This is a genomic window from Lactobacillus sp. ESL0228 (assembly GCF_003692825.1).
GTDB lineage: Bacteria > Bacillota > Bacilli > Lactobacillales > Lactobacillaceae > Lactobacillus.
In genome coordinates, this window is record NZ_REHJ01000008.1 from 115,344 (window position 1) to 173,014 (window position 57,671).

A 57,671-nucleotide genomic window follows, 5' to 3' on the forward strand; every position below is an offset into this window, starting at 1 on the left:
TTTTTGGTATAGGTGGTCATCCTGGTTTCAATATACCGACGAGTGATCTGGTTTCTAAAGAAGATTTTTATTTTAGCACTAGACCTTCACTTGCAAGAATTCAAATACCTATAAGTGATGGATTACTTGACTGGGATAATCGTTCACTTGCTTCGACTAATAGTTTGATAACTCTTAGTGACCATTTGTTTAAAAACGATGCATTAGTTTTTCAATTAAAGGGACACGACAATCGCATTTCTCTTAGAACCGAAACTAGTGATTATCATATAAATGTTTGGCTAAGAGATGCACCTTTTGTAGGAGTTTGGTCACAATATCCAAATTTTGGTGATTATGTATGTATTGAGCCATGGTGGGGAGTTGCCGATCGACTTGATTTTAACGGTAAACTTGAAGAAAAATATGGCATGAATCATCTTGAAGATGGAGAAACGTTTACTGCTGGATTTAGTATGGCTTTTCATGATCAAGATTAAGATCAGTAAGCGTAAAAACATCTAATATTTTAAATTTTAAGGGCTTAATATCACTTGATGTTAAGCCCTTAATTTATAAAAGAAAGTTGGCTTTTGGTCCATCTTGCGAACAAACGTTCTGAAAGTTATAATATAAAAGCCAGTGACTTATTCACTAGCTTAATTAAAGTTTATGATGCTCCTTTTTATACCAATACCATAAACCGAAAGGAATGATATTTTCTTGATGATGAACTAAGCGGCTAATATTACTACGGTGTCTGACAAATAGGACAACCATAATACAACCGACAATTATTTCAAGAAAAATATCATGAAAGAAAAACGTTGTAATAAAAATTAATACTACGGCAATTAGACTAGACAAACTGACATAGGAAGTAATAAAGACAAGCGGCAAGAAAATCAACGCGCAGATGCCAAAAAACTTCAAATTATATCCCAAAAAAAGACCTGCACTGGTAGCAACGGCTTTTCCGCCCTTAAATTTAAGATAAATTGGGAAGGTGTGTCCTAAAATAGCCAAACCACCAGAAATTAGGAGCAAGTATTTGGGCCCCGATATTTGAAAAATACGTGGTAAGCTTGTTGCTAATGTTCCTTTCAAAACATCCACGATTAAAACAAAGCTACCTGCAAACGGCCCAAAAACGCGAAAAGAGTTTGTCGTTCCAATATTTCCTGAACCATATTGTCGAATATCTTCAGAAAAAAATATTTTACCAATCACCATCCCAGTGGGGAAGGATCCTATCAAGTATGCTAGAATAAAAACCAGTGTTAATTTAAAATTTATCATTTATTTCCTACTCTCTTACTTACTAGAACTTATTTTATCAAAGATTAGTTAGTGTGAGAATTAAAATATATGATTTTAAACTGGAGGAATTTATTTGGCTGAAACAAATAAAAAAACAAATTCTTACGATGATTCATCTATCCAGATACTGCACGGACTTGAAGCTGTGCGTAAACGTCCGGGAATGTATATTGGGTCTACTGATATACATGGCTTAAATCAATTAGTTTATGAAATCGTTGATAATTCAGTTGACGAAGCGATGGCTGGTTTTGGCCAAGAAATTGATGTTACAATTCATCAAGATAATAGTGTAACAGTTCGTGATTTTGGTCGCGGAATGCCAACAGGAATGCATAAGTCTGGTAAACCGACGATTGAAGTCATTTTAACGGTTTTGCACGCTGGTGGTAAGTTTACAGAGCAAAATTACAAAACCTCTGGGGGACTACATGGTGTTGGTTCTTCGGTTGTTAATGCCCTATCTAGTTATATGGATGTGAAAGTCGTTCGGGATGGTGTTATCTATGAAGAAGAATTTGAAAATGGTGGTCATCCGATTGGTACATTAAAACGTATTGGTAAGACTAAAGAAAAAACAGGAACAACTATTACATTTAAACCAGATGAAACGATTTTCTCAACGACTAAGTATAAATATGAAACAATTCAGGAGCGAATTAGAGAATCGGCCTTCCTATTAAAAGGTGTTCGTTTTGTTTTAACCGATGAGCGTGTTCCCGAACATCATGATGATTTTAAATATGATAACGGAATTGAATCTTTTGTAGCTTATCTCAACGAAGGTAAAGATACCTTAAGTGATGTTTTTTATTTTGATGGTAAGCAAGATGAAATTGAAGTTGAGTTTAGTGGTCAGTATAGTGATAGTTATTCTGAAAGTCTTGTTTCTTTTGTTAATAATGTCCGTACAGCAGACGGAGGAACACACGAAGTTGGTGCGCGAAGTGGGTTTACTCGTGCTTTCAATGATTATGCTAAGAAACAAGGAATTTTAGGTAAAAAGGATAAAAATATTGATGGTTCTGATTATCGTGAAGGTTTAAGCGCAGTGCTTTCAGTTAAAATTCCAGAGGAACTGTTAGAATTTGAAGGTCAAACTAAAGGAAAATTAGGAACACCTCAAGCAAGATCAGTAGTAGATGCAATCGTTTATGAAAAAATGTCATATTACTTATTGGAGAATGGTGAATTAGCACAGGAACTAGTTAAGAAAGCTCAACGCGCAAGGGATGCACGTGAAGCTGCTAAAAAGGCTCGGAATGAGAGCCGCAATGGAAAAAAGCGCCGAAAAAAAGAAGTCTTATCTGGAAAATTAACGCCGGCACAGTCACGAAATCCCAAGAAAAACGAATTATTTTTAGTAGAAGGTGATTCAGCTGGTGGATCAGCCAAGCAAGGACGTGATCGTCGCTTTCAAGCTATCTTGCCGTTGCGTGGTAAAGTATTAAATACACAAAAAGCAAAGCTACAAGATATTTTCAAAAACGAAGAAATCAATACTATGATTTATACTATTGGTGCTGGTGTCGGTGCCGAGTTTAAAGTGGATGATTCTAATTATGATAAAGTCATCATTATGACCGATGCCGATGATGATGGTGCGCATATTCAAATTTTGCTATTAACTTTCTTTTATCGTTATATGCGACCAATGATTGAGCATGGCAAAGTTTATATTGCTTTACCACCATTATATCGTCTACAAAAAGGACATGGTAAAAAGTCTCAGGTTAAATACTCTTGGACTGACGAGGAGTTAACTATTGATGAAAACAAAATGGGGCGAGGTTATACACTCCAGCGTTTTAAAGGTTTAGGAGAAATGAATGCTGAACAGTTATGGCAGACCACAATGAATCCAGAATCCAGAATGCTAATTCGCGTTAAAATTGATGATGCTGCTTTAGCTGAGCATCGTGTTACAACTTTAATGGGTGACAAAGTCGATGCTAGACGTAAATGGATTGAAGAAAACGTTAAGTTTCGAATGGGTGAGAATGCTTCAATTTTAGAAGAAGAAAATGAGTAAAGAGGGTTTTAATTAATGGCTACAAAAGAACGAATTCGTGAAATGCCGCTTGAGCAAGTCATGGGTGAACGTTTTGGACGATATTCAAAATATATTATTCAAGAACGTGCTTTACCAGACATTCGTGATGGCTTAAAACCAGTTCAGAGAAGAATTCTTTATGCAATGTATCGGGATAACAATACCTATGATAAACCGTTTAAAAAGGCAGCAAAGGCTGTTGGTAACATCATGGGTAATTTCCATCCACATGGTGATAGTTCTATATATGGTGCTCTTGTTCATCTCTCCCAAAATTGGAAAATGCGTGAAACGCTAGTAGAAATGCATGGTAATAATGGTTCAATGGATGGGGATGGACCGGCTGCCATGCGTTACACAGAATCGCGGTTAAGTAAAATTTCTAATATGCTTTTGCAGGATATTGACAAGGAAACAGTTAATATGGTGCTTAATTTCGATGATACTGAATATGAGCCAACTGTTTTACCAGTCAGATTTCCTAATCTACTAGTTAATGGTTCAACTGGAATTTCTTCTGGTTATGCAACAGAAATTCCGCCACATAATTTAGGCGAAGTCATTGATGCTACGATTTATTTACTAAAACATCCCGATGCCGACTTAGATGATCTAATGCAGTTTGTAAAAGGTCCTGATTTCCCTACTGGGGCAATAGTTATGGGGCAAAATGGTCTTCGTGAAGCTTACAGAACTGGACGAGGTCGTATTCAAGTGCGTGCCAAGTCTGTAATTCAAGAAATTCGTGGACATCGTGAAGAAATCATAATTACGGAGATTCCATTTGCTGTCAACAAAGCGCTATTAGTCAAAAAGATGGATGAAATCCGCTTAAATAAGGAAATTGATGGTATTGCTGAAGTTCGTGATGAAACGGACCGTCATGGTTTATCAATTGTGATCGAATTGAAAAAGGGTGCTGATTCGAAAAACATTCTAAACTACTTATTTAAAAATACGGAATTACAAGTTTCGTATAACTTCAACATGGTTGCAATTGATAACATGACGCCAGTACAAGTAGGTTTGAAGCATATCCTTTCATCTTACTTAGAGCATGAAAAAGATATTGTTACAAAAAGGACCAAATTTGACCTAAATAAAGCTGAAACTAGATTAGAAATTATTCAGGGTCTTATTCATGCTATGGATATTCTAGATCAAGTAATTAAAACCATTCGTGCTTCTAGAAATAAGTCCGAAGCAAAGAAAAACTTATCTAGAGAATTTGTTTTTACTCCAAGACAAGCTGAAGCAATTGTTTCATTACAATTATATCGTTTAACTAATACTGATGTAGATGCTCTGGTAGCAGAAAAAACCGATTTAAGCACAAAAATAGCGCAATATCGAGATCTATTATCTGATAATAAAATTTTGGAAAAAGAAATCGTTAAAGAACTCACTAAAGTTAAAAAAGATTTTGATAATCCGCGACGAACAGAAATTTCTACAGAAACTGCACAAATTAAAATTGATGAGAAAGCATTAGTAGCCGATGAACAGGTTAGGATCTTAATTAGTAGGGATGGCTACTTGAAGAGGTCTTCATTACGCTCATGGCAATCAAGTGATGATACGGACAATGGATTACCAGATGGTGATCAGGTAGTTTACGAAAAGACAGTATCAACACTTGATAATTTATATCTTTTTACTAATCGTGGGAACGTCATTTTTCGGCCTGTAAATGAATTAGTTGAAGTAAAATGGAAGGAAACAGGGCAACATTTATCTCAAGAAATCGGATTAAATAGTAAAGAGAGAATTATTCGCGTTTTTACACTAAATCATCTTGATGAAAACGTTAATTTCCTTTTAGCAAGTAATGATGGGTATATAAAGCAAGTAAAACTTTCAAACTTAAAGCCAACGAGGACATATCGTTCACGTGCAATGACAGCAATGAAGATGAAAAAAGCTAGCAGTTTTGTTGTTAGGGTTGACCTTATTAAGCCGAACACTAAAGATGAGATAGTTTTATTCACGCAGAGAGCTTATGCAGTCAGATATGATATTAGTGAAATTCCTGAACTGGGTGCAAAGGCCAGTGGTGTCAAATCAGTCAATCTTAAAGATGAAGATTACGTTGTTTCGTATTTTTTGTTTAATCTAAAATATATTGATTTACTGTGTGTTGGAATCATTACTCAACGTGGAGCTTTTAAACAGCTTAAAGTTAACTTAATTGGCAAAGTATCACGTGCTAAAAGAGGAGTTTTAACTTTGCGTGAGCTTAAGAAGAATTCACATAGAATTGCTGCTATAGTTGCTTATGGTCAAAACCATAACTTAAAAATCACAACAAGCAGTAAGAGAATAATTAAGTTGAGTTCGAATGACTTTCCTTTAAGTGACCGTTATTCCAATGGTTCATTTGTTGTTGATACAACAAGCGATGGTATACCTGTAAGTATTCAACTTGATAGCCCTAGAAGCTGAACTATTACTTGTAGCTAATATAACTATTCATATATAATTAAAATTATTCAAAAATCATTAAATAATAATCAAATTATATTTTGACATATAACCGCTTTTGATTGATAATATTATATAAATAAAATCATATTATTATTGAAAATGGATTGTTAAAATTAGAAGGAATAATTTATATGCCTAAAACAGATATAATACTATCACCAAAGTCTTTACACTATTTCTTACAACTGATTGATACAATGAATTATACTCAAGCAGCACAGATTTTAGGAATCACTCAGCCAGCTTTATCGCAACAGATTAAAAAGATAGAACATGCAATCGGAACTCCGCTTTTTGGTCAAAATGGGAAAAAGCTCTATTTAACTGAAGCAGGTAAACAGTTGCAAGTTGGTGCAATCAAATTACTTGGAACGGTTAATTCAGTTGTTAGAGATATTCAGGAATTTAACCAGGCAGATAAAGGGACAATAACAGTTGGTATATTAGAAGGCATTGATCAGGATATACTACAGCGTTTTTGGATTGATTTTAATAAAAAAAATCCCCAAATTATAACTACTTTTGTTAGCTTTAACAGAAAAGACTTGTGGTACAATCTCGATAATAATTTGATTGACTTGGCAATTATATATATTCCGTGTGAGCTTAAGAAGAGTCAGGCAAATTTGCATAATCAATATGAAAGTATGACTATTAGCCAAGATAGCATAACAATTTTAACGCATAATGATGGAATGAAAGCGGGGAAATCATATCCAATTTCTGAATTTGTTAAAACAAATTGGGTTGCTTATCCAGATAGTTTCTATTTAAGGCAATTGATGAGAGAAAAATTTAATAGTACAATAAGTACGAAGAATCAGATGAAAGTTCCAATGAGTTTTTCTTCGACTGGACAGTTGATAAAAATTGCTGAGGCAACTAATTATGATACATTCATCAGTTACACATATTATCAAACTCATCGTAATGAAATTAGATTGACGCCAGTACATTTATTAGATGATCAAAAATTCTTGGTTTCAATTGTTTATCGTAAAGGTAAAAAGGATATACCGCGAATTAAAAATATTTTAACTGAATTAAAAAAATCGATAGATGATTAAACACGGAAAGGCAATAGGTATAAATGAAATGGAAAAAGAATTAATTTTTGGACACCAGAATCCTGACACTGATGCAATTGGTACGGCAATTGCATATTCATATTTACAAAACAAATTGGGCTACAACACCGAGGCTGTAGCTCTTGGAAATCCTAATGATGAAACTGCATTTGCTTTAAAAAAATTTGGATTTAAAGCACCTAGAGTAATTAAGACTGCAGCAAATGAAGTAAATAAAGTAATGCTAGTTGATCATAATGAGCCACAGCAAAGTGTTTCTGATATTGAAAAGGTCTCTGTAACACATGTTATTGATCATCATCGAATCATGAATTTTGATACTAGTTCACCTTTGTTTTATATAGCTGAGCCTGTTGGATGCACTAGTACAATTTTGTGGAAATTATATAAACATTTTAATGTTCAAATTCCACAGAATATTGCTGGTATTATGCTTTCAGCAATAATTTCTGATACCTTGTTGTTAAAGTCTCCGACAACTACTTCTGATGATAGACAAGCAGTAGAAGCTTTAGCAAGCATTGCAGGGGTTGATTATGCTGAATACGGTTTAGAAGAATTAAAAGCGGGTACTAATATTAAAAGCAAGTCAGAAGAAGATCTTATTAATCTTGATGCTAAGAGTTTTGATTTAAATGGTAAAGCTATTCGAGTAGCCCAGATTAATGTAGTTGATTTGTCAGAAGCATTAACTCGTAAATCAGCCTTATTGAAAACAATGGAAACAACATCATCAACTGATCATTATGATTTATTTATGCTTTTGATAACAAATGTTCTTGATTCTGACTCAGTTGTTTTGATTTGTGGATCAAATGAGGCCAAAAATGTTTTTGAACATGCTTTTGGTGAAGTTCATGATTCACAAATTAGTCTTCCAGGGATTGTTTCGCGGAAAAAACAAGTAGTACCACAGCTTACAGAAGCCTTTAATTTAGAAGTTAATTTATAATTATGGTGTTTGCATTATGTAGATTTATGTAGATAAGGTAAATAGGTAGTAGCTTATAAACATTTTGCTTATTTAAAGTATTATATATAAAAATAAAAAAAGAAATAGGAAATTTTCCTATTTCTTTTTTTCTAAATAAAACTAATCTTTATTGATTTCTTTTACTAAGATAATGAAAGACTTGCAAACTCTTTCAGCTTTTTCAGGAGCCATTTTTCTTAATTCATTAAGAACTTTTTTAATGAACACTGGAGTATTATCTTGATGATTTTCTGCCTTAACTTCTTTAAAACGGTAAGCATTCATAATAATATCAGGTGTTGTAGTATTTAAAGCTCGGGCAATAGAATCGAGCTTCTGAATACTAATATTTTGATTCTTAGTTCTTTCAAGACGAGAAATAAAGTTTACGGACAAATCACTCAACTCTGCAAGGTCCTCTTGTGTCAACTTCTGTTCACGTCGTCGACGGCATATTTCTTTTCCTAAATTTATACTCATGGAATAAATTCAACCCTTTCAAAAATATAATTCCATATTCCATAATAACAGATTAATTATAGAAATAAACAAAAAAACAAAAAATAATAACTAAAACATTCAAATTCAATAAAATCTTAAAACATAACAGCAAATTTATCGAAGTAAAAAGTTTTAATTTATACTCTAAAAAGTATTATAAGACAAATTAGTAAAAATTTAAATAAAATTGCACTAAAAAAATAAACTTAAAATCAAAAAACTTAAAATCAAAAATATTTTTGTATAATTACCAATTGCTTGATAATCTAAGCTAAAATAAATAACCTGGCTTTCTTAACAGATTATTTATTTATAATATATAAATTCTAAAATAAAAAGCGCTTTATTACAATTTTTGCTCTAATAAGCAAAAATAAAATTGTTTTATGATCGAAAGATGGTTAAATTTTGATATGAAATAACAAAATTTAGAAAAAATACTTGTTAAAATCCATGATAGAAATATCAAAATTACCAAGCAAATTTGATACCGCTTTAATTATAAACTGCTTGCTTAAATAAACATTATAAAAAATCTTATTTAAACTCTAAATTTAAATAGATGTTGTTCATTGAGATTTAAATACAATTATTGATACCGCTTAAAAAGTTTAAATTAATGGAGAACAGGCAAGCAATAATTAACTTCGTATAATATATATTATGTAAAGTTAAAATGAGACTTTATTATAAATCGAGGAACGTTATCGCTTTATTTATAATTAAGTCAAAAATTGGTTAGATAGAATAACCTTTTGAATAATTTAAAACCACTGTAAATTAAACCTGGAGTTTAAAATGAGCATATGTAAATTTGATAATATTTATCGATAAATAATCAATCTCCTTTTTGTTGAGATCAAAAATTTAGTCAATTATATTTATTAAACGGTGATATATAAAACCAATGTAAAATTGCTCTAATAAATGAATTGGTTTTTAGTGAAGAAAGTATGATTAATAATGCCGTAATTTAGCTTATTAAATCGGTTTACCTATCATTAAAATTATAGTTTTAATGATAGGTAAAAGCTTTGATTAACAGGTATTTATAATAATATAATTTTTTAAAAAATATTTTATGCTCTATAAAACATAACAAATATTGCTCAATTAATTTTTCTTGCTATTCTACTAATCTTCTCTTTAAAAGCTATCTGGGCTTTGACTTTTTTAAAGACAAACATATATTCCTGTTTTATAATTAAATAAAGATTATTATGCTAGGAGAACTAACTTTTGGAGACAAATAAGTACTTAAATTTAATTCAAACTGAATTACAAAATATGCCCGATTATATTAAGGAATATAACTTTGGAACCAATCATTCTTTGGCAACGTCATATCAGTATTTAACTGAAATTAGACGTTTTTTTGACTGGTTGCGAACTGAAGGAATATCAAGAGTGAACAATAATAAGCAAGTTACCGTTGAAACACTAGCTAACTTACATCGAAATGATATTATGCTATACATTAATTATTTAGGACATACAAAGAATCAGCAAGGCCATTTAAATTCACCGACTACAATAAATCGTTCAATTAATGCATTGCGCTCTCTTTTTAAGTTTTTGACGATAACAGCAGATAACAATGATGGTCAACCGTATTTCGAACGAAATGTAATGCTTAAGATTGATTCACTTAATGATACAAAAACTCTTAATTATCGAGCTCATGTTCTTGAATCTCATATGTATATCGGTAACTTGAAATACCAGTTTTTAGATTTTATTGAAAACGAGTATGAACAGCGTTGTAATAAACAAGCCCTTCCCTCCTTTAAAGTTAATAAGCAACGTGATATAGCGATTATTGCTTTAATATTAGGCACCGGTATTCGTGTTTCTGAATGTGCTGGAATTAATGTTGCTGATTTAAATTTACGTAAAGCAACTTTAGATGTAACGAGAAAAGGTGGTCAACGAGATAGTGTTCCTATTGCTGAATGGACGCTTGATTATCTGATAGATTATAAAAAAGTTCGCAAGCAACGGTATAATGTTACCAAAAGAGAATCCGCCCTATTCTTAACTAATTGGCATCAACAAACAAAGAGAATTACTTCAAATGCAATTGAGAAGATGGTTAACAAATATTCGGCGGCATTTGGTCATCCTTTAACACCACATAAATTAAGGCATACTCTTGCTTCTGAATTATATGGTGTTACCAAAGATCAAGTTTTAGTTGCACAACAACTTGGTCAAAAAGGAACGACAGCAACGGATTTATATACTCATGTTGATCAAACAAAGCAACGACAAGCATTAAATGATATTTCAGCAAATGATGATCCAAAACAAGGGAATTAAAAAATCTAGTAGGTAAAAATCACCTACTAGATTTTTTAATTGAACCATGTTTGCCAATCAGCTTCATTTAAAGCGGCAAAACACATTGCTATCTCCTCTTGGTTATTGTGTTTAAACGATAGTGGTGGCAATTTATCAAGAGAAAAGTAAGAGCAAGAACTCGTTTCGGTATTTGGAATAAACTGGCCACCTATTTCGTGACATAAAAAAATAATATTGCATACATTGATGGCTCGCTCAATACGATTTTTACCATGAATATTAGTTTGACTATTCTTAATTGCTATCACCCTGTTAACCGTAATATCTCGTCCAGCTTCTTCTTTCACTTCTTTAATACAATTATCTCTAACAGAAAGATTAGGTTCACACCATCCACCTGGCATAGACCAAAGGTTGTCGGTTGTTTCCTTGACTAAAAGTATTTGGTTGTTTTTAAAAACAGCAGCACGTGTAGCTAATTTTGGGGTTTGGTAGCCATCCTCACTGCTAAACATAAATTTAATCTGCTTTTTAGGTAGTCCCGTTTTGGAAGTCATCATTTCGGTTGCAATTTCTCTCAATCTAGTATAACGCTCTAAATCAAACCGATCGCGTCCAAATTCTAAACCATTTTGGGCGATACTTTGTAACTCTATCGCCCAATCTGTAAACTGATCTCTTTTTTCCATAATCAAATCTATCCTTGAGGTGCAGAGTGTAAAAACATTTTACTTGGTTAGATCAATCTTATCAATATCAATCATCCAACCAATAGCAAATGACTTTTCTCCTAAGTGTGTTGCAATTCCAGGACTAAATTTAGTTACAGATATATTTTGATTAGGAAATGTATCACGTAAAAATACTTTAGCCTCTTCTACTTGGCTGCTATCATTTGAATCAATAATAAATAATTTTATTTTATCTTTATAGGGAAGTTTATCTATCTCACTAACTGTTAACTTTTTGATTTTTGCAAAAGCTCGTTTCATTGATCTAATTTTGTCAAAAGCAACAATTTTACCATCTCTAAAAGTTAACAGTGGTTTGATATTAAGCATTGATCCAATAAATGCTTCTGCATTGCTTAAACGACCCCCACGACGTAGGTTTTGTAAATCATTTGGAACAAAAATTTCATCAATTGTTGACCTAATTTGCTCCAGCCTTTCTAAAATTGTATCTAAATCTACGCCATTTTTGATTAGACGCGCAGCGGCTAAAACAAGATTGCCTTGCAATCTTACGGTCATTTTTGTGTCGATTGGATGCAAATTATATTCTGGATTTGTTTTTGCAATATTACATAGGGTCTGATAGAAGCCAGAGATTCCACTTGATAATGTAATTGCAATGATTGCTTCATACCCTTCACCATGCAATTTGTTAAAAAGATGAATTAAATCCCCCATACTTGGTTGTGAAGTTTTGGGAAAATCAGCTCCCTGTCTTTGCATTTCAAAAAGTTGTTCTGATGTAATATCTACATCTTCTAAATATTCTTTATTTCCAATAATAATTGGAATCGGTAGAACAATAATATTGTTTATATCCGCTTCTTGTTTAGTTATAACGCTGGTACTATCAGTAACTAATGCAATTTTCATCTAATTAACTAACCTTTCGCTTTTATATGTACGACTAAAGGAAATTATAGCATAAAAGTTCAAGCTATTCGACTACTTACTTAAAATCAGTCTTTCTTTTTTGATTAATTTATCAAAAGTTTGACTAAGACAATTAACTTCTTGCTGTGAAAGATCTTGTAATAGACTTTTTTCAATATCATTCATGGATCTTTTTAATTCTTTCAACTTATTCAACCCTTTTTCACTGAGAACAACTGTCTTGCTTGAGTCATTTTCAGAACGAGTAATTGTAATTAGTTGCATTGTTTTCACTTGTTGCAGTTGACGGCTTAAAGTGGAAAGAGAGATTTTTAAATTATTAGCTAAATCCCCCATTTTTAAAGCCTGATTATTATTTTTAGCAAAATAAAGCAGAATGCGAGTTTGTGAAAAATTTAACCCACACCTATTACGTATTTCCTTTTTAATATTCCCTGCGACTATGCTAAAGGCTAAGATATCCAATTTATTCTCCTTCCATCAATTTTGAATAATAAATTTATTTTATAAATTATGTTGTGAAACAACGCTTTATATATAATATAAAGCATTGTAAATACTAAGAAATTATTTATAACACACATTTTAAGTTTAAATAAACATTAATTTATAATAATAGTATACCAGCTTTGGTAAAATTTTGCTCAAAAAACTTAAATCTGTGCATATATAATTAAAGTACCCTATTTTCACATTAGAATTAGACTTGGGTTTACACTTTCTATCAAATAATTGCTATAATAGAAAACGTAATTTTGAGGTGATATTTATGGCATTCGATGGCCTATTCATACATAGTCTAATAAATAATATTAAACACACGCTGATTGGAAGTCGGCTTTCCAAAATTTATCAGCCATTTGATCAAGATCTAATCTTAACATTTAGAAAAAATCGAAAGAATTTGCAAGTTTTAATTTCTGTTAATGCACAATATCCTAGATTTTACATTACCGAGCAAACAATTGTTAATCCAGATAAGGCACCTACTTTTGTAATGGTGCTTAGAAAGTATCTTGAGGGCTCCGTATTGCAAGATATTCAACAAGTTGGTGTTGATCGAATCGTTAATTTTTATTTTAGTAATCGTAATGAGTTAGGAGACCAAATACAACTAGTTTTATCAATTGAATTAATGGGACGTCATAGTAATGTGATTTTATATGATAAAAAGAGTAATCGTATTATTGACTTACTTAAACGAATTAATCCAGAGGAAAATCGTGTTCGTCTACTTTTACCTAAAGCAAAGTATGAGCTTCCCCCGCTTATCCCTGGAATTAATGGGTTTAAGATAACTAAAGATGAGTTTAAAAGTATGACCCGAACAACGACTGTCCAATCTTTTGTTCAAAAAGTTAGTGGTCTTGATCGTGATGATCGTAATGAATTAACGGGCTATTTAGAAGATGATTTTTCATACACTTCCTTTAAGACATTCATATCTCAATTTGATAAAAAAGGTGCTTTTATTCTTAAATCGTCTGATAATAAGCGGAAAATTTTTCCCTATCTTCCTTACCATCTTGACTTAACAAAAGAAAGTGTTAAGTCTGACCTAAACCAGGCTTTAGATGAATTTTATCTTTATCAGTCTAATCGTGACTGGGTTAAGCAAAGATCTAGTCAAGTTGAACGAGTTATTAAAAATGAACAGAAAAAATTAACAAAGAAAATTACTAAGCTACAGACGCAGTTGGATCTTGCTGAGAATTCTGAAGGATATCGAATCCGCGGGGAAATTTTAAATGCAAATTTGAAACAAGTTCACTCAGGAATGACTAAAATTAGTTTACCTAATTACTATGAAAATAATCGACCAATTGAGATCAAGTTAGATGCAGCTCTCTCCCCTGTTCGCAATGCTCAGAAATATTTTACTCGATATAAGAAACTTCGTAATTCAATAAAGCATGTTAAGGAGCAGGTTAAAATTTCGCGACAGACACTTGAATATTTTGATTCTGTCCAAACAGCGATTAATAATGCCGATCCGCAGGATGTTGATCAAATTATAGATGAACTAACTGCTCAAGGATACATTAAACGTCAACAAAAACAAAAAAAAGTCAAAAAAATTACTGAACACAACTTAAATCGATTTCGTTTATCTTCTGGAAAAACTGTATTTGTTGGCAAGAATAATTATCAAAATGATTGGTTAACTTTTAAAAAAGCAAATAAACATGATATTTGGTTCCATGTAAAGAATATGCCAGGTTCACATGTGATTTTGCAAGACAATCAACCTAGTGATAGAGATATTGCTGAAACGGCAGAGATTGCTGCCTATTATTCTAAGGCAAAAGATTCTGCACATGTTCAGGTTGATTATGTTGAAGACAAACGAGTTAAAAAGCCTAATGGTGCTAAACCTGGTTTTGTAATTTATACAGGTCAAAATTCAATCGAAGTCACGCCAAAAAAAGATAATATCCAACATAAAAAATTATAATAATTCAACTAAAAGTGTCTGGGAAAAAACTAGCTTCGTAGACAAAAAATATAGATCAAGAAATTCTTTTTAGAAATACTTGATCTATTTTTTCCTGTTTTGCTTTAAAAGGAGTCCCTTTGTCCCCCCTTCTATTCCAATATTTGCTTAAGTTCATCATCATGAACATCAAGCAAATATCGTTTTCTACTTTTTTCTTTCCGCGTAGATGCGTTTGCCTGCTTTACTTTGGAGAGTTTGTTTGGCTTTTTCTTTTAAATATTGCCAGTTGGGATTATATTGCACCTGTCTTTGGCGCCCGCTCTTAGTTTTAGCTAGTTCGATCAATTCATCTGTTAGCTGAAACTCATCTGCTTCATAGATTTTAAGATCAGATACTAAAACCGTGCTCTTATTTTTACGTTTGCCGTATCTTTAAAGTTGAAGCGTACGCTTTGCCAGTCTATGTAATAATCATCTTTTTCGTGATAAGTCCAGTTAGCCAGCTTGGTTGATCTCGGTGGCACTTTCTAGTTTGTTAGACCTTGACTAGTTTGCGCTTCTTCTTCAGTGATTGCTTGGACTACTTCTTTTTGAATTAGCTCATAATAAAGCTTAATTGCACTAATTTTTAATTTGGCATGAAACTTTTCCACTGCTTTTTTCCAAACAAAAATCTACTTGTTGGCATCACTGCAATTTTAGTCCCATCAATAAAAATGGCATCTTCTTTGATTAGTCCTTCTGCCAGAGAAAACACGCCAAAAATAAGCAAAAAGTAAAATTTTAAGCATCAAATTTAAGCATCCTAGCTGAGCGATAGGCTGGTCTACCGGCATTAGCTTGATTTTCAAGCATAACATTATCAGGAATAGAATCAAAAAAGTTACTGATAACTTGAGCAAGATAATTTTTAGGAATCGAAAAGTCTAAATTAAGTATTAAAGTAGTTTGACCTGTGATATGATTTTGGTACATGAAAAGCCCACCTTTTTTTAATTGTAGTAATTTAATAATATCAAGGCTGGGCCAAAATGTATATAAAAAAATTCGCTAGAATTTAAAGATTCTAACGGATTTTTTGCTTTTTAATGTCTAGTTTTTTCCCAGACACTTTTTTACTCTATTGTTTTAATAAATTTTTCGCCAAAGCAAAATCACCAACTGTCGCTGAACCATTATCAGCAATTCGGGCATCACAATATATTTATCAAAACGGTAACATAATTATTTAGCATTTTACTAAAATCACGTCTAACCTTCTTTAAAAATTCTTCACTCACAACGTCACCACCAAAAACAATTTTATCGGTACTTAAAATCAAAGTAACTTGCAAAGCTGCTTGAGCAACATAGTAGCCCATAATATTCCAGACATGATCATCCAGCAGCACTTGTGCTCCAGGTTGAATATACTCGTGCTTCAAAAGTTGGACCTGAAACAAGCCCCCTCTAAGCAATCATGGTGAAACGGACAAACACCAGCAAAATCCAGGTCGTCTGGATGGCGCTTTAACAGAACATGACCCATTTCAGGATGTCCTTGACTTCCAATTAAATGGCTATTGATCAAGGCACCACCACCAACCCCAGTACCGATTATGTAATACACCGAAGAATTAATATCTTCATTTAATAATAATGACATCACGTACTCACCATAAGCCGAGCCGTTAACATCAGTAGTAAAAAATATAGGAGGTACATTAAGTTACTCTTGAAAAAAGCCAACAAAATTAGTATTTTGCCATCTTTTTTTAGGTGTATCAGTAATTAAGCCGTAATTAGCTGATTGTTTACGAATTTTAATCGAACCAAATGAAGCAATACCAATTGCTTGAACAACAAACTGCTTAAAATAAACTGCAACCTTTTTTGAAGTTTATTGCGGTTTTGTCGTTGGTATTCTAATTGAATTCTTAATTTGATAATTTTCGTTGCCAACGACAAAAACAAATTTAGTACCGTCAGCTTCGATTTAGCCTAATAACATTTTTCTTACTTCTTATTTCTTTGAAAAACTTCAATAATTTCATGATTGGGTCCATAAAATTTAAAATAACTAATTCCTAGTTTGAGCGTATGCTAGTACTTTTGACAAATAGCACTAGGAATAGTTAAGTTGAATGCAATTTGACCAGCAAATTTACCATATTGACCATTAGTTGCAATTAATGAATTAATCTGATACTTTTTCATAAAATGTTGTACTTCAAATGCTGCTCGACCTGTACAAATAACAGGAACATTACCATTTGCTTTTAATTTATGCACAGCCTGACTTACTTCAGGTAAAATAGTTGATTTGCTAGACAATAAAGTACCGTCCATATCGAAAAAAACAGAGATTTAATCTTTTCCGCCAAAGCTTACTTTCTTAACACTATATTCTTAAACTCAACTTTGCCATTAGCAGCAACAACAGCTAAATCATCGCCAAATTTTTGATAGCCACGGGCTATCAAACTAATTCCATTAACTACCAAAACGAAAATATCATAATCAACTATTAATTTAACGTGCAGTTTCTTAAAGTTACTTTCAGGAAAAGGTCTATCAAGACCTTTGTTCATCATTTGGAACCACAGCCATTCAGGACTCTTGTCAAAAATTAAAAGCTGATCTTCTTTAGTGATCCCAGCCTGACACCAACACAAGTTGGGGCACTTAAGCAGGCTAAAACTTATATATTAGGCAACTGGCAGTTGATCGTAAATACTCAATATCGGTAATTCACAACTGAAGGTCACATCAGTCATTATTCAACAGAAGGATTAAGTTCAAGACCGCTGGGTTGGAACTGAAGTATTAGCTAGAAGTATTATCTTCCAGTTAAATGGTGGTAATATTGCTCAATATCTGCTCAAAGAACAAAGAAAAGCTACTAAAGAGCAACGAATCATGCAAGTAGATTACCGCTTTAAGGTAAAGAACTTGTTATTTGTAAGCAGTTTCAAGCAAATCTTGGCAATGCAGCCAAGACACACTACTGGGATTAAGGGATCATTAATGGTGGCCAGATATTATTTGACTTGCCCGAGCGAATAATTTAAAAAAGTGAAAACTGCAAATAGAGGAAGGCTAAAAGTTTATTACTTACAAAAAATTGACATTAACATCTATTGATTTATGCTGGCTCTTCAACTATATATTTGGTAAAATTATTCGTGAAGGGGATCTTACCGATTCATACGTCAATTTTATTTACTTGTTAATCAGACAAAAATAGGCCTTTTTCAATAGTAAATATAGATATTTACGGTCATTGTAGTGTATTTTATAATTATTAAATAGAGAAAATAGAAAAATGAAATTTTATACAGGATTAGTTTTGCTCTTTTTATTCATGCTTTCGTCGTTATTTGCATCATTGATTGATCTTATTGAAAAAAGAAATTTAAGGAAAAAGCAATCAAGGATAGAAATTATAAATGTTTGCTGTAGTATATTAGTTTTTACATATTTTTTTGTTCCTCGAAATGTTTTTTTAGGTCTGTCTATATTGGTTGTATTGGTTATTTATATCAATTCGATTATTATTGGTATAATAAATGATAGTTTCCATATCAAGCATCATATTATTAGAGCTTTGATAATATTGCTGATTTTTTTATTGCTGTATTGATTTAAAGTAGTATGCAGTTTCTCCACTATAAGTTTCGGTTGTAGACTTTATCCTGTTGATGAATACTTTGTAGTATTGTATTAGCAGGATTTAATTTTATTTAAAAGAAAAAAGAGGATTTTTGACAATGCAAACTTCTTCTTCATTATTTTCAATTTCTGGTTTTTGATAAATTATTTTTATATTTATTTTATCAATGAAATCATTGTCAAAAGGAAAGTCCTTGTATAATTCATCTAAAATTGTGGTTTTCATTGTTAATATATCCATAGTCAAAAAATAAATAAAATTACAAAATTTATAAATGAGTGTAATAATATACTGTTAATAACACTGTTGGTCCATAGTTGAATTAACATTAATGCAAAACTCATTATTGTAAAATAAATCAATCCAGTTATGCTGAAATCAGCATGTAATGAAACGAACAAAAGAGTACTGAAGATAATACCTAAAACAATATGTCCTGATTCTCTTAATCCAGAAAAAACAACTTTTCTAGAAATTACTTCCTCAATAATCGGAGAAAATATTAAAGCATGAAAAATTGTTCTAGGATCAACCTCTTGCTTTGCATTGCCTGTCATCATAAGAAAAATGAACACAAGAAAAAACGCCAAAAATAATTTGCAAAATGAAATTCTGAAATCATGTTTTTCAACAGTTTTTGTATAAAAAATGAATACAATAAAAATAAACAAGGTTATTATATCTCGAGTCAGTTTAACAGAAAGAAGCTCAAATCTTCGAGATCTCAAGCATAATCTAAAAATTAATCTTATGCATATTTCATCAAAAAAATAAAATCCTACTGTCATCAAAATTTTTTTAATAGTAGTCTCAGTAGTTATAATTTTCATTTTCTTCCTTATTTTAAAATCAAGTTCGGAGCAATATATCAAAAAAGCTTGCAGCAAACACTTTTTTATTAACGTTGTAAATCACATCTAAAAGTTATTAATTTATAAACAATTTTTTGCTATTTTTATGCTCATGTATTAATGGCATATAAGTGTATTTTAACACCTTTGCTTAATAAAACAAAATTCTTCCTAAAAAATCACAGGCCAATTCCATCGACGAATCCTAAAATTTGCTCAATACGAGCATATTATTAGCCCCGATATGGTGACTGCCTAGTTTTTTCTAATACCTAACAATAATTATTAATATACACGTCCTTGATTATTACTACAGTCTTATATTCTGCAAGAATACTCAATAAAATTTTTAAATGATTCTAATATTGTTGTTGATTATACTTTTTATTTATATAACAGCGTAAAAGCAATGCCTAATACTGTTGAGTTGAATTGAATTTCTTCTCATCTCACCAATATTCTTTGCTTCGAAAGCACAAAATTTGTCAAAAAGTATTAAACTTCAAAATGAAGTGTTTTTTATAAGGAATCGATATTAATATCAAGCTAGTTAATTAAACCTTATCAAATAAAATTTTATCATCATTGTATACAAAAACCGCTGCATAATAATCAGGGTTGTTAAGCCAACCTTTTAGAGGTTTTCCAGCAAAAAACAATTTTTTACATTCCACTTCAGCTTCCACCGAATCTTTTGTAAAAGCTGTTACACTCATAAGATTTGCATTTACAAGATATCCGGTTTTATCATCAAATATATGATGATATTTCTTATCATTAGCTTCTAAATATCTTTCATAAATCCCACTTGTAACAATAGAGCATTCAGGGGTACTAATAGTTGCTATAGGGGTGCCCAAGAGGCCTAAAGATGGATCTTGGATAGTTCAAATTCAAGATCCATCTTTAGGATCTGGAGAATCACCAACGAACAATATATTCCCACCTAAATTAATTATTCCTTGATTAACACCAATGGACCTCCAAAAATCCCGAATTCTGTCAGCAATCCACCCTTTTGCAATTCCACCTAGGTCTATTTCCATGCCTTTTTAGTTAAAAACACTGAGTGATCATTATCATTCTGTTGAATGTTTTTAGGATTAACTAAACTAAGACTTGACTTTATTTCCTTTCCATCAGGAACTTTTGCATCGTTAAATCCTATATGCCATATAACTTAACTATTGGACCAATTAAAGCATTAAATCCAAAATTTTCTCTACTTTTCTTAATGGCTAATGGCTAACTTAATTAAAGAGTATGTTTCATTTGAAACCTTAACTTTTTTATCCCCTGCAAATTGATTAATTTGATAACTTCAGAATTATTCGAATTAACAGTTAATCTTTTTTCATAGCTATTTATTAAATCAACAATTTTTTTTATAATACCTTTTCTTTGGGTATCACAAATAGTTAATTCTATAGTAGCTCCCATAGTTTTATAACTATATGAAATATTTTTATTTGAATTATTATTACTCATAAATACTAATAAAATTCAATTAACAAGTCGGTCGAGTCAGTATTTGCCCAATTTTATGAAATAGATATCCTCCAGAATACTCTGCAGCCTCTTCATCACTTAAAACTTTAATTTCATGTTTTTTATCTTCCATTTTGAGCTTCCAAAAGTTAATAAGTGTCTGGGAAAAAACTAGCTTCGTAGACAAAAAATATAGATCAAAAATTTCTCTTTAGAAATACTTGATCTATTTTTTCCTATTTTTGCTTTAAAGGGAGTCCCTTTATCCCCCTCCTATTCCAATATTTGCTTAAGTTCATCATCATGAGCATCAAACCAACATCGGTTTCACCTTTTTTCTTGCCTAGTGAATGTGTCCTCCGCATACCAAATACACTCTTCATCTGTCCAAAGACTGGCTCGACATCTATTTTCCTGCAGCGTTTGTCTGTTTTACTTTGAAGAGTGACTTTGGCTTTAAACTTAAAATATTGCCAGCTGGGATTATATTGTACCTGTCTTTGGCGCACGCCTTGCCAGTCTATATAATAATCATCTTGTTCGTGATAAGTCCAGTTAGCCAGCATCGGCAACAATATTCTTGAACTTATCTAAAACAGTCATCTGCGCCAAAAAGGGTTTTAAAGTCTTAAAATTCGTTGGGTTAGGGTAAAGTGCATAATCTACCACATACTGATCGATAGTGGCAGCTTGAATATTATCCCCCGGTTTGAGATGACCATTCTTCATATGATTTTCTTTCATATGTATAAAAGTCGCATCATGGTCAGTTTTAGCATAGCTGTTACGCTCGCCAAATATTGTTTCTGCTTCTTCATACTTCTTAGCTCTAGGAATCAAGTCCTGACGCAATTTATGCCGGATCTTTTTGAGACCACGTCTTTGGCGTTTTTAGTTGAACCTCCAGGTACGACTCTTTAGGTTCAGCGATCATTGCTAGACCTTGACTAGTTTGCACTTCTTCTTCAGTGATTGCTTGAATTACTTCTTTTTGAATTAGCTCATCATAAAGTTTAATTGCACTAATTTTAATTTGGCATGGACGCTAGATCTAAAGTTATTGATCGTATGATACGAAATATGCCTACCACCAGCAATGACATCATTGGTAAATTTTCTGCTAGCATTCTTTCAATCTTCCTGCCAGAGAAAACCCGTCGAGAATAAGCAAGCAGTTTGACCTGTGATATAATTTTGATACATGAAAAGCTCACCTTTTTTGTGATAAATTAATAATATCAAGGTTGGGGCAGAATATATATGAAAAATCCGCTAGAACTTAAAGGTTCTAACGAATTTTTTTGATTTTTAGTGTCTAGTTTTTTCCCAGACACTTACTTTTGCTTTAAAAGACTGGTTAAAGCGGTTGAGTTGTTAACGACAAAGATTCAAGCACCGTTAAGATTAGTTCAGTAGTTTCGATACTTGAAAAAACTGGTATATGAATATTAAGTGCGGCATCTCTAATCATAATAGCATCTTCGCTTGCACTATCTGATAAATTAGTGATATTGATAACCATTACGATCTTATGTTGGCGAATCTTTGCTAAGAGACTATTAGAACCATTATGTATTTTGGTAAGTACGCTAGTAGTAATTCCAGCTTCTGCTAAGTTATTTGCAGTTCCTTCTGTTGCAACTATTTTAAAGCCAAGGCGGTAAAAGCGTTGTGCTAAGTCCGTCATACGTTTCTTATCTTCATCACGAACAGAGATAAAAACGGTACCAAAACTTGGAATTTTAAGTCCGCTAGCTTCATATCCTTTATATAAGGCTTTAGCTAGTTCGGTATCGCGTCCCATGACTGAACCAGAAGATTTCATCTTTGAATCAAAAGTATTGATGCTCTTATAGTTAATATACGAAAATACTGGCATTTTTACATGAATAAAGTTTGTAGAAGACCATAATCCGGATTTATAACCCAAGCTGGTAATGCTGTGACCAGCTAAAACGGAAGTTGCACATTCGGTAATATCTTTTCCCAATGCTTGGGATAGAAAAGCAATGTTATGCCCCGCATAAGGCTTAATTTGCAAAAGGTAAATATTTTTATCAACAATTAAAAAGTGTAAGGTAAAAATACCTTTCATCTTTATCTTTTGAACCAACCTAGTTGTGTATGTTGTTAGCAATTTTTCCCCATTTTTAGAAAGATTACGTGGTTTAAAAATTGCAATTGAATCCGATGCATGTGAGCCTGTTTGTTCTAAATGTTCAATGATTCCGGGAATTGTTACATCTTTTCCGTCTGAAATTGCCGTAATTTCATATTTATTTCCCTCGATAAAATGAGATAAAGAAATTTTGGCCAACTGATTTTCTTCCAAATATTCTTGTAAAGCGGGCAGATCGTAAACAACTGCAGATTTTTGTTTAATACCTTTACTATTAAAACCACCAATTAAAATTGGAAAACCATGTTCATGAATAAAATCGTTAACTTTCTTTTGATCAGTTGTAGTAATCAACGGATTCTCTTTTAAAAATTTTAATGGTGATGATAATACTTGTTCAATTCTGTCTTTGACATTAATATTTTGATTTCCAAAAATGTTAAGTCCTCTGTTAATTAGTTTTTTAGCTAATGCATTGATCTGCTTACCAGAAAATTGCAATAAAACATCCTTAATATTTTCTTTTTTAGTAATTTGAAGAATATTTTCAATTGTAATTGGTTCAAAGTAAACTTTATCTGCCTTTTGATAATTTGTGGCAACTGATTCATCATTATTAGATAACAGAACTGTGGCATAATCATTATTATGTAAAGTCATTAAAGCATGGGTAATCATGTAATCAAATTCACTCGTAACTGAGACTTGTGATGGAAGCATTCCAATGACAAGCACCTTTTTATTGGCCTTTAGTGGTTTAGATTCATTTTGAACCCCAAAGGCATTGTAATATTGATGAGCATTAGGTTGATAAATTCCAGAAGAGCCATCAATTTGAATATAAGAAGGTTCAAGGTGTAAATTTTCAAGACGTTTATTTAAATCAGAGATATTGACATTTGATAAAGCAGAAATTAACGAATTGTTAAAGCCACGTATTTTAGCCTTTAAAAGTAAATGATCATCTATTTTTTCTGTCCGTAACTGTTGACCAATTTGAACTAAATATTCAAGTTTTTGATAATAAACGGGATGAATATGAGTTAGTGGTTGCACTTCTTGATAAGTAAAGCCTTGGCAAATTGCTGCTAATAGCTTAATCAAATGGTGTTCATCTGGATGTAGCAAATCTTGGATAATTTCATTACGTGGCTTGGTTTTTTCTTTCTGATAAATTTCTAGAGCCATCTTAATATTGACAGTTGAAGCTAATCCTTTTAAAAAGGCTGTTTCAAAGTTCCGACCAATTCCGATTGCTTCACCACTAGCCTTCATTTTTCGACCTAAATTATAGTGATTACTTCCAGACTGTGTTAGCGACCAAAAAGGCATTCTAATTGCTACTTTGTCTAATGCAGGTTCAATTGCAGCATTAAGGCCAGATAATGGGTCAGTTATTTCATTTAGATGATAGCCAATTGCAATTTTGCAAACAATGTATCCCATATCATACAAAGAGGCTTTTTGCGACCAAATTGCACTGCGAGTTAATCTTGGTTTGATTGATAAAATTTTTACTGTAAACGAAGTCCCTTTGTGCTTAACTGCAAAATGCATATTTAATACGCCAACAATTTTTAAACTGTTCGCAATTTTTTTAGCAATTTGACGAATTGTTTGCACTTGATCATTATTGAGAGTTAACGCGGGCATTACTGCTGTCGAATCTCCAGAATTAATTGCTACAGGCTCAATAGTATCGGCTATTCCGGCGAAAATAATGTTACCAGCATTGTCCCGGATCACATTAAGTAAAACTTCATTCCAAGAAGATAGATCTTCTGTTAGGCGATAATGTTTAATTGAAAAATCATGTCGTTGACGTTCCTTTTTTAAATAACCACTAACTTCTTTTGCACTATAAAAAATAATCCGTTTATTTTGAATGTATTGTTGTTCTTTAATTAATAAAACTGGAAAAGTTACCTTTGAATTTAATTCTTGCTCTAAATTATTATAAGTGAAATCGGATAAATTCCAATATCGATTAACAGATATATCGTTTTGCTCAAGAAATGTGGTCATTTTTTGATGACTATTAATCATGAGAGTTGAATCATTTACACCTAATAACCGAATACCCATTTGTTTTAAAATGCCATCTTTGATTAATTCGCGAGTTACTTTTAATCCAATTGTTGACCCGTAAACTGGAATAATAGCGCTAGGTTCTTCCATACGAATAATTCTTTTAAGAAAGTCAAGAGTCATTGGTTCTAGATAAACAGTTACTCCTGCTTTCTTATCGGTTGATATCGTCGCGGGATTAGGATTAACAAGAATAACGCGAATATCTTCTTCTAGGAGTGCTGTAATTGCATCTGAAATCAAAACGTCTGTCTCTGAGACTTTACCAATCAATGTTGGTCCAGAACCAATAATTAAAACTTTGTCTAAATCATTTTCTAAAGGCATGTTTACACCATCATTTTTACAAAATTATCAAAAATTTCAATTGCATCTAAACTACCTGGGGCTCCTTCTGCATTGAAAGCTGTCGCAATTACCTTGTTCTTAGTACTGAATCCAGCCAGTAATTCGCTATGAAGGTCATAATATTCATGTACCATAGGTAATTGAATGCTATTAGATAGAACAAGTTGATTGATATTCATTGCCACTTGCAAGATATGATTAGTATTTTGATCAATTACGGGATAATTAGTTCCATTATATGGCTCAGGTAATTTAACTAATTGAAGTTTTAAATAATCGCTTAATGCTAAAAAACCTAATCCGATTGCCCAAATTGGCTTTTTAGTATAAAAAGTATCAAAAATGGGCTTAAGATCTTCTCTAACTTCCTCTACTTTACCCGGCCCACCAGAAATTATAATTCCATCAGGACGTAAATTTTTGATGTCCGGAACTAATGTATTATAAGGAAAAACTGTAGCATTGATTTTTCTTAGCGATAATTCACGCAACATTGAATGTTTAAGTCCTAAATCTATAATAGCTACTGTTTTACCAACATTTGGAACAGCATAAGCATTTTTTGTCGAAACAGTTGCCGATCTATTTTTTGGCAAAACTAATGCTTTAATCTGGTCAAAAGCGTGTTCGTCATTTGTATCCATAATCGAGGCTTTAATTGTCTTTTCTTTAGTTAATCGATGAACTAATGCTCGCGTATCAACATTATAAATTAAAGGAATATTTTTTTCTTTTAAAAAAGAATCAAGATCTTGAAAATTTTCACTATCAGAAATATTAAGTGCAATATCGTTTGCAATAATTCCCTTAACTGATGGGTTAATGCTTTCGTAATCGATTGCGTTGATTCCGTTACCACCAATCATAGGCGCAGTAAAGATTAAAATCTTTCCAGCGTTTGTAGGGTCTGTTAAAGCCTCCTGATAACCAAAATTACTGGTTTGAATTGCTAATTCACCTGTAGAAATAATTGAAGAGCCTAAACTTTCACCAGGAAAAAAGCAACCATCTTCAAGAATCAAATATCGTTTCATTTCATCACTTTGTTTCTCTTAATTGAGATATAGTTTTGTTAAAAATTAGTGGAGGTTCTACTTCGAACTCAAGCCACTGGTTAGTGTGTGGTTGATTAAAACCCAAACGGGCAGCATGCAAAAATTGACCATGACCTTTTAATGTGTGGTGAGGTCCATATAACGGATCACCAGCTACAGGATGCCCAATGTATGCCAAGTGAACTCTAATTTGATGTGTTCGTCCGGTCTCTAACTGGCAACGGATTAAACTATACCCATTAAATTGTTCTAAGATTTCAAAATGGGTACGTGCCTTTTTACCATTTTCAATTACGGCCATTTTTTTTCGATTAACACGATCTCTACCGATAGGAGCATCGATTACTCCTACTTTTTCATTAAAATTACCATGAACAATAGCAAGGTATTGTCGTTTATTAGTTTTGTGTGCCAATTGCGATTCCAAACTTATTCGAGCATCAGCATTTTTGGCTACCATCAATAATCCTGATGTATCTTTGTCAATTCGGTGAACAATTCCAGGACGGAAACCTTCAGGACTTTTGGCTAAACTTTTGGTATGAAATAACAGTGCATTAACTAAAGTATGATCGGGATGTCCTGCTGACGGATGAACTACCATACCCTGAGGCTTATTGACCACAATCACGTCATCATCTTCATAAATGATTTCTAATGGAATATTCTCTGGTGAAATATTTAATGGTTTGAGCATGGGAACAGTAATAGAAATATAATCATTGATCCGGACTTTATAAGATGCTTTTTCATTTTTTCCGTTTACGAAAATTTGTTTTCCATCAATTAATTCTTTGACGCGAGAACGTGAAAGCGTTGGTATTTGAGTTGTAATATATTTATCAAGTCTACCATTTAAGGCAGTAACTTTGATGGTATATTTATCCGACATTTTTTTGTTCACCTTCATCAATAAATAGAAGATAAAGAAATACAAGAATAATTCCAATAGTAATTGCCGCATCAGCTATATTAAAAATATTAAATTGAATAAAATCTACTTGAATCATATCAATCACATACTTTAGATGGATCCGATCAATTAAGTTGCCAATTATTCCCCCTAATACAAGAGCAATTCCCCAATTAAAAGTTTTACTTTTATATTTATTTTTAAAGAGAAAATAAATGCAAACAATAATTGCAAAAAAACTAATTATGTAAAAGAAGACCATTTGTCCAGTTAAAATATTCCAAGCTGCTCCGTTGTTTTGAACATATGTAAAAGAGAGAATTGCAGGAATTATTTGATGAATTTCTCCAATATGGTAAGTAGCAGCTATATAACTCTTAAGAATTTGGTCTGCCACCACAACAATGAATGTGATGATTAAATAGAAAAATTGCATAGCTGTTTAAAATAACCCACTAATTTTACCGTCATTATCAACATCAATATCAAGAGCTGCTGGATGTTTTGGTAGTCCCGGCATATCTAAAACATGACCAGTAGTGATTACAATAAACCCTGCCCCATTCTTTAGACTAGCACCTTTAACATGTAAGGTGAAATTAGTGGGCGCACCTAATAACTTTTGATCATCTGTAAATGAATATTGTGTTTTAGCAATAATAATTGGCAATTTATCTTTTCCAAGCTTTTCTAAAGCTAAAATATCTTTTTCTGCTTGTGCGCTATATTCAACATTCTTAGCATGATAAATTTGCTCTGCCACTTTTTGAATTTTTATTTTAACCGGATCAGTTTTTTGATAGGTTGGTTGTAGATGAGCTTGATTTGAATTTGCAAGATCAACTACTGCTTTAGCTGCTTCAATTCCACCTTTTGATCCTTGTTCGTGATAATTAACAACTAAAGCTTGTAATCCGTGTTTTTTGACTAGGTCTTGTAATAGTTTTAATTCGTTAGCACTATCACTAGCAAAGTGATTAATAAGCACAATGACTGGAATATTATAGTTACGCATGTTATTCATGTGGCGTTCAAGATTTTGGAATCCAGTACGTAAAGAAGTAAGATTTTCTTCATTAAGATGTTCAGTAGAATGTTCAGCTTGGTATTTTAGCGCCCGAATTGTTGCAACAACAACACATGCATCAGGCTTTTTGGCTAAATTTTCACTCACAAAATCCATGAATTTCTGACCACCAAGATCACTACCAAATCCGGCTTCGGTTAATACATAATCACTTAAATGAAGAGCTAAGTTCGTAGCCATAACAGAATTTGCACCATGAGCAATATTAGCAAAAGGACCACCATGAACTAATGCTGGTGTGTGTTCCATAGTTTGGACTAAATTAGGCTTTAATGCATTAGAAAGTAGAGCGGCAATTGCACCTTCAAAACCTAGATCTTTCACATATACGGGAGTATTATCTTTTGTGTATCCAATAAGCATTAAGCCGATCCGTTTTTTTAGATCGTTAATATCAGTGGCTAAACACAAAATCGCCATTAATTCATTGGCAACGGTAATTGCAAAGCTGGATTTATGTTCAACACCATTGAATTTTGACCCTTGTCCAATAGTAATTGAGCGTAAACTACGATCATTGACATCAATTCCCCGTTTTAATAATATTTTGTTAGGATCAAGACCGATTTCGTTACCTTGATAAATGTAATTGTCAACAAGTGCTGCCAAAGTATCAATAGCTGAAGTTAATGCATGCATATCTCCAGTAAAATGAAGATTAATATCCTCCATCGGAATAACTTGAGCAAGTCCACCACCTGTTGCCCCACCTTTTAAACCAAAGACCGGTCCCATTGATGGTTCACGCAAAGTAATCATTGTCTTTTGATGTAACTGATTATTAATTGCGTCACCTAACCCAATGGTCATTGTTGATTTGCCCTCACCTGCTGGTGTGGGAGAAATTGATGTTACTAAAATTAGCTTTCCTAATTGCTTTTTACTAGAAACTTGTTTAATAGTTTGCCAATTTATTTTAGCTTTATCGTTACCATAAAATTCAAGATCATTTTCATTTAAACCAACTTTAGCGGCTATTTCGTTAATAGGTAATGCGTGGGATTCTTGTGCAAGTTGAATATCTGTTTTCATTGCGCATGCCTCTTTCTATAAAAATCAAATTATCATTTTTCAAAGTCTCTTTTCATGATTAGAATTTAAAAACCCCCTTTGATTTAGACAAACTTTATTATAACAAATTTTGATTATTACCAATAAGATTTGTTAAATTGTTACTTTTTTTCAATGCGTAGTAAATAGTATTTTTCTATATCAGTTACTCTTATTCTATATATTTTGAACCAGTAATGTTGAGAGTACAACTTAGGTTTATTAGCAGTAATTATTTTTGATTTAAACGGCAATTTTAAACTCTGAGCATTCCAGTATGAATTGAAATAAGTATAAATAATTAGTAAAACAAATATTGCCATACAAATAATTGCTGGGTAGCAAATTACTTTAGTTCCTTCAAAAGCAAAAATCCAGCTTAAAAAAAATATGATTAACAGCCAACTAAAATATATAAGGCCAACTCGGCCTAGTATCACAAAGTGTTTTTTTCTCATTAGCAGCCTCTAAATTTAATATTTTATTTCAGAAACTAAATTTGTGTGTTCTGTTGTGTCATATAAAGTTTTCAAATACTCACTGAATCTTGGACGTTGTTGTAAAAGTGTTTGAAATGCAGTTGATGAATAAAGGTGATTAAGTTCACTTCTACTAATATGATTATGTCCCGTGAAATAATTATAATTCATCTCAATCAGCAACTTGTTAACTGGCTGCAACTTTCTGTCAGCTAATGGATCTTTTTGGTCTGAATTTTTAGACAAATTTCGTAATTGAATTTTTTTCAGATACTCATGAAAATGTGTTAACACATAATTTTGACGTTCCTTTTTTGTTAAAAAAGGAATCATATTAAATTTTTTTCTTTCATAGCGTACAGAGGTTGGACTAACCTTCACGACACCAAATGCCTGATCATATGAGCAAAAACTAGAAGTTACAATTTCAGTAGTAGGTGTTAATTTTTGAGGGCCGATAATATTCTGGGCATGGATATGGCCAGAAAAGACCACTTTCACATTATACTGCTGACACAATTGTCTGATTGCTGGTGCATTGTCAAGCACGAATCCTTGGTTAACAGCAGGGTTGTGAACATATAGGTTATGGTGCATGAACAACAACGGTCGTAAATGGTGACTATGAGCGTATTCTAGTTGCTTTTTAAGCCAAGAAAGTTGCTTAGTACCAATCTTGCCAGCAGTTTTAGGTGCTCCAGAGGCCGGCTTATAACCATAGATATTGGAATCTAGCAAAAGTAGTAAATATTGCGGATTCAGTTGCACACTGTAAGCTAATGAATTATTATCTTTGTCCAATGCACAGTCATAGGACAAAGTAAAAATTTGTTGCCAATTATCAGGACTAATTTGCTTAGCGTAAAGTTGTTGGTTATCTTTAAATTTTCTTGCCCAACCGTCAAAAATATCGTGGTTTCCGGGAAGCAATAATATCTTTGTATCAGTTAATTTGCTAAAAATTTCTTGAAAGCGTAGCGCTGATAACAGTTCGCCATTAAATGTTACATCACCAGTAACTATAATTGCTGAAGGCTTTTTTTCATTAGCCATTTTGCAAAAAGCTGTCAACGCAACTTCTTGGTAATTTAGGTCTTTTCCTTGGCTTGTATCCTGTATTAATTTGAAAGCTTTGCCATTATCGTGAAGACTATCAGCAATTAGATGTGTATCTGTAATTACCCAAAACTCGGTATTTAAATCATTTGAAATCATTTCTATTAGACCAATATTGATAAAAATCAACTCGTAAATTTCCATTAAATAATTTACGCTTCTTTGTTGCACTTTTACCAAAAAACTTTTCAAAATCTGGGTCGCCCACCAAATAATATTGACTAAAACTATCATACTTTAGCAAGGCTTCCCCCATTTGCGTAAACAATGCTTCCGCAGACTGTTTGTCTTTTAATCGTTTACCATATGGTGGATTAGTAATTATTATTCCATTAGTCATTTCAGTAGTAAAATCCTTAATGGCAATTTGTTTAAAGTAAATATCTTGCAAAACACCAGCATTATTTGCATTTAGTTTTGCAATTTCTAAAATTGATTGATCAATATCGCTTGCCCAAATAGGTTGTTGTAAAGGTTTGATTTGTGCTTTGGCCTCAATTAAGGCATTTTTGTGCAAAGTAGGATCGAACCAATCAAAATTATCAAAAGCAAATTGTCGCCATGAACCTGGGGCAATATTTTTTCCAATTAGTGCTGCTTCAATTGCTAAGGTACCCGAACCAGTCATAGGATCAATTAGAGGGTGGCTACCATCATAAGGTGTTAATTTAAGTAACCCGGCAGCAAAGTTTTCTTTTAATGGTGCACCACCATGCTCAATTCGGTAACCGCGCTTAAATAAACTTTCCCCACTCGTATCAAGTGAGATACGAGCTGTATCTTTATAAAGGTGTACGTCAAGTGGGTAGACATTTCCACTTTCTGGTAAAAAGCCACGACGATGATATTGATCAGACATTTTATTGACGATTGCCTTTTTGACAATTGATTGAATCCCAGGTTCGGAATGAAGCTTTGAACGGACGGATCGTCCTTGAACTGGGAATTTAGCATCAACTGGCAGTAACTCTGCCCAATCAATTTCATAAACGTTGTTATACAGTGTTTCAAAATCCATTGCTTTAAATTCTTTTAGCAATATTTTAACTCGGTCTGCTGTTCGTAACCATAGATTTGTTTTAACAATATCCCTCTGACTACCTTTAAAAAAAACACGTCCATTTTCAGTTCTTGTGTCATACCCTAAAGACTGTAATTCTTTGGCAACCACGCTTTCAAAGCCCGCGCCCATGGTTGCGTATAATTGATATTTTTCCATTAATTGTCTCTTTCATTTTAAAAAAGCGTTGAGCCTTTTTAAAAGCTCAACGCTGCCAGTGTAAATTTTTATAAGCCACGTTCTGTTCAAATGATTTTGGCAAAATCACCTTTAGCAGCCATCTATCTTTGCTATTAAAAATAACAATCTAACCTTTAGTTCATTTTCTTAGGTTTAGACGCCCCCACCAAGTTTGGGTTGCACGCTCGCAGGGTTTACCTCGTTCCACCGATAACGTTTCCATTACCGCTTCGTCACTGTGGCACTTTTCAGAATATTCATGCATATTTTAAAAAACTTAGCATTTTTTTCGCCGTGATATAAATCCTTTAGTTTGTTAGACTAAATACGATCACTACAAGCATCGCAGCTTGTGCGTGCGTGGACTTTCCTCAGCTCAATCTAACAGACTGAACCGCGACTGCTCAAAATTTACACCAACGAAAATTATACCAAAGCTACCTACTTTTGCAACCCATATACTCGTTGCTCAAGATTATATACCTTTCGTTCCAATGCAGAAATTCTTTGAATTATTGCCATATTTGTCGAGCTTTCAGTTTGAGGTGCTTCGTTTATTAGAGGACTATATAATCCTGAGTAATTTTGTTTTGGTGAACTATAAGTTGGTATAGTATCCTTAACGTCACTGTGAGTGGCATCATTAGCTGGTTTAACTTTAAGTACCTCTTCTTTTTTTTGACGTTGATCGTTCATTAACTCGCCTTGAAGTTTACCAATTTGACCATATAAATCTTCAATAATTTGTTCAAATGTATCATAATCAGCAATTACCTTATCTAGGAACGCATCAACTTCGTCAGGATCAATACCCTTAACCTTAGTTCTAAATTGCTTTTTTAAGATATCTTGTGTTGATAACTGGATATCATTTAAATCTGCCATAAGCATGACAACTCCTTTGTTAATCTTCTCTATTTTAGCAAAAAGTTTAGTTGCTTAAAACCTCTAAAGCAACTTTAGGAAAAGCTTTAAAATTACTTTTCAAAATAATTATCTTTTTGCTTAGATTGAAATTCTTCTGCTGCATCTTGTAAATCGTAAAAATCTATTAATTCTAAAGGATAATCTTTGTTTACTTGGTATTGTTTAATTAACTCATAATCAAATTTAGGTTTACCTAAATGATCAGGATCATATACCATTAATGCTTCATCTGTATGCATTAGCATGAAATTTTGATAATTTCGTAACTGTACCGGACTTTGATAAGGTTTATTTGAAGTAGAAGCAAAAAAGTCAACTTTACTTTGTAATTGCGCAAAATCTTTTTGATGCTTCTCATTCCATCGATGTGCAAATTCTTCATAGGGAACGATAATTGAAATTTGCAGTGGATATTTCTCTCGTAATTCAAGGGCTACTTCACACGCCCATTGATCAACCCCAAGATTTGCTCCTGTGATCAGCCAATCAAGCCGATCATTTTCTAGCAAGGTGATTAATCGTTCTTTAAGTGCAAACTTAATTACCTCTATTTTGGGATCTTTATCACCAAAAGTATTTAATTCAAAATTTCGATATCCCGTAACCCATAGACGTTGCATTGTGAAAGAGATGGCTCCTTGTTCAAAAATTTTCCCTTTATTGCTATAATGCTAACAGGAGTGAGAAAGATGGTCAAATATCCAAATGGTAGTTCTGCTGTTTTTTTTAAATCAGCAAACGAATCTGAACTCAGAAAAAAATATAATCATCGAAAAAATATTGATTTTTCCGATCGCGGTATGAACCTCGAACAAATGATTAACGAATCAAATAAATATTATCGGATAAAAGAAATAGCAGTTGTTCATAAAAAACCAACTCCAATTCAAATTGTAAAAGTTGACTACCCTAAGCGGTCCAGGGCTGTGATTAAAGAAGCATATTTTCGTCAGGAATCTACAACAGATTATAATGGGGTATACGATGGTTACTATTTAGACTTTGAAGCTAAAGAAACTAAAAATAAAACTAATTTCCCATTAAAAAACTTTCATGAACATCAAATCGTTCACCTAGCAGAATGCTTGAAGCAAAAAGGGATTTGCTTTACAATTATTGGCTTTACGAGTCTAAATCGTTATTTTGCTACTCCAGCAAATAGGATTGTTAAGGCTTGGTGGAAGAAAGATAGAAGTTCATTAACTTTAAAAGAAATAAAGGATTGGTCAGTCGAAATTGAAAGTAGCTTTCAACCTACCCTACCTTATTTGAAAGCTGTCGATCAATTTATTGCAGATAGGAAAGCAAATAATGGCAGATAAAAATTATGGCTCAAACAATGAACGTGAATCTCGAAAAAAATACAGACAAAATTTGCCTAAACCTTTTTGGCAAAAAGCAATTAAATGGTTCTTTCTAGTCGTATTTCTGTTGCTACTTTCAGGCGTTGGAATATTTGCTTATTACGCCAAAGATGCTCCAAATATTAGTCAATCTCAGTTAGAAAGTGGCGGGTCATCTGGGATATATTCGACTAATGGTAAATTTATCTTATCCTTAGGTTCAGAAAAAAGAATTTATGTTAAAGATAGTTCTGATTTACAACTTTTAAAAGACGCAATTGTTTCAGTTGAGGATAAACGTTTTTATCGAGATAAGCTTGGTATTGATCCAATTAGAATTATTAGTTCGATGTTACTTAATGCTAAAAGCAATAGTATTTCAGCTGGTGGATCCACTATCACGCAACAATTAGTTAAATTAACAGTTTTTTCGACTGATGCCTCACAAAGAACATTTAAACGTAAAGCTCAAGAAGCATGGCTTGCCATGAGAATACAACGTGAATATACTCATGATGAAATCTTAGAATTTTATATTAATAAGGTTTACATGAATTATGGTAATTATGGTATTGGTACCGCAGCTAATTACTATTATGGCAAAAAAATTGGCGAATTAGATTTAGCACAGACTGCTTTATTAGCGGGTATACCGAACAGACCAACTTCATATAATCCATATGTATATCCAAAGTATGCAAAGTATCGACGTGATATTGTGTTAAAAGCGATGCTTGATAATAAAAAAATTTCACAAGAGCAGTATGATAACGCACGCCATGAAAATATAAAAAGGGGATTAATATATCATAATCAAAGAAATCAATCTAATCTACGAAAAATTGATGATCCATATATTAAAGAAGCGATTGCAGAGGTTAAATCTAAAGGTTTTGACCCTTACCGCGACAATTTAAAGATTACTGTTAACATTGATCAAAAAGCGCAAAATAAACTCTATCAGTTGGCCAACAGCGGTGAAATACCATTTACTGATGATAAGATGCAGATTGGTGCTTCAGTAATTGATCCAAGTAACGGACATGTTGTTGCAATTATCGGTGGACGTAAATTGCCCTCTACAGTTCAACTAGGACTTGACCGAGCAGTACAAACAAGTCGTTCAACCGGATCTTCAATTAAACCAGTTTTAGACTATGCGCCAGCAATTGAATACTTGAATTGGTCAACAGCAAAAATGATTGATGATAGCAAATACATTTATCCAGGTACAAATGTTCAATTATACGATTGGGATAATAAATATGACGGTATGATGACAATACGACATGCATTAGAACAATCACGAAATGTACCAGCAGTTAAAACCTTAAAAGAAGTTGGTGTGCCACGAGCATCAAAGTTTGCTGATAAAATGGGGATTAACGTCCCATCAAGTTCAGGTTTATCTGTTGCAATTGGTGCACAAGCATCTAGCTTACAAATGGCAGGAGCTTTTAGCGCGTTTGCATCAATGGGTGTTTATCATAAGCCTCAATTTGTTTCTAAAATTGAAACGCCAGATGGTTTAACGAGAAATTATGACTCCGCAGGTATACGAGTTATGAGTAAATCGACAGCATATATGATTACGGATATGCTCAAAGGTGTAATCACACATGGCTCTGGCACTAATGCTAGAATTGATGGCTTGCACCATGCCGGAAAAACTGGTTCTGTTAAGTATTCTGAAGAAGATCTTGCGCGCTATCCAAGCTATGCTGCTACACCTAAGGATTCATGGTTTGTTGGATATACTCAAAGATATTCAATTGGCGTTTGGACTGGTTATGATAATTTACGAGATGGAACAATTGCAGGGATCGGGCAACAATCGGCACAACTATTTTATAAAAGTATGATGTCCTATTTAATGCAAAACAAAGAAAATGAAGATTGGCAGAAACCGAATTCAGTTATTCGTGCAAAGATTGCGCATAACTCTAATCCACCAGAAGTTTCTTCAACTGGGGATTGGCAGCTATTTGTTCGTGGGCATGCTCCAGCTGGAATTATTGATGATAGTAGTGAGTATGATGACGAAGATGAACAAACAGATACTAACAATTCAACTCCGAATACTGTTGTGTCCAACCTCCCAGCAACTGAACAAAAGAATATAAACGAACCCACTACTCAAAATAGAAATTTTCAACATAATTTAGGAGAAAAAGATCGAAAATATCAAAAGCCCGATGATAGTTCTGCAAAGTCTGGCCAGATTAATACTGAAAATAAAAGTTCTAAAGATAATCACACAGCAACATTGAACGATAATCATGATCATTAATTCAAAAACGGTGATTTTTATAAAAAATCACCGTTTTTTTTAGGAATAATATTATTTTTTTAAGTATGAATATGGATCATTTTTGTCTCGAGCAGTCATTGCATAACGCCCAAATAAAATCATTGCATGGTGTGTATGGATCCATTCATCTTTAGGTAATATTTCTTCTAGCCTCTTTTCTATTTGCAGAGGTTTTGCATCTTGAGCTACAATATGAAATCTTTTGGAAATGCGCGCTACGTGAGTATCTACTGCAATCGCAGGTACACCAAAACCATCAGCCAGAACAACATTTGCAGTTTTTTCACCAACTCCTGGTAAAGTTATAAGGTCTTTTTTATTTATAGGTATTTCTGAATGATATTTCTCCACCAAAATCCGAGCCATTGCTTGTAAATGCTTTGCCTTAGAGTGGTAAAGACCTATTTGAGAAATATGTTCTTCAATTTGTTTAATTGATGCTTGTGCAAGATCAGTTGGCGTTGGATAATCCATTATAAACTTAGGCATGATTCGATTAACCATTTTGTCAGTTGTTTGCGCACTCATTAAAACAGCGCATAACAAATGAAACTTATTATCCCAGACCAATTCACTTTTAGCATCAGGATACATTGCATTAATTATATTAAGCACTTCTAATGCTTCTTTAGTATTTAATAATTTCTCAGTTGACATTAGCGATTCCTTTGAAGAAATTTCTGAACTTCACTACTAGTTTTTAAATTGTGACGTTGCCAATTAAGTAAAATCCGATCTACATATTTAAGACTATACGCTTGCGATAAAACTGCTTCTCTAAGAGCCATCTTTATTATCTCAGGATCATAGTGATCAACATTAAGCCATGCAGCAACTTCTTCTCGTTCAATTGGACTTAAATATCGTCCAAATTCAATTTCAAATTGACGCATTAATTGATTCAAAGGACTGTTATCAAGATTATTGATAGTAGGTTTATCATTTTTTGTAGAATTAGATAATTCATTTGCTAAAATCTTGTCCAATTTTGAATAAAGTGAATTTAAACTGTACTGATTCCCAATTCGTCCCTGCTCATCTGTGATTTGCTCAATTGCTAAGCATTCATTATTGATCAACGCCTGGATTAAATTAGCAACATCTGTTGTTGAAAAATTAGTATTGGCAGCAATTTGCTCATTAGATGGAAATTTTTCACCTTGTTGGTTAAACATTTCCAACTGAATAATTAAAATCATTTCAGCATCGCTAATATTTAACTGCGAATAATATGCAAGTAATCCATTGGTTAAAGTTGTAAAGCCAACGGTGCGATATTGATTATATTGCAAAACGATTCTCCCTTTTAAAAAAGTTGAACTAAAGATAATCTTAGTTCAACTTTTTATTACTATAATTTTTACTAAAGCAAACCTACGGTTCAATTCGGTTAATCATTCTTGGAAATGGAATAGCTTCACGAACGTGATCTAATTTGCAAATCCAAGCAATTACCCGTTCAAATCCCATCCCAAAACCAGAATGAGGTACGCTACCATATTTACGTAAGTCTAAATACCAACTATAATCTTTTTCATTTAAGCCAGCTTCCTTAATCTGTTGTCTTAAAATATCATAGTCGCTTTCACGTTCAGACCCCCCCATGATCTCTCCATATCCTTCAGGGGCCAAAACATCAGCACATAGATATTCTTTAGGATTTTGAGGATTTTTTTTCATATAAAATGGTTTAATTGCTGTTGGATAATTAACTATAAAAAATGGACGATCAAATTTTTCGGAAATAAAAGCTTCGTCTGGTGCGCCAAAATCGTCTCCCCACTTAAAATCACGACCATCTTCTTGAAGCATCTTAACAGCATCATCATATGACAAGCGGATATAGTTTCCTTGTGCTGCTGGCTCTAATTTTTGTGGATCACGATCTAGTAATTCTAGTTCATATTGACAATTCTCTAATACCTGCTTAACAACGTAAGATAAAAAATGTTCTTGAATATCAAGTGACTCTTCTTGATTCATCCAAGCCATTTCTGGTTCCATCATCCAAAATTCAGTTAAATGCCTACGCGTTTTAGATTCTTCGGCTCTAAAAGTTGGTCCAAAAGTAAAAATTTTACTAAATGCAGAAGCTCCTACTTCACCATATAATTGCCCAGATTGTGATAAATATGCGTCTCCACCAAAATATTCAGTGTGGAATAATTCAGTAGTTCCTTCAGGAGCTGAGTGCATAAAGATTGGTGCATCAAATTTAATAAATCCTTCTTGCTCAAAGAAATCAACTGTTGCTTTGTAAATTAAGTTTCTAATGCGCATAATGGCAAATGGACGCCTACTTCTCAACCAAAGATGACGGTGATCTAGTAAAAAGTCTATCCCGTGTTCTTTGTTTCCGATAGGGTAACCTTCGTTATTCGTAACTACCTCTAAATCAGATATTTGAATTTCATAACCAAAATGTGAGCGTTCATCTTGGCATACCGTTCCAGTAATATAAAAGCTTGCCTCTTGATGCAAAGACTTAGCTATCTCAAAAACTTCAGCAGTAACATCATTCTTTCGTATAACTCCTTGAAAAAATGCAGTTCCATCACGTAATTGTAAAAATACAATTTTACCGCTTGACCGCTTATCTGTTAGCCAAACATGCATTTTGACTTCTTCATCAACATGCTTGGCACAATCTCTAATTGAAATTAATTTTGTCATAAATATTGTTCCACTTTCCGTATCATATCAACTTAATAATACCAAAGATTTGTAAAATTAGCGACTTAACCTATTAAATTTCCATTTTTAAAATCATATAAGTAATAATTATAATCTCCTACTTTGTTTTTTGAAGTTATTTCCCATACAGCACGTTTATGATACCATCCTAAGTTAATTTTTAAAACTTGTTCCTGCGACTCATTACTTGTAAATTTGCTTCTAATTGCGGCTTCAGTAATTCCCTTGCTTGTAGGCAATAAATATCCCTTTTTCCTGCCTGGAAGGTAAACAAAATAATACCTCTTGCGACTTTTAGTAACCCCTTCTAGAGCATAACTATTAACGCCTCGATTCGTATGATAGCTTTTTTCAATGTGGGTAATTGGTGTTTTTTGCAAAGCAATTTTATTTAATTCATGCATTTCGCTCCGTTCAGGATTTCCTGCCTTATAAAAAATTGCAATTATCGAAAAATATACTAATAATAGGATAATGATTAATAATTCAATAAATTTAATTGTTTGCCTTGTATCATCTTTTATCATAGTTGTCCAACTTACTTTGTAGTTCTGATAAACAGATTTTTTGAGTGTTTACCGGTATAGTCTTTAAAAAATCTTTGCCATAATCTTTCTGCCAAATTCGTGAATCAAGAATCAAAAATTGTCCGTTATCTTTTTCATTTCTGATAAGACGTCCCATCCCCTGTCTGAAACGAATAATTGCACGTGGCATCGTATCATTTTGAAAAACGTTAATACCTTGTTGATACAAAAGTTTCTGTCGCAGTTTGACATTAGGCTGATCAGGAGATTCGAATGGTAATTTAGCTACTATAACTAAATCAATACTACATTCATGAAAGTCAATTCCCTCCCAGAAACTATCTGCACCTAAGATAATTGCTTTTTGAGCAATTGTAAACCGTTTAATGATTCGATTATTTGAGCCAGTAATTCCCTGAGCTAAAATTTCAAAATCACGTAAACTTGGTGAATTTAGAATAGTACTGTATATTTCACTGATTTTATCAAGATTTGTCATTAAAACCAAAACATGTTGTTTTTTACTTAAATCATTCTCTAGTATTTGGGATAATGTCTTTTCGTAAAAGGGATTAGTTAGTTCTGGCATATCTGTAACGGCAAGTACTTCAAGATGTTTTTTCAAATCAAAGGTACTACGGCCAATATATTTTTGAATTCTTAAATCACTTAAGGCCAACCGCTTAACTGAAAAGTCAAAATTATTTTCACTTGTCAAAGTTGCACTTACAAAACAAATATGTGAAAAACGATTATAAATCTGTTTTAATTCATTGGAAGCATCGAGCATAATCCAACTCAAATTTGCGCTTAGAGGATCTTGGGGATTTGTTAAAGTTACAATGAATCCTTCTTGCTGTAAAATATTCTCTTTATGTAACAAATCTGATAATTGATAACTTTGAGAAATATAGTTATCCAATAGGTCAATCTGGGTATTTAATTCACTTAATAGGGCATCTTTTTCTGTTCCTGAATTATCAGTTTCACTATAAAGCTTAAACAGTACTTGATTGGTTTGTTGACGAATACTTTCTAATTTACGTTGAAATTCAGCTAATTTTGTTTTGAACTTATTGTTTTGCATGAACAAATCTTGAGCTTGAAAACTTAATAATAGGTTTCCATTAGCAAGAATGTTTTTATTGACTGCTTTTTCACTTTTTGCAGTTAATAGTCGTTGTAACTGATTAATAATTTCAATAAGCTCTAAAATTTGTGGATTCAATTTTTCTAGTATGAAATTAAATTGTACATCATTTCCATACTGATTAAAAACACTATCGTCAGCATAATATAACAAATTACGTAAATGATTTAGTTCTCCCCACAATGATTCGAATTGAAATGAATCATTGCGTGAACTGACAACATTGTCTACAAAACGATGTGCCTCATCAATAACCAAATATGGATTTTGCCCCCAAATAGAATCGTTATAATGATTAGCTAAATAAGCATGGTTAGTAATCAAAATATCAGCTTCTTCTTGGCGATGACGAGCTAAATTCCAAAAATCAACATCAGCAAAATTACTACCAACACGTGCATCCCCTGGATGAGTTATTTGTGTAAACAAAGGTGCTTGGTAGCTGGTTAATTGCAATTCGTCTAAGTCACCAGTTTTCGTTTCAGTCAACCAAACAAGAATGCGCATTTGCATAACTAATGTTAACTTATTAGGGGTATTTTGATACAAGCTTTGATAAAATCCGTCTAAATCAAGATAATGACTACTTGATTTAACTACTTCGGCCTTTAAATCTAGCTTAGTAACATTTAATAATTGTGGAATTTCTTGACTAATAATTTGATTTTGTAAAATTTTTGTTGGTGTAGCAACGATTAATTTTCGATTTGAATAAAGTCGGTAAGCGTATGCAAATAAATATGAAAATGTTTTTCCTGTACCATTTGGTGCTTCAACAAGTAAAGCTCGTTCATGAGGGTTTTGGATAAATTTGTTAAGTCTATTGATCAACTTTACTTGCGATGCCCGATAAAAAATTTTTCCTTTAAACATTTCTCGTTTAGTCTTATTACTTAAAGGAAAAGTTTCATTAGATGTTTGGGGTTGGTTTGCTTCAAGTATTGTTTGCTTTTGCAAAATAATATTGCGCACCTGTTGATATTGCTTATCCAAAGGACGTTTGTTTTTTCTTGAGTCATCAGCAATTGTACTAAAAATCCATGAAGTTTCACGAATTAGACCATGAGCTAATGAACTAAGAGTATTTAAAGTTGCTTGAGGCAAAGTTTCAAGTTTATGAATGATTCTAATTAATAAAATAGCTGTACTATAAGCATCAGAATCAGCTTTATGTGGATTTATGTGTTTAATTTCAAGTTGGGTAGTTAGATCGCTTAATTTATAAGATGGAAGCGTTGGAAATGCAATTTTCGCTAGTTCAACTGTGTCGATAGCTTTGTTAGTTAATGCTTCGAACCCATGCTGCACAAGTTCATAATTTAAAAAAGGCAAATCGAAATTAACGTTATGAGCAACGAAGATTGTTCCCCTTAAAATTTTAATAATTTTAGGGGCATAATAGGTAAAATCCTTTTCTTTTTTGACATCTTCATTATGTATATGTGTTAAATTTTGAACAGCAAGTGGAATATCACAATGAGGATTAATCATGAATGAATAGGTTTTAACTACTTTCAAATTTTTAATAATCGCGCAACCAAACTGAATAATATGATTATTATCTTCATGTTGGGTACCAGTTGTTTCTAAATCAACTACCGCAAAGGTTTTATTTAAAAATGAAGCCATGTGTTATCTCCTATCCTTTAGTCAATTTCAACAATCATCTTAACATCGAGTAAGACTAAGTATTTATGGCTCACTTTTTCTTGAGAAAAGGAATTTAGTGCTTGTTCATACAAACGCAATTGACCTGTATATTTCTTCTTAATATTGGTAATTGACTTGTCCCAATGCTTAATATCAATATGGTCGGTCTTATAATCAAACAGTATTATACCGTCATTTCCTATAAAATAGCCATCAATTGTTCCATGAATTAAGATTTTAGCATTTGAATCACTAAAATCTGGGAATAAGGTTCTGGCTGCTAACAAACTAGAAAAATCAACTTCTCGTTTTAATTGTTTTGGCTTTTGCCAAAACTGTTGTGCAAAGTCACTATGGACAAACCAATCAATTTGTTCTTTATGCAAACTGGGAACAATTTCAGCTTGTAACTTATTTTGTTTAATAAGGTTCTGAATTTCCATATTGAGTTGTTCAATGTCTCCCTTACCTTCATAATCGTAATACTGTAAAATAAGGTGCATGGCAGTACCAATTTCACTACCCGTAAATTTGGTTTTAAACAAAAAATTGGGCTTGGTATCAATTGGTTCCAGATACCGATTAGCTGATGATAATAGTTGGGCATTTTCTAATTCTTCATCTAAAGGATCATTAAATGCCTTTTTAATTTCAGAAACCGATTGATAGGCTGTTGTTTGACTAGCATCTTTAAAGGGATAATTAAAATCATACAACTGCTGGGTTGTTTTATTAAGTAACTCTAAATTATTAAATTTTTTAGAAGTTGTTTCATGACTTACGATCGATTCAGTATCATTAAAATTACCACAATAATATGAAATTATTAGTTTTTCATCATTGTCAAGGGCTGAACTAATTTCACATATTTTTTGCTCTGAATGTTGTTCAAGCTTTAAGGCATTAGCAATTAAGTCAAATGGCGTTTGTGCATGTAACTTATTATATAAAGAAGTTTGACTTAACTCATTTTCGTAATTAGATGAATTTAAAAAATTAGATACTAAAATCAGTTTTTGTTTTGCTCTAGTCATTCCAACATATAAAATTCTAGCCTCTTCTTCCAATAACTGTCGCTGTTTTAAGACATTATCAATCGATTTAACAAGCGAATCAATCCGATATTTTGGTTGCCGAATTGTTAGCCCCACATTGTTCGAAGTAATAATATAATTTCCACTTAAATCACGCTTTTGAAATTTATGTTGCATACCAATATAAAAAACAATTGGAAATTCAAGTCCTTTTGAACTATGAACAGTCATTAATCTGACAGTATCATCTGCTTCTCTGGCAACTAACGGCTGTGCTAGATCTTTTTGATTACGTCTCATTCTTTCAATGAAGTTAATAAATTGATAGAGTCCCTTGAATCCTGCACTCTCATAAGAAGTTGCTCGTTCATATAGTGATTCTAAGTTTATTCTACGCTGTTTCCCATTCGTTAACGCCGTCATAATTTCTAATAAGTTAGTTTTTTCATAAATACTCCAAATCAACTCAGAAATTCGGTGATTAACAGCAAACAATCTCAATTCATCTAACTGGTTTAAGAAATTTTTAACTTGTTTACCTAATTTGTCATTTACTGAAACATATGCGATCAATGCATCATAGAAACCAGTTTTTTTACTATGAACTCTAATCTTAGCTAAATCAGGTTCTTTGAAATTAAATAGTGGTGAACGTAAAACAGCTACCAACGGAATATCTTGATCTGGATTATCAATGATGCGCAAATAATTCATAATAACTGTCAGTTCAAGTGTTTGAAAATAATTTTTGGCATCCGTAACTAAAAGTGGCAAATTTTGTTTGGAAAACTCCTGCATAATTGTCAAATTATCGCTGCGGCTCCTAGTTAGTATTACAATATCGCTATATTTAAAAGGTCGTTTTTCTCCACTATGAGTATCAAAAACTTGTAAATTTTCTTTTCTAAATTGTTTGATTCTTTCAATTACCAATTTAATTTCAATTGTATTAGTTCCTGCTGCTGAGCTTTTTTCATCCTCACTGTTTTTATCATCTTTTTGGGGATAAATAAATTCGGCTGCCTGTGGTAATAGTTTAGGATAGTATTTTGCACCAAATTTCAACTGTCCTTCTTGAGCATAATCAATACCACCAAAATCAGGTGTTAATATATTGTTAAAAATATGATTAACAAGTTTAACTACAGGATCAGTAGAACGAAAATTATCAGAAAGTAAAATTCTTTTTTGATCATGATTGCTTTCTTGTGCAGCAGCATGGTATTTATGTAGGAATAGACTAGGTTCTGCCTGACGAAAACCATAAATTGATTGCTTGACATCCCCTACCATGAATAAATAATTCTGATTTTTTTTCTTTATTAATTGCAGAATTTTTTCCTGTAAAACATTGATATCCTGATATTCGTCAACCAAAATTTCCTTAAATTTATTTTGATAAAATTCACGTGCCATTTGAGAGCTGGATGTATCTTGACTAAGAATTTGATAAGCTAATTGTTCCATATCACTGTAATCAATCAAATTTTCTTCTCGTTTTAACTGATTGAAGCGATCAATCAATGCTAATTCCGCATTAGTGATTGCCGTCATGATGCGGTTGCCTTGCCGCATTATATCAAGCTGATCTACTTCATCAGTTGCATAAAATGAAGTAAAAGTATCAAATACTAAATTAGCCGCTTCTTTTTTTACTTCGCCAAGTTCTTCTAAATCAACTTCTTGTAATTTTTTATTGCTAGGAACTCTTCCTTCAAACACACAACTTTGTAAAAGTTCACGCTGCTGATCATAATTTTGATCATTTTTGAGAGCATTATAATAATTTGCTATACGTTTAGCAAATGAAGTGAAGTTTTTTCCGAATTTAATATATTTTGTCTCACTGAAATCTGTCAATGATAATTGGTTAAGTTTTTGCACTAAAGGAGAAAAAGCACTTAAAAGATAAGGCTTAATTTGCTGCTGCCATAAATCAGAAGTAACAACTTTTTCACCAATTTGATATTTATTATTTAGTTGTTTCAGCCAAGATTGATAATCTGGTTTAGCCATTGCATAGTCGTATAGATCTAATAATAAATTTCGAGCTGTTTCGGCATCTCGATCACCTGCAAAATTATTATAAAAAGCAAGAAAATCTGCATCTTTTTCTAACAACATCTTATCTTCAATATCGTGTAAAGCATGTTCTCGCATTAATTCTGCTTGAGTTTCATCAGTTAAGATACTGAAACTAGGATCAATATCAATTATATAATAAAATCGATGAATGACATCCAAACAAAAAGCGTCAATAGTAGAAATGTTTGCAGTATCAACTAGATTAAGCTGCTGACGTAGATAATTTTGATTGGCGTTATCTTCTTCACTGCTTTTTTGTAAAACAGCCTTAATTCGAGTCTTCATTTCCTGAGCAGCAGCTTTAGTAAAGGTAACAACTAACAGTTGATCTACACTAGTACCAGATAGAATTTCTTTCATCAAACGTTGCACTAAAACGGTTGTTTTACCACTACCAGCCGAGGCAGAAACAAGGATATCTTTGCCTTGAGTATCAATAGCTTCTTGCTGCTGTTTAGTAAAATTAGTCATTTTTTCCCTTGTCTCCTATGCTTAACTTTTTTTGAATTTTAGTGATTAGTTCTTGTCTTGTTAAATTATCAATTTGGTGATATTTATTTTCTTTGAGCATGGCATCAAAGAAGAAGATATCACGATAATCTGAATAAGTTAGAGCATTAACAGATTTTCCGTAGCGATATGGGTTAAGTTTAACTTGACCAGATAAAATTTGGCTTGAAGCCTCTTTGATTAATTCCTCATCATATTTTAGTAATTGTTCAAGTTCATATTCAGTAAAAACTGGAGAATCATTTCTTGAAGATAGAGTTCCATCCGCCTTAGTTTTAGCATTATCATACAATTTAGAAGCTGTACTAGGAATACTAAGTTCTGGGTCTGCTACAAATAAAGACATTTGATCGAGGTTAATCAAACCACTATATTTCAACTTCTTTTTACCATAAAAGCTAGCTTGTTTTGGCTGCAAATCAGATTTAAAACTATTTTTACCATTTAATCTATCAAGCTGGCGAGTAAATGTTTCATAAAATGCACCTAAAAGCGCCAAGGGTTGTTTACCAGCAAAAAACTGCTGATTGTGCGCTAGGACATCCAAATAAGAGATCATTTGTAATGAAATTCCTTCATAAAAGTACCCCATATTAAAACTTTTCGAAGAAGATTTATAATCAATTATTTGAGCTAATATTTCATTTTTTTCTGGAATTGTTGCAAGATCCACTCGGTCAATTTTTCCACGAAGATTGACATAATGCTGACCATTTAAATTAGGAATTTTCAAGTTAAGACCCGCGACAGGCTCGCCTGATCCAAAACTAAGTTCCGAATATTTTGCCCTTAATGGGGTCTTTTGGACTGCACGATGCCAGTAGTTGACCACTTTTGTGGTAGTTTGATCAAGACAATCAAATAAGAATTGATTAAAAGGATCATTGAATAATTGCTGATATTTGGCCTCATCCTTCATTTTATTATGTACCAATTCAAGTAATTGACTAAGAGCGTCATCATCAACTTCAGCTAAATCAAGTGAATGCTTATTTAGTTCCTTAACTAGTCGATCAAGTGTTTCATGACAATAGTTACCAGCTTGAATGACGTCTAATTCATTTTCAAATCGTTTATGCAAACGCAAGCCATACCGTAAGAAAAACTCATAAGAGTTTTCAAAATAAGTTTCTAACTGTGAAACTGATGAGCTAAGATTTTCACCATATAACTTTTGAGCAAGTTCGGGTTCCAAATTGACAGGTTTATTAATAAATTGACATGATTCAAGAACCAATTTTGTTTGATTAGGTAATCTCTTCTGAGTTAGCTTTAATAAATAATCGACGTCAAATTCAGATTGAGTTTGTTTAAGATAAGTTAAATAACCTAGGCTCGCCTTAGGATTGGTTATAAAGGATAATATCTCTTGCTGGCTTGCTGGTAAATTATGTTGTGAAAATTCAGAAATACCGGCATGTTTGAATCGCTGATAATAAATTGATGGCTCAATGGATTCGTTCTCGGTATTTGTTACAGGATATGATAAATAAACTCGATCCTGTGCTAAAGACAAACAGAGACCGAATTGATAATTTTGGTCTAAATTACTTAACTTTTGTTGATCTTCTAGATAAGAATCTTCACCAAAAGTTTGACTCATATTTTCTAAGTTTTCACTGCTTAAAAATCCAGGGGTTTTATTGATCTTGGGCAAATTATTATTGGAAGCACCTAAAATAAAGACCTGCTTATAACCGCTAACTTGGACAATTCCAGTTTCTGAAAGGTTAACAGCATCCATTGTTGATGGAATTTGCGCAAAATTTGCCTCTTTAAACCCATTTACCAAGACATTAAAAAAGCTAGTTACAGAAAATTCATCTGGATTAATCAGTAAATAATCTTGGAGCAATGTATTCAATAAGTCCCAAACTTGTTCCGATTGCCTTGCTTGCTGTAAATCACCACTTTCTTGAGCGGTTGCCCGCCAATTTTCTAAAACTTTTGTAACACCATTTTTTGTTAAAAAATCAAAAAAAACGGTAATCGCCTTACGGGTGTCTTTTTCCTTTTGCAATCTAGCTAATAGCTTAGAGATTTCTTTAACAAAGAAATCCTTTAATTTATTTATCTTTGCTACTTCATCTGGAACTTGATCTAATCGAATAACACTAGCAGCAACATAATCAGTAAAATTACGCTTCCATAAATTGTGGTTGATTCCATGAGCAAGAACGAAATTTTCAAGTTCGTCTACATCGTGCAGATAATTAGCGTCTTCTTGATACCACTCAGGAACTATTAGTCTTGTTTTCATGATTGCCAACATGTTAGTTGTTGATAGTGGACGATTAAAAAGTTGAGCTATATTTTCAATTAAAACGACTAGTGGGTGAAATTTCATTTCTTGTTGCAAGTCATCAAAAAAGGGAATATTATTTTGGCGCAAGATTGGAATTAAGTAAGTTTCATATTCGTGTAAATTTGGTGCTAAAACCAAAAAATCTCGGTAACGGTATTTATTTAAAGCTACTTGCTGATAAATGGTGCGCGCCACAAAATATGCTTCGGCATAGCGATTATCGGCTTTAATCAATTGGAGAGATTTAAGATCCCCAATGTTATCTACTACTCCTGTCCAAAATTCGTTTAGCATTTCACGACTGGTAGGATTAATTACAACAGGCGTTTGTTCAATAGTATATTTAAGACCTTGCTGTTTTAAATACCCAACTAATTGATTGATTGTTTTTTGAATAACATAATCATATTCTCCGGAGACACAATTGTGGATAATAGTACCATTTTTTGTTTTAAAGGCAAGCGTTACACTGTGAGCCTTTTGCATTAATAATTTAATTGTAATACATTCTTGTAATGAAAAATGTGAAAAATCACTAAAATAAAAGTCAGTCTTTGATAAGTCTGAGTTGCTTGCCAAATATTCATTTAACTGAAGTTGAATTTCATTAGCAGTTGAAAACTTCTCGCTAATTCCCTCAATAAAAGCATGATAGATAATCTTTAAATCAGAAATTTTTTCCTTTGTTTCAAGATTTAATTGATTCTCATCAATGTCATCTAAGTCAAGGTTTCCAGAACGGACTTGCAAAATAGTATCATATAACTGCTTAATTAATCCGGGATTAATATTGGCTTTTTGGAAAAGATGCAAATGATCACGATTTTGCTCGATTATTTTAGCTAATAGCATGGCTGCGGCAGCATCATCAAGTTGAACGGGTAGTCCCTTTTCTTCATTTTTTAAGAAGAACCAAGCTAAACGAGAAAATGATAAAACACGCAACTTTTCAACCGATTGTTCTACTTGATTTTGTGAAACTGCCAGTTTATTTATTGCCCGAACTTCTGTGGTAAACTTAATATGGTTAGGGACAATGATAAAAGTTTCATGCTCTGGAAAGTGCTGGTAGTTCTCTACTGCCTGTTGCAAGATTTCTTCTTGTAAAAAATCTGTTTGCCTACCGACTAAAATTTTGATCATTTGTTCTCTTCTCCTTTGCTATTATTTTAGCATAGGAGCATAAATTTTTTCACAAACATTAAAGGAACTTAAATAAAATGAAATGTAGTTATCTCGCACATGGAAAAGTAATTCTAATTGGTGAGCATTCGGTAGTTTATGGCTATAATGCGTTATCAATACCGATTATGGCTCTGCATATCAAAGTCACAGTTGAGCCTAGTTCGGAACTGTTGATGAATACTACACACTATCAGGGTCCTTTTTTTATGGCTCCTTCTTCATATAATGGTCTTAAATATGTACTTAAAACAATGCAAGCAAAAGCTGCAAGCACTGAACAAATTAAAATTACTTATACAGGAGAAATCCCACCAGAACGTGGGTTAGGTTCAAGTGCAACTGTGGCCTTAGCAACAACCAAGGTGTTAGATGAATATTTTAATTTGAACCTTTCTGATGCTGATATTATGGCAATAACTAATCATGCAGAAATGATTAATCATGGTAAAGCATCTGGTTTAGATGCTGCAACTGTAAAGTCTAGTTATCCAATTTTCTTTAATTCTCAAGACGGACCACAAGAAATAAAGTCTAGGTTACATGCGTCACTGTTAATCATGGATACAGGTGAATTGGGTAATACAAAACAAGCAGTTAATCAGGTACATGAGTTAATACAGCGTTCTAGACAAGCAAAAAATAATTTGAAAAGATTGGGAAAGCTTGCTGATGAAACAAAAGACGCTTGGCTTAATCATGATAAAATAACAATAGGTCAAATTTTTAATCAGGCACAGTCGTTACTGCATTCTTTTAATTTATCTACAACTAAAATAGACCAACTACAAGATCTTGCTTTGTCTAATAACGCTCTTGGTTGCAAACTCTCTGGTAGTGGATTAGGAGGAATTGTAATTGTCCTGTGTTCTGATCATCAGACAGCTGAAAAAATTGCTCAAAAGGCAAATAAATTAGTTGAAAATAGTTGGATTGAGGAGATTTAATGAATAAAACTGTTCGAGCACATACAAACATTGCACTTATAAAGTATTGGGGAAAAGCTGATGAGCATAAGCGTCTACCACTAATGTCTAGTTTATCAATGACTTTGAATCAGTTTTATACGGATACACGAATTTGTGCAAGCACTAGCAATTGTTTTCAACTTAACGGTATTATGCAAACAGGTCAAAGCTACCGACGAGTGTTTTCTTATTTGAAATTTTTGCAAAACAAGTTTAATGTTACCGGTAATTTGTTAGTAGAATCTTATAATCATGTCCCAACGGCAGCAGGATTAGCGTCTTCTAGTTCTGCTTTTGCGGCTTTAGCTGGTGCATTTGCTGCCTACTATGATTTTCAACTTGATCGACAAGAATTATCGCGTTTAGCAAGATATGGATCAGGTTCTGCTAGCAGATCTGTTTATGGCGGGTTTGCAATCTGGCAAAAAGGGACTGATGATAATTCTTCATATGCATATCCTTTAGATGAAGTACCACAGATAGATTTGCAACTACTAGTAGTAGAATTAGATCCTCATCCCAAAAAAATAACTTCAACTGCTGGAATGAAACATGCTCAGTCTTCCCCATTCTTTCAACCATGGCTAAAGCGTAATGATCAGGAATTAGCCGCTATGATAAATGCAATTAAAGAGGAAGATTTCTCCACTTTGGGTCAAATAGCAGAGTTAAATGCTAGTGAAATGCATGCCATTAATTTTACTGCACAACCAGGTTTTTCCTATTTAGAGCCAGAAACAATTAAGGCAATAGATGTTGTCCATGATTTACGAAGTAAAGGAATTGAATGTTATTACACAATTGATGCAGGACCTAACATAAAAATTTTGAGTCAGTTAAAAAATGTAAAAGATATTATTAATCGGTTTGTATCGGAATTTGACAATGTTAAGATAATAAATGCAGGTTTTGGTCCGGGCCTTTCATATTTGGACTAATTTCTAATTTTAGATGAGTTAATTAGTTAGGAGATTAAATTCCCTTGATAACAGAGCAAGCTCCCGGAAAGTTATATATTGCTGGTGAATATGCAGTTCTAGAACAGGATTGTCCCGCAATTTTAGTAGCTATAAATCAATTTATCCGTGTTTCAATTATGGAATCAAATTCAACAACCGGTTTAATTCATTCGAAACAGTATTCTCAAAGTTCAATTCACTGGGTTAGACATGGTGCACGAATGGTTATTGACAACCGTGATAATCCATTTGAATATATTTTATCCGCAATTTCTTATACTGAGCGATTTTGTATCGAGCAGGGTATAAAAATGAAGGTATATGATTTACACATTAATTCAGATCTTGATTCTGCTGATGGTAAAAAATATGGACTTGGGTCAAGTGCAGCAGTTACTGTTGCAACAGTGAAAGCAATTTTGCGTTTTTATGATGTCCCTTTTAGTAATGAACTAGTATATAAACTTTCGGCAATTTCGCATTATTCTGTCCAAGGCAATGGTTCTGCTGGAGATATTGCCGCTAGCGTCTATGGGGGATGGATTGCTTATCAAACTTTTAATAAGAATTGGTTAAAAAAAGAACTAATTCATAAATCATTAACGACAATTTTAAATGAAGCATGGCCGGGATTGAAGATCCAGTTGTTGACTCCTCCTCAAGGCATGCAATTATTAATTGGTTGGAGCCATAAGCCGGCATCAACTTCTCTACTTGTTGACGAAACCAATGCCAATAAAGCAGCTTTAAATGGAGAATACAAGTGCTTTTTAAAATCTTCACGAAAATGTGTCTTAGAAATGATTGCAGGATTTGAACAGAACGACATTCAGTTAATTCAACATAAAATTAGGGAAAATCGCAAATTATTACAACATTTTGCAAAAATTAACCAAATTGCTATTGAAATTCCGCGCTTATCTAAGTTAATCAATATTGCTGAATCATTCGGTGGAGCTGCTAAAACATCTGGAGCCGGAAACGGAGATTGTGGGATTGTGATCACTGATTCTAAGACAGATTTTACGGGATTAAAAACAAAATGGCAGCAAAATGGTATTATGCCATTAGATTTTCGCGTTCATCAAGTTAATTTTATTTAAATGAAAATCCAATAATAATGAGGTAAGATATGTCAATCAGATCTAAGCGTAAAGATGAACATATTAAATTAGCAGAAAAATTCTACTCTCAGAAAAAAATAAACAGTTTTGATGAGATGCACATAATACGGCCAGCTCTCCCAGAAGCTAGTGTTTCTAAAACAATTCTTAGAACTAAAATGTTTGGTAAAGATTTAGCAGCACCATTTTTTATTAATGCTATGACTGGAGGTTCACAAAAGGCTTACGCCATTAACCAATCCTTAGGTAAAATTGCTTCGAAAACTCAAATTGCCCTTGCATTAGGTTCTGCAAGTATTCTTATCAAAGAGCATGATCAACTTGATAGCTTTATTGTTGCTCGTGAAGAAAATCCCGAAGGCGTTATAATTGCTAATGTTAACGCAGCAACTTCTGCAAACGATGCTCAAAAGATTGTTTCAGAATTAAAAGCTGATGCCTTACAAATACATCTGAATGCTGTTCAAGAAATTGCAATGCCTGAAGGTGAACGAAAGTTTTATTGGTTGGATAATTTAAGAAAGTTGCGCCAGCAAATTACGGTTCCGTTGGTAATAAAAGAAGTTGGCTTTGGGCTAGATCGTGCTACCATTCATTTATTGAAAAATGAAGGTTTTTCCTTGTTTGACATAGCTGGTAGCGGAGGCACTAACTTTGCTCAAATTGAAAACGCGCGCAATCAAAGTGACCTTTCCTATTTAGAAACTGTTGGATTACCAACGGTCATTTCAGCTATAATGGCTAAAAAAGAAAAAGTTGACTTTATCGTTTCAGGTGGCATACGCAATCCTCTTGATGTTTTAAAAGCTTTGTGTTTAGGCGGAAAATACGTTGGAATTGCCAATACATTTTTGCAGGTTTTAATTAAAAATGATGCAGATACTTTGTTACAGATGATTTTGAATTGGCAAAAAGAATTAGCGGGATTGCTAGCTATATACGGGCAAACTGATTTACAGACTGTTTCTTCAATTCCTAAATATTATGATTTGCAATTACAAAATTGGTTGCAACAATTATAATAATAAAAAACTTGTAAGTTAATCCTCTACTGGATTGAGTTACAAGTTTTTTATTACTTAATCATTTAATAAATTCCAAATTTCTTTTTGTACAGCACTATCATTGCTTGATCCAATAATGCGACCGGCAGCTTTCTTGGCAATTGGTAAGGCTGTTGCAGTGGCAAAACTACGACCGACATATTTCAGCATTCCTACATCGTTACCACTATCGCCAAAAGCCACCATTTCACGAGGATTTATGTTAAATTTGGTACTAAGATACTTTAGACCCTGTGCTTTATTCATTCCCTTGGTCGACATGTCAATTGAGGTTGAAGACCCAGAGACAAAATCAAGTTGTGGGTAATTCTGCACTAATTGCTCAAGTAATTGAGGCATTTTATTTTGGGGGACATCAAATGTTGCTTTAAAAATTTGGTCGTCTAAATTTTCAAAACTATTAACCAGAGTTAATTTTTCATAATATTTTCTTAGTTCATTGCTATATGCTTTCCCCTCCTGAGTTAAAACATAAGCACTGGCCAGTCCAGAAACTGTAACTCGCTCGTTATACTTGTTAATTATTTCCAAAACAGTTTGCCAATCGGAATCTGACAAACTGTTAACATGTAATACTTGCCGTCCTTTTGCTACTAGTGCACCATTTTCTGCAACGAAATAAAGTTGATCAGCTACGTTAGGAAAGCGTGAATATAAATTTTCAAACTGATTTCCACTTGCAATTACAAATTTAATGTTGCGTTGTTGCATAATTGCAAATTCACGCAAAAATAATTCTTCATCATAGGTTTTGGCATCAGTTAACCAAGTACCATCCATGTCAGTTGCAACTAATTTAATCATTAATTTAATTTTCTCCTTATTGTTTAGTGCGAAGTCCCTTAGGATAAAAGTTTTTTAAGACTGCATTACCAGTTATTTTTCCAAAGCTAAAAATCCCCTCGCGATAACTAACTAAAACAAAGCCCCGTAATTCACTAATAGTAGGCAAAGCTTCGCCATGAAGAAACTTTATATAATCATTTTCGGAGAGATTGATTACACAATCTTGATGTATTTGTCCAAGCACCATAGCTAACTGGTGACCAGGTTCAAACCGATTTTTCTTTATTATCCCTAATTCTACCCCATTATTAAGAATTTTCAGTGATAATTTATCTTCAATAGCGGGGATAAAGACATGTCCGTTGCTAACACGGCTGGTTTTGGACCAATTAATTAAAGATGTCGGTAGTTTAAACGGTTCCATCACTTTAGATATCCAAAGCTTTTCTTCTTGGGTTAATCTGTTCGTAGCATCTCTATTGGAATGCTTTTTTTTATGCTTATTAATACTATTTTCGTGAATAGAACTTTGGAGTTTTGCAATGAATTGTCCCTCTCCCAAATTGTCAAAAGGCCAAAAACGGAGTGTATTTCTCAAACTAGAGTTGCCGTTTCCCCACTTTGGTTGACCATGATCTACATTGGCTTCTTTAAGATTAATTGGTGATATTTTAAAATTATACTGTTCTACTAACCACGAAACAATTTGCTCATCTTCTTCTGGTGCAAAGGTACAGGTAGAATAAATCAATTCTCCACCTGGCGCCAGCATTTTAACCGCTTCTGTTAAAATTTCTTTTTGACGATTTTGACAAAGTTGTATGTAATCTTGTGACCAATACGTAATCGCGTCTTTATTTTTACGAAACATCCCCTCACCACTACATGGGGCATCAACAATAATTTTATCAAAAAAAGCAGGAAATTGCGGAGCTAATTTTTGCGGACTTTCATTTGTGACAAGTGCATTAGTAATCCCCCAACGTTCAATATTTTCTCGTAAAATTTTAGCGCGAGAAGTGGATATTTCATTTGCTACCAGAAGACCTTTTCCTCGAAGTTGTTCCCCTAAAGCCGTGCTTTTTCCACCTGGAGCTGCACAAAGATCTAATATACGTTGACCAGGCTTAGCATTTGTAATTAATGCTGGAAACATAGCTGCCGGGTCTTGTGAATAAATAATACCACTTACCCATTCAGGACTTTGACTATTAAATTGACCGTAATAAGCTTGTGGAATGTCTGGAACAGAAGAAGCTTGGTGATTATTAAATTTATACTGTTTGTTAAGCGAATTAATACGATAAGCCTTTTTTGGATCATTGTCTAACGCATCAAATAGTTTATTAGCTTTGGTTTTTCCGAGTAAAGTCCGATATTTATCAACAAATTCAGTTGGAAGATTAAGCATTAATTTTTTCCTTTCGCCAAAGATAAAACAAAGTATAACAATAACTGATAAAAGCTACCAGCCAACATATAGATAGAAGCCAGAACAAGTGTTGTTGCTTGGATATAAATGTACGCCAATTAAGAAAGAAATATGCGCTAAATGTTAAAAGTAATTCCATTAAGATAATTCTAATTCCACGGTTGAACAATAAATTATTTAGCAGATGCCCGCTTAAATGAGTTTGTTTACCAGTTGACCATTCAATTATTGCCAGCAATACATTACAGAGCATAATAATAAAACCAAAAAAGATCATAAAAATTATTTCTTTAATTACTGAAAACCGATGAATTTGATGTTTTTTGACAAAAGAAGGTATTTTGACCTTAACATGATAATGAGATGCAAGATGACGAATTACTTTGTTTGAACTATCAATAATAATAACGTAATTCTTTAATTTGAACTGCCCTGTTGGTTGCTCGGGACCAGTAGTCAAATAATAACCAGTTTGCTTCATCTGCCGATAATGTTTTAAGGTTCCAATTACAGAATAATAATTATTATTAAGCTTAAGATATTGATTGCCTTGAGTTTTAAGTGTTGCTGCCTTAGAATTTAACCCTAGTACAGCAAAAGTGACTCTGCTTTTAAAATCGTCAACTGAAAAATAACGACCAGACTCTGTAGGTAAATTAATAACATTATAATTAGACCAAACTAACGTTTGATTGGTTTCATTTTTGTTTGCCAAATGAAGTTGGATTTTATTTTTAGGATATTTTTCTTGTAGATAATTCAAAAAGGCACTAACTGTTTGCTTGTTTTTAATTTCAAAATAGCGTGTATTATTACTTAATCCATAAGCTTCAAGCAGCTGATCTGCTTCTTGTGATTGAATACTGGAAAGTATGCTACCAATACCTAATAAAGAAAGAAAAATAATTAATAATAAAATTGCTTTTTTAAATTTCATGCTTGATCTCAAATACCTGTTCATTAATAAAGTCGAAGCTGCTAAAAGATTGATTTATTTGATGCAACTCTGAAGATTGACTGAAGTGCATTTTATGCCAAAATTCGGGTGAATTAGTTACCCCTTTTTTTTCGCCAATAAAAAGCAAGTGACTGTTAGGATTATATCTTTCCCATGTTTTAACCGCCAATAAATCACTTTTAGTGAAATTAGGCGCCCAAGAACAAATAATTAATTCTACATTAGTAAATTTTTTAATTGCCATCAAAGCATCGAAATTATAAATTGGATAATACGTTTGCCTACCAGTGGCAGAAGTTTTGGACCACTCAAAAGAATCTGTTGCAATCATGTTAACTCCAACTTGGCTTAACGCTTTGGACCAATATCCGTTGCCAGCCATTATTTCTAAACCATTCTTAATTTGTAAGTT

General features: G+C 32.9%; 42 protein-coding genes, 1 other RNA gene and 4 pseudogenes (2 of these 47 cut by a window edge). 13 read left to right on the forward strand and 34 right to left on the reverse strand.

What is annotated here, in order from left to right; translation table 11 throughout:
* A protein-coding gene (locus tag F5ESL0228_RS03995; RefSeq protein WP_122022929.1) for an aldose 1-epimerase family protein crosses the window boundary here: on the forward strand, positions 1 to 479 show its 3' portion. Its footprint begins 409 nt before the window's first position; 479 of the gene's 888 nt are visible here — the last part of the coding sequence; its start codon lies beyond the left edge, outside the window; the stop codon is at positions 477 to 479.
* A gap of 163 nt (positions 480 to 642) precedes the next feature.
* Here the strand turns inward: F5ESL0228_RS03995 and plsY are convergent, their stop codons facing one another.
* Positions 643 to 1,278 carry a glycerol-3-phosphate 1-O-acyltransferase PlsY gene (gene plsY / locus F5ESL0228_RS04000; protein WP_122018185.1) on the reverse strand — a complete coding sequence of 212 codons (636 nt, stop codon included), beginning with the start codon at positions 1,276 to 1,278 and terminating at the stop codon, positions 643 to 645.
* A gap of 94 nt (positions 1,279 to 1,372) precedes the next feature.
* Here plsY and parE point away from each other — a divergent pair, with 94 nt between their 5' ends.
* The 4 genes from parE to F5ESL0228_RS04020 all read left to right on the forward strand — a co-directional run bounded on the left by parE (position 1,373) and on the right by F5ESL0228_RS04020 (position 7,876).
* Entirely contained in the window at positions 1,373 to 3,331 is a 1,959-nt protein-coding gene (parE, locus tag F5ESL0228_RS04005; RefSeq protein WP_122022930.1) for a DNA topoisomerase IV subunit B, read from the forward strand.
* 15 nt (positions 3,332 to 3,346) lie between these two features.
* Complete coding sequence (gene parC / locus F5ESL0228_RS04010; RefSeq protein ID WP_122022931.1) at positions 3,347 to 5,794, forward strand: DNA topoisomerase IV subunit A; 2,448 nt, start codon at positions 3,347 to 3,349, stop codon at positions 5,792 to 5,794.
* Positions 5,795 to 5,967: 173 nt separating this feature from the next.
* Complete coding sequence (locus F5ESL0228_RS04015) at positions 5,968 to 6,903, forward strand: LysR family transcriptional regulator (RefSeq protein ID WP_122022932.1); 936 nt, start codon at positions 5,968 to 5,970, stop codon at positions 6,901 to 6,903.
* A 28-nt stretch (positions 6,904 to 6,931) separates the two neighbouring features.
* Positions 6,932 to 7,876 carry a manganese-dependent inorganic pyrophosphatase gene (locus tag F5ESL0228_RS04020; protein ID WP_122023199.1) on the forward strand — a complete coding sequence of 315 codons (945 nt, stop codon included), beginning with the start codon at positions 6,932 to 6,934 and terminating at the stop codon, positions 7,874 to 7,876.
* A gap of 141 nt (positions 7,877 to 8,017) precedes the next feature.
* Here the strand turns inward: F5ESL0228_RS04020 and F5ESL0228_RS04025 are convergent, their stop codons facing one another.
* The gene (locus tag F5ESL0228_RS04025) at positions 8,018 to 8,377 is read right to left on the reverse strand and encodes a helix-turn-helix domain-containing protein (protein ID WP_122022933.1); all 360 of its coding nucleotides are present in this window, start codon (positions 8,375 to 8,377) and stop codon (positions 8,018 to 8,020) included.
* A gap of 1,260 nt (positions 8,378 to 9,637) precedes the next feature.
* Between F5ESL0228_RS04025 and xerS the strand changes: the two genes are divergently transcribed.
* The gene (gene xerS, locus F5ESL0228_RS04030; protein ID WP_122018190.1) at positions 9,638 to 10,717 is read left to right on the forward strand and encodes a tyrosine recombinase XerS; all 1,080 of its coding nucleotides are present in this window, start codon (positions 9,638 to 9,640) and stop codon (positions 10,715 to 10,717) included.
* Between the two features lie 35 nt (positions 10,718 to 10,752).
* On the opposite strand, the gene F5ESL0228_RS04035 is transcribed toward xerS, so the two are convergent.
* The 3 genes from F5ESL0228_RS04035 to F5ESL0228_RS04045 form a co-directional block, all read right to left on the reverse strand.
* Positions 10,753 to 11,388: an NUDIX hydrolase N-terminal domain-containing protein gene (locus tag F5ESL0228_RS04035; protein ID WP_122022934.1), complete on the reverse strand. Its 636-nt coding sequence runs from the start codon at positions 11,386 to 11,388 to the stop codon at positions 10,753 to 10,755.
* 39 nt (positions 11,389 to 11,427) lie between these two features.
* Positions 11,428 to 12,306 (reverse strand): DegV family protein, encoded by an 879-nt coding sequence (locus F5ESL0228_RS04040; protein WP_122022935.1) that lies wholly within the window; start codon positions 12,304 to 12,306, stop codon positions 11,428 to 11,430.
* A 72-nt stretch (positions 12,307 to 12,378) separates the two neighbouring features.
* Complete coding sequence (locus tag F5ESL0228_RS04045) at positions 12,379 to 12,792, reverse strand: MarR family winged helix-turn-helix transcriptional regulator (protein ID WP_122022936.1); 414 nt, start codon at positions 12,790 to 12,792, stop codon at positions 12,379 to 12,381.
* A gap of 304 nt (positions 12,793 to 13,096) precedes the next feature.
* On the opposite strand from F5ESL0228_RS04045, the gene F5ESL0228_RS04050 reads away from it, so the two are divergent.
* On the forward strand, positions 13,097 to 14,782 hold the full coding sequence (locus F5ESL0228_RS04050; protein ID WP_122022937.1) for an NFACT family protein: 1,686 nt from the start codon (positions 13,097 to 13,099) through the stop codon (positions 14,780 to 14,782).
* A 55-nt stretch (positions 14,783 to 14,837) separates the two neighbouring features.
* On the opposite strand, the pseudogene F5ESL0228_RS04055 reads toward F5ESL0228_RS04050, so the two are convergent.
* From F5ESL0228_RS04055 to F5ESL0228_RS04140, 18 genes and pseudogenes are all read right to left on the reverse strand, one after another.
* A pseudogene (locus tag F5ESL0228_RS04055) lies at positions 14,838 to 15,739 on the reverse strand (hypothetical protein).
* Positions 15,740 to 15,884: 145 nt separating this feature from the next.
* Positions 15,885 to 16,739, reverse strand: a pseudogene (locus F5ESL0228_RS08540) (ROK family protein).
* 107 nt (positions 16,740 to 16,846) lie between these two features.
* Positions 16,847 to 17,092, reverse strand: a complete 246-nt coding sequence (locus tag F5ESL0228_RS04065; RefSeq protein WP_122022938.1) for an HAD hydrolase family protein — start codon at positions 17,090 to 17,092, stop codon at positions 16,847 to 16,849.
* Positions 17,093 to 17,130: 38 nt separating this feature from the next.
* Positions 17,131 to 17,418 (reverse strand): hypothetical protein, encoded by a 288-nt coding sequence (locus tag F5ESL0228_RS04070; RefSeq protein WP_122022939.1) that lies wholly within the window; start codon positions 17,416 to 17,418, stop codon positions 17,131 to 17,133.
* Between the two features lie 1,064 nt (positions 17,419 to 18,482).
* The gene (locus F5ESL0228_RS08300) at positions 18,483 to 18,641 is read right to left on the reverse strand and encodes a hypothetical protein (RefSeq protein WP_158592481.1); all 159 of its coding nucleotides are present in this window, start codon (positions 18,639 to 18,641) and stop codon (positions 18,483 to 18,485) included.
* A gap of 17 nt (positions 18,642 to 18,658) precedes the next feature.
* A complete protein-coding gene (locus F5ESL0228_RS04075; RefSeq protein WP_122022940.1) occupies positions 18,659 to 19,246 on the reverse strand; it encodes a CPBP family intramembrane glutamic endopeptidase in 588 nt (195 codons plus the stop codon).
* A 575-nt stretch (positions 19,247 to 19,821) separates the two neighbouring features.
* Positions 19,822 to 20,755, reverse strand: a pseudogene (locus F5ESL0228_RS04080) (FAD:protein FMN transferase).
* A 329-nt stretch (positions 20,756 to 21,084) separates the two neighbouring features.
* Positions 21,085 to 21,939 (reverse strand): annotated as a pseudogene (locus tag F5ESL0228_RS04085) (transposase); the annotation flags it as partial.
* Between the two features lie 173 nt (positions 21,940 to 22,112).
* On the reverse strand, positions 22,113 to 25,289 hold the full coding sequence (locus tag F5ESL0228_RS04090; RefSeq protein WP_122022941.1) for a carbamoyl phosphate synthase large subunit: 3,177 nt from the start codon (positions 25,287 to 25,289) through the stop codon (positions 22,113 to 22,115).
* 2 nt (positions 25,290 to 25,291) lie between these two features.
* Entirely contained in the window at positions 25,292 to 26,344 is a 1,053-nt protein-coding gene (locus F5ESL0228_RS04095; protein ID WP_122022942.1) for a carbamoyl phosphate synthase small subunit, read from the reverse strand.
* 4 nt (positions 26,345 to 26,348) lie between these two features.
* The gene (locus F5ESL0228_RS04100) at positions 26,349 to 27,257 is read right to left on the reverse strand and encodes an RluA family pseudouridine synthase (RefSeq protein WP_122018200.1); all 909 of its coding nucleotides are present in this window, start codon (positions 27,255 to 27,257) and stop codon (positions 26,349 to 26,351) included.
* Positions 27,247 to 27,714, reverse strand: a complete 468-nt coding sequence (gene lspA, locus F5ESL0228_RS04105) for a signal peptidase II (RefSeq protein ID WP_122022943.1) — start codon at positions 27,712 to 27,714, stop codon at positions 27,247 to 27,249. Before lspA ends, F5ESL0228_RS04100 begins: the two co-directional genes overlap by 11 nt.
* A gap of 6 nt (positions 27,715 to 27,720) precedes the next feature.
* Positions 27,721 to 29,397, reverse strand: a complete 1,677-nt coding sequence (locus tag F5ESL0228_RS04110; RefSeq protein WP_122018202.1) for a formate--tetrahydrofolate ligase — start codon at positions 29,395 to 29,397, stop codon at positions 27,721 to 27,723.
* Between the two features lie 491 nt (positions 29,398 to 29,888).
* Entirely contained in the window at positions 29,889 to 31,109 is a 1,221-nt protein-coding gene (locus F5ESL0228_RS04120; protein WP_122023200.1) for a metallophosphoesterase, read from the reverse strand.
* Complete coding sequence (locus tag F5ESL0228_RS04125) at positions 31,096 to 32,229, reverse strand: class I SAM-dependent RNA methyltransferase (RefSeq protein ID WP_122022945.1); 1,134 nt, start codon at positions 32,227 to 32,229, stop codon at positions 31,096 to 31,098. The genes F5ESL0228_RS04120 and F5ESL0228_RS04125 overlap by 14 nt, the downstream gene beginning before the upstream one ends.
* 66 nt (positions 32,230 to 32,295) lie before the next feature.
* Positions 32,296 to 32,662, reverse strand: an RNA gene (rnpB, locus tag F5ESL0228_RS04130) — RNase P RNA component class B.
* Positions 32,663 to 32,691: 29 nt separating this feature from the next.
* Positions 32,692 to 33,135, reverse strand: coding sequence for a DivIVA domain-containing protein (locus tag F5ESL0228_RS04135; RefSeq protein ID WP_122022946.1), 444 nt, complete (start codon positions 33,133 to 33,135; stop codon positions 32,692 to 32,694).
* Positions 33,136 to 33,227: 92 nt separating this feature from the next.
* Positions 33,228 to 33,797 (reverse strand): DUF1273 domain-containing protein, encoded by a 570-nt coding sequence (locus F5ESL0228_RS04140; protein WP_122022947.1) that lies wholly within the window; start codon positions 33,795 to 33,797, stop codon positions 33,228 to 33,230.
* Positions 33,798 to 33,866: 69 nt separating this feature from the next.
* On the opposite strand from F5ESL0228_RS04140, the gene recU reads away from it, so the two are divergent.
* On the forward strand, positions 33,867 to 34,499 hold the full coding sequence (recU, locus tag F5ESL0228_RS04145; protein WP_122022948.1) for a Holliday junction resolvase RecU: 633 nt from the start codon (positions 33,867 to 33,869) through the stop codon (positions 34,497 to 34,499).
* Positions 34,489 to 36,810: a transglycosylase domain-containing protein gene (locus F5ESL0228_RS04150; protein ID WP_122022949.1), complete on the forward strand. Its 2,322-nt coding sequence runs from the start codon at positions 34,489 to 34,491 to the stop codon at positions 36,808 to 36,810. Before recU ends, F5ESL0228_RS04150 begins: the two co-directional genes overlap by 11 nt.
* A 51-nt stretch (positions 36,811 to 36,861) precedes the next feature.
* Here the strand turns inward: F5ESL0228_RS04150 and nth are convergent, their stop codons facing one another.
* The 7 genes from nth to F5ESL0228_RS04185 form a co-directional block, all read right to left on the reverse strand.
* Positions 36,862 to 37,488, reverse strand: coding sequence for an endonuclease III (gene nth, locus F5ESL0228_RS04155; protein WP_122018209.1), 627 nt, complete (start codon positions 37,486 to 37,488; stop codon positions 36,862 to 36,864).
* The gene (locus tag F5ESL0228_RS04160; RefSeq protein ID WP_122022950.1) at positions 37,488 to 38,123 is read right to left on the reverse strand and encodes a DnaD domain-containing protein; all 636 of its coding nucleotides are present in this window, start codon (positions 38,121 to 38,123) and stop codon (positions 37,488 to 37,490) included. The genes nth and F5ESL0228_RS04160 overlap by 1 nt, the downstream gene beginning before the upstream one ends.
* 82 nt (positions 38,124 to 38,205) lie before the next feature.
* Complete coding sequence (gene asnS / locus F5ESL0228_RS04165; RefSeq protein WP_122018211.1) at positions 38,206 to 39,504, reverse strand: asparagine--tRNA ligase; 1,299 nt, start codon at positions 39,502 to 39,504, stop codon at positions 38,206 to 38,208.
* A 65-nt stretch (positions 39,505 to 39,569) separates the two neighbouring features.
* Positions 39,570 to 40,052, reverse strand: a complete 483-nt coding sequence (locus F5ESL0228_RS04170) for a hypothetical protein (RefSeq protein ID WP_122018212.1) — start codon at positions 40,050 to 40,052, stop codon at positions 39,570 to 39,572.
* Positions 40,039 to 42,831 carry a helicase C-terminal domain-containing protein gene (locus F5ESL0228_RS04175; RefSeq protein WP_122022951.1) on the reverse strand — a complete coding sequence of 931 codons (2,793 nt, stop codon included), beginning with the start codon at positions 42,829 to 42,831 and terminating at the stop codon, positions 40,039 to 40,041. The genes F5ESL0228_RS04170 and F5ESL0228_RS04175 overlap by 14 nt, the downstream gene beginning before the upstream one ends.
* A 17-nt stretch (positions 42,832 to 42,848) precedes the next feature.
* Complete coding sequence (addA, locus tag F5ESL0228_RS04180) at positions 42,849 to 46,442, reverse strand: helicase-exonuclease AddAB subunit AddA (protein WP_122022952.1); 3,594 nt, start codon at positions 46,440 to 46,442, stop codon at positions 42,849 to 42,851.
* Positions 46,435 to 49,929, reverse strand: a complete 3,495-nt coding sequence (locus tag F5ESL0228_RS04185; protein WP_122022953.1) for a PD-(D/E)XK nuclease family protein — start codon at positions 49,927 to 49,929, stop codon at positions 46,435 to 46,437. Before F5ESL0228_RS04185 ends, addA begins: the two co-directional genes overlap by 8 nt.
* Before the next feature lie 77 nt (positions 49,930 to 50,006).
* On the opposite strand from F5ESL0228_RS04185, the gene mvk reads away from it, so the two are divergent.
* From mvk to fni, 4 genes are read left to right on the forward strand one after another with little or no spacing between them, the layout of a single operon-like run.
* On the forward strand, positions 50,007 to 50,915 hold the full coding sequence (gene mvk, locus F5ESL0228_RS04190; protein WP_122022954.1) for a mevalonate kinase: 909 nt from the start codon (positions 50,007 to 50,009) through the stop codon (positions 50,913 to 50,915).
* Entirely contained in the window at positions 50,915 to 51,874 is a 960-nt protein-coding gene (gene mvaD / locus F5ESL0228_RS04195; RefSeq protein WP_122018217.1) for a diphosphomevalonate decarboxylase, read from the forward strand. Before mvk ends, mvaD begins: the two co-directional genes overlap by 1 nt.
* A 44-nt stretch (positions 51,875 to 51,918) precedes the next feature.
* On the forward strand, positions 51,919 to 52,998 hold the full coding sequence (locus F5ESL0228_RS04200) for a phosphomevalonate kinase (protein WP_122018218.1): 1,080 nt from the start codon (positions 51,919 to 51,921) through the stop codon (positions 52,996 to 52,998).
* Between the two features lie 29 nt (positions 52,999 to 53,027).
* Positions 53,028 to 54,041, forward strand: a complete 1,014-nt coding sequence (fni, locus tag F5ESL0228_RS04205) for a type 2 isopentenyl-diphosphate Delta-isomerase (RefSeq protein WP_122022955.1) — start codon at positions 53,028 to 53,030, stop codon at positions 54,039 to 54,041.
* 57 nt (positions 54,042 to 54,098) lie between these two features.
* On the opposite strand, the gene F5ESL0228_RS04210 is transcribed toward fni, so the two are convergent.
* The 4 genes in view from F5ESL0228_RS04210 to F5ESL0228_RS04225 are tightly spaced (at most 16 nt apart) and all read right to left on the reverse strand, a layout consistent with a single transcriptional unit that may run on beyond the window.
* Entirely contained in the window at positions 54,099 to 54,887 is a 789-nt protein-coding gene (locus tag F5ESL0228_RS04210) for a Cof-type HAD-IIB family hydrolase (RefSeq protein WP_122022956.1), read from the reverse strand.
* Positions 54,888 to 54,903: 16 nt separating this feature from the next.
* Entirely contained in the window at positions 54,904 to 56,280 is a 1,377-nt protein-coding gene (locus F5ESL0228_RS04215; RefSeq protein ID WP_122022957.1) for an RsmB/NOP family class I SAM-dependent RNA methyltransferase, read from the reverse strand.
* The gene (locus tag F5ESL0228_RS04220) at positions 56,273 to 57,238 is read right to left on the reverse strand and encodes a hypothetical protein (protein WP_122018222.1); all 966 of its coding nucleotides are present in this window, start codon (positions 57,236 to 57,238) and stop codon (positions 56,273 to 56,275) included. The genes F5ESL0228_RS04215 and F5ESL0228_RS04220 overlap by 8 nt, the downstream gene beginning before the upstream one ends.
* Positions 57,228 to 57,671: the 3' portion of an SAM-dependent methyltransferase gene (locus tag F5ESL0228_RS04225; RefSeq protein WP_122018223.1), read on the reverse strand. It continues 309 nt past the right edge of the window; the window shows 444 of its 753 coding nt (coding positions 310-753); the start codon falls outside the window, past its right edge; its stop codon occupies positions 57,228 to 57,230. The genes F5ESL0228_RS04220 and F5ESL0228_RS04225 overlap by 11 nt, the downstream gene beginning before the upstream one ends.

Excerpts from the sequence above, each read along its gene's own strand:
- addA (WP_122022952.1), bottom strand. The coding sequence starts at position 46,442 with ATGACTAATTTTACTAAACAGCAGCAAGAAGCTATTGATACTCAAGGC.
- asnS (WP_122018211.1), bottom strand. The coding sequence starts at position 39,504 with ATGACAAAATTAATTTCAATTAGAGATTGTGCCAAGCATGTTGATGAA.
- parC (WP_122022931.1), top strand. The coding sequence starts at position 3,347 with ATGGCTACAAAAGAACGAATTCGTGAAATGCCGCTTGAGCAAGTCATG.
- F5ESL0228_RS04065 (WP_122022938.1), bottom strand. The coding sequence starts at position 17,092 with ATGGACGGTACTTTATTGTCTAGCAAATCAACTATTTTACCTGAAGTA.
- F5ESL0228_RS04135 (WP_122022946.1), bottom strand. The coding sequence starts at position 33,135 with ATGGCAGATTTAAATGATATCCAGTTATCAACACAAGATATCTTAAAA.
- F5ESL0228_RS04150 (WP_122022949.1), top strand. The coding sequence starts at position 34,489 with ATGGCAGATAAAAATTATGGCTCAAACAATGAACGTGAATCTCGAAAA.
- F5ESL0228_RS04125 (WP_122022945.1), bottom strand. The coding sequence starts at position 32,229 with ATGGAAAAATATCAATTATACGCAACCATGGGCGCGGGCTTTGAAAGC.
- fni (WP_122022955.1), top strand. The coding sequence starts at position 53,028 with ATGTCAATCAGATCTAAGCGTAAAGATGAACATATTAAATTAGCAGAA.
- F5ESL0228_RS04140 (WP_122022947.1), bottom strand. The coding sequence starts at position 33,797 with ATGCAACGTCTATGGGTTACGGGATATCGAAATTTTGAATTAAATACT.
- F5ESL0228_RS04120 (WP_122023200.1), bottom strand. The coding sequence starts at position 31,109 with ATGATTTCAAATGATTTAAATACCGAGTTTTGGGTAATTACAGATACA.
- F5ESL0228_RS04210 (WP_122022956.1), bottom strand. The coding sequence starts at position 54,887 with ATGATTAAATTAGTTGCAACTGACATGGATGGTACTTGGTTAACTGAT.
- F5ESL0228_RS04090 (WP_122022941.1), bottom strand. The coding sequence starts at position 25,289 with ATGCCTTTAGAAAATGATTTAGACAAAGTTTTAATTATTGGTTCTGGA.
- F5ESL0228_RS04185 (WP_122022953.1), bottom strand. The coding sequence starts at position 49,929 with ATGATCAAAATTTTAGTCGGTAGGCAAACAGATTTTTTACAAGAAGAA.
- F5ESL0228_RS04015 (WP_122022932.1), top strand. The coding sequence starts at position 5,968 with ATGCCTAAAACAGATATAATACTATCACCAAAGTCTTTACACTATTTC.
- recU (WP_122022948.1), top strand. The coding sequence starts at position 33,867 with ATGGTCAAATATCCAAATGGTAGTTCTGCTGTTTTTTTTAAATCAGCA.
- F5ESL0228_RS08300 (WP_158592481.1), bottom strand. The coding sequence starts at position 18,641 with ATGAAAACCACAATTTTAGATGAATTATACAAGGACTTTCCTTTTGAC.
- F5ESL0228_RS04100 (WP_122018200.1), bottom strand. The coding sequence starts at position 27,257 with ATGTCGGATAAATATACCATCAAAGTTACTGCCTTAAATGGTAGACTT.
- F5ESL0228_RS04035 (WP_122022934.1), bottom strand. The coding sequence starts at position 11,388 with ATGGAAAAAAGAGATCAGTTTACAGATTGGGCGATAGAGTTACAAAGT.
- F5ESL0228_RS04050 (WP_122022937.1), top strand. The coding sequence starts at position 13,097 with ATGGCATTCGATGGCCTATTCATACATAGTCTAATAAATAATATTAAA.
- F5ESL0228_RS04020 (WP_122023199.1), top strand. The coding sequence starts at position 6,932 with ATGGAAAAAGAATTAATTTTTGGACACCAGAATCCTGACACTGATGCA.
- plsY (WP_122018185.1), bottom strand. The coding sequence starts at position 1,278 with ATGATAAATTTTAAATTAACACTGGTTTTTATTCTAGCATACTTGATA.
- lspA (WP_122022943.1), bottom strand. The coding sequence starts at position 27,714 with ATGCAATTTTTCTATTTAATCATCACATTCATTGTTGTGGTGGCAGAC.
- F5ESL0228_RS04025 (WP_122022933.1), bottom strand. The coding sequence starts at position 8,377 with ATGAGTATAAATTTAGGAAAAGAAATATGCCGTCGACGACGTGAACAG.
- F5ESL0228_RS04220 (WP_122018222.1), bottom strand. The coding sequence starts at position 57,238 with ATGAAATTTAAAAAAGCAATTTTATTATTAATTATTTTTCTTTCTTTA.
- F5ESL0228_RS04215 (WP_122022957.1), bottom strand. The coding sequence starts at position 56,280 with ATGCTTAATCTTCCAACTGAATTTGTTGATAAATATCGGACTTTACTC.
- mvk (WP_122022954.1), top strand. The coding sequence starts at position 50,007 with ATGAAATGTAGTTATCTCGCACATGGAAAAGTAATTCTAATTGGTGAG.
- F5ESL0228_RS04175 (WP_122022951.1), bottom strand. The coding sequence starts at position 42,831 with ATGGCTTCATTTTTAAATAAAACCTTTGCGGTAGTTGATTTAGAAACA.
- F5ESL0228_RS04170 (WP_122018212.1), bottom strand. The coding sequence starts at position 40,052 with ATGATAAAAGATGATACAAGGCAAACAATTAAATTTATTGAATTATTA.
- F5ESL0228_RS04110 (WP_122018202.1), bottom strand. The coding sequence starts at position 29,397 with ATGAAAACAGATATTCAACTTGCACAAGAATCCCACGCATTACCTATT.
- mvaD (WP_122018217.1), top strand. The coding sequence starts at position 50,915 with ATGAATAAAACTGTTCGAGCACATACAAACATTGCACTTATAAAGTAT.
- F5ESL0228_RS04095 (WP_122022942.1), bottom strand. The coding sequence starts at position 26,344 with ATGAAACGATATTTGATTCTTGAAGATGGTTGCTTTTTTCCTGGTGAA.
- F5ESL0228_RS04075 (WP_122022940.1), bottom strand. The coding sequence starts at position 19,246 with ATGAAAATTATAACTACTGAGACTACTATTAAAAAAATTTTGATGACA.
- nth (WP_122018209.1), bottom strand. The coding sequence starts at position 37,488 with ATGTCAACTGAGAAATTATTAAATACTAAAGAAGCATTAGAAGTGCTT.
- F5ESL0228_RS04040 (WP_122022935.1), bottom strand. The coding sequence starts at position 12,306 with ATGAAAATTGCATTAGTTACTGATAGTACCAGCGTTATAACTAAACAA.